Below are 57,671 nucleotides of genomic sequence, written 5' to 3'. Positions count from 1 at the left end.
AAGCAAAGAGTTAATAAAGTATTAGAATATGTTAAATATGTGGCTAATCAGCACTCTATGAGGATTTCTACAGGGGCTTTAAATGATCTTATAAGTGAAGCTGTTCTTCTTAATCAACCGCCATCTGATAAGGGAAAAAGGTTAAAAATCTATTATGGTACCCAGGTATCAGTTAAGCCCCCAAGGTTTGTATTGTTTGTTAATGATGTAGAATTAGCGCATTTTTCATATATTCGATATATTGAAAATCAGATTAGACAGAATTATAATTATGAGGGAACACCAATAATATTGGAAAGCAGGGAAAAAAAGAAAAAAAGAAGCTAGAAAGCAGGGTGTATTTATGAAAGAAAAAATAGCTATTTTAGGTGCAGGAAGTTGGGGAACTGCATTAGCAATTGTATTGGCTAACAAAGGACATTCAGTTAATCTATGGGCACGAAATAAGGAGCATATTGAAAATCTTAAATGCAATAGGGAAAATGCAAAATATTTACCGGATGCTAGACTTCCCCATAATATAATTATGCATACCGATATATATGACTGTATTAAGGAATGTTCTGTAATAGTTTTAGCTGTTTCGTCTCAGGGGATAAGAGAAACACTGGTGAGAATTAAAGGCAATGTAACTAAAGATCAGATATTTGTTAATGTTTCTAAAGGAATAGAGAATGATAGGTTGCTTAGGATTTCAGAAATAGTAAATGAATATTATCCTGATAGTAAATATGTTGCTTTGTCTGGTCCCTCCCATGCTGAAGAAGTGTGTAAAGGTATTCCAACAACAATTGTTTCAGCTTCTAAAAGTAAATATGCTGCTGAATTTATTCAAGATGTATTTATAACTCCTACCTTAAGGGTATATACAAATCCAGATATAGTAGGTGTGGAATTAGGAGGGGCTCTTAAGAATGTAATTGCTTTAGGAGCTGGTATAAGTGATGGTCTAGGTTATGGAGATAATGCAAAGGCTGCACTTATGACTAGAGGAATAAGAGAGATAGCTAGGCTGGGGGAAGCAATGGGAGCAAATATTGGTACATTTGCTGGGCTAACTGGAATTGGAGATTTGATAGTAACCTGTACAAGTATGCATAGCAGGAATAGAAGATGTGGTATAAAGCTGGGTGAAGGAATGTCTCTAGAGGATGCTATATCTTCTATAGGGATGGTAGTGGAAGGCGTTTATACAACTAAAGCAGCCTATGACTTATCAAAAAAATTTGATGTTGAAATGCCAATAACCAATGAGATATATAATATTCTATATAATAATTCTTCTGCTAAGGAAGCTGTTAGCAACTTAATGCTTAGAAGCAAAACCCATGAAATCGAGGAAGCTATGGAAGATTTTGCTAATGAATGGTAGAGTAAAAATACGTCTGATGACGTATTTTTAGTTTTAATTTCTAAGGAATTAAGTCACACTTTATAAAGATAAACAACTTTAAGGTTTTATAAATTTCAAATAAAAAATGTAGGACCATTTATTATGTTTTTGAAATTTATTTTAAATGATAATCTTGTTTATATATAGTTAAAATTAAAAACTGTGTTGTTTAGAAGATATCTATCATTTTTATAGATATCTTTTTTGATTTAAAAAATTTAAGTTATTAGAACTTACAACTACAAAGATTCTTTAGATGGATTTGTTTTTTTATGCTTTGGAAGTCATATTTTATAGGAAAAGACATATATTTATAATGTTACAAGCATATTTATATTAATAATAACGATCTATTAAAAGGAGGGAGAAAATGGAACGTTTCGATATATATAAGGATATATCAGAAAGAACCCAAGGGGATATATACATAGGAGTAGTAGGGCCTGTAAGAACTGGAAAATCCACTTTTATAAAGAGGTTTATGGATTTGCTTGTAATACCCAATATAGAAAATGTATATAGAAAAGAAAGAACTAAAGATGAATTACCTCAAAGTGGTGCTGGGAAAACAATAATGACAACTGAACCCAAATTTGTTCCTAATGAAGCAATAGAAATAGTATTAAAAGAAAATGCAAAATTTAAAGTAAGAATGATAGATTGTGTCGGATATTTAGTTAGAGGAGCAATTGGTCATGAAGAAGAAGGCATTCCTAGAATGGTTATGACTCCCTGGTTTGAAAATGAAATACCCTTTGAAGAAGCAGCGGAGATAGGAACGAAAAAGGTTATTACTGATCATTCAACTATTGGATTAATGGTAACAACTGACGGAAGTATAACTGATATCAATAGAGATGATTATGTTGAATCTGAAGAAAGAGTAGTTAGAGAATTGAAAGAACTAAAGAAACCATTTGTAATATTATTAAACTCTGTAAATCCAGACTCTGAAGAGGCAGTAAATCTTAGAGGACAATTAGAAGAAAAATATGATGTCCCTGTAATTCCGTTGAATTGTGCAAGAATGGAAGAAGAAGACATAAATACAGTATTGCAAAAAATTCTTTTTGAATTTCCTGTTAGAGAAATAAATATCAATTTACCAAAATGGATAGAAGGATTAGACCCAGATCATTGGCTAAAAAATCAAATATTATTTACAATTAAGTCGGCTATAAATGATACTGATAAAATTAAAGATATCGATAATTTGGCGTATAAATTTGAAAATGAAAATGTGGATGTTTTAGCAGGGGCAGAAATAAGTAATATAGACCTTGGAAAAGGAATTGCTAATGTTCAAATGGACACAAAGGAAGGATTGTTTTATGATATACTACAGGAATTAACGGGATATAAAATTGAAGGAGATCATCAATTATTAAGCTTAATGAAATCCTTCTCAAAGGCCAAAAAGGAATATGATAGAGTAGAGGAAGCACTCAATAGTGCAAAAAATCTTGGATATGGAGTTGTGCCACCAGCTTTGGAAGAGCTTGAACTTGATGAACCGGAAATATTTAAGCAGGGTGGTAGATTTGGAGTTAAATTAAAGGCAAATGCCCCATCCTTACATTTAATAAGAGCAGATATTACTACAGAAGTATCTCCCCTTGTAGGAACAGAAAAACAAAGTGAAGATTTATTAAGTTATATGATGAAGGAATTTGAGACTGATCCTGGGAAAATATGGGAAACAAACATGTTTGGAAAATCACTTCATGACTTAGTAAAGGAACAACTTCAGACTAAGTTATTCATGATGCCTGATGATGTTAGGTTTAAGCTTCAAAAAACATTACAAAAGATAATAGATGAGGGCAGTAAAAATCTTATTTGTATCATTATTTGAGGAAATTGCATAATCACTTTTTGTAAAAACTAACTATTAAATATTTATTCTATTATCTAATTGTTTTAAATTTCAAGTATTCAATTATTTCATTTATAAGGGTTAAAGGTTGTAGGTTAAAAGGTGATAGGGAAAATTTATAATATCATTGGCTAAATTTAAGTCTAATAACCTTCAACTTATAGCCTTTTATTTTTGATATTAATATCTATAATAAAACAAATTAATAGGTGAATTTATACATCAAAATAAATCTAAGAAGCATCGATATCTTTTATGATGAATAGATTAAACCTTGAAATTGTTTATCTTTCTTAAAAAATTATAATTCTATACTTGATAAATTTATAATTTTATGTATAATATAGATATGGATATTTACCTGGGTGTAGCGCAGCTTGGTAGCGCACCAGAATGGGGTTCTGGTGGTCGGAGGTTCAAATCCTCTCACCCAGACCAATACACTATGACCATTGTCATAGCTTTTTTCTTTTTTATATAAATCAAAAGAATTTAGAATTTACAATTCGAAGTGCGTCATTAGATGGCTTTGTAATAAAGGTGATAATATGATTAATATTGATTATTTACTGCATATTTTAATTGTTTTATTTATTGTAGCAATATTTGGGTATTTTATATCAATATTGAAGGAAAAATATGATTTGCTCAATAATAAAGTAACTTTAAAAAGTAAAAAAATAACTCAAAAGTTTTTAGATGAATTGGACTTGAAAATTTTTAAGCTAGGTAGACTTAATCTTTCTATAGGGGATCAAATCAAAATATATTTGAACAATAATAATTCTATTAAAGGAACTATATTAGGTGCTAAAAAAGATGATAATATTCTTTGCATTCTTACTATAGAAGATAAAATAGTTGAATTGAAAGTTAACAAGATAAAAAAATTGAGAATATTAAGCAAGTATGGAAGAATTTTTTAGACTACGTGCGGATAATCAAATCTAAAGCATTTGAATTTTAGATTTGATTGTTCCTTATTAAGTAGTCTTTGTATTTTTTTGACAAATTCCAGCATTTTGGGACTAAATTACTATAATTTTTTTTTTAGATATATAGAGGAAAAATACTATGTTTGAAGAATTAATTATTATAGCCGATTTGATACTTATTTTATTAAATTCTAATAGGTGATAGAATGAAAAGAAATTTTAAATTATATCGTATTATATTTTTTTCCATAATATTATTATATTTTATTTATAAGGCTATATTTGGTCTTTTTCTAAAGACACCGGATACAGAAATTGTTAAGTTTGGGGAGCTAAGTACTCAAAAAGAATATGAATGTTTAATTGTAAGAGATGAAGAAATTGTAAAATCTCCCGATGAAGGCGTTATTAAGTATTATGTTCAAGAAGGAGAGAAGGTTGAAAAAAATTACAAGATATGTGAAATATATACTTCAAGTGTAAATGATAAGGATAAGAAGAAGTTAAGCGATTTAAGCAGTCGAATCAATGACATAGATGCTAGTAAAGGTGATTTTTTTGAAACAGATATTGAAAAAATAGATAATGAAATAGACATAATTGTAGATGAAATTAGAATTGCCAGAGTAAAAGGTGATTTTTCCAGAATTAATGATCTTAAAAACAATTTAAACAACAAGGTTGAAAAGAAAAGAAGAATTAGCGGTGATAAAAGTTTTTCAGGGGCCAATTTAGAAAGGTTAGAAGGAGAACGAAAAGAGTTAGAGAGCAAGATTAAGAGTTCTATAATAGAAATGAAAAGTTCCCAGTCAGGTGTTGTTAGTTATTATATAGATGGATACGAAGAAATATTAACACCACATAATATTTTAAATATAAAGTATGAATATATAAAGAATATTGAGAATGCTTCAGACAAGTTAAAATATGATAAAGTTATTTATGATCAACCTGTTTTCAAATTAACAGACAATACTGCTTGGTATATTATGATTATGACAGACCCTAAAGACTCAGATAGCTTTAAATTAGGCAAAAATGTATCAATTGATATTTCTGATACAAGGATCAAAGGTGAAATCATTGACAAAGCTTATGATGAAGGAAAAAGTTTTATCATAATAAAAACAAATCAATATGCCAGTGATTTTAATAAAATTAGAAAAATCAATCTTAACATTATAAAAAATCAATATGAAGGATTGAAAATTCATAGGGATTCCATTATAGAAAAAGATGGTGAATTAGGAGTATATGTATTAGATATAAACAGAAAAGCATGTTTTAAAGCTATAAAAGTTTTAGGTTATAATGATGAATATGCAATAATTCAAAATAATGTATTTGATATAAAAGATGGGGATTCGGTAAAACGTGTATATACTGTGAAATTATATGATGAAATACTTAGATATGGAAAAAAATATAATGAGGGGGATATAATTTATTAATAAACCTAGATTTTAAGGAGGATAAAAATGGATATAATAGAAGAAAATATTAATAATGTTTTGGAAAACATAGAAAATGCCTGTGAAAAAATTAATAAAAACCCAGATGAAATAAATCTTGTGGCTGTAACAAAGACTATAGAACCAGAGAGAATAAATACAGCATTAAAAACAGGCATAAAGAATATAGGGGAAAATAAAGTTCAGGAAATAATGGAAAAATATGATAAAATTAATTATAATCCTCATTGGCATTTAATAGGTCATCTTCAAACTAATAAAGTGAAGTATATAATTGATAAAGTAGATTTAATACATTCTTTGGACAGTATACGATTGGCCGAGGAGATTAATAAAAGAGCAAAAAAAATTAACCGAATCATGAATGTTCTAATTCAAATAAATATTGCAGATGATGAAGCAAAATTTGGAATATCCCACAATGAGATAGATGGATTTATTAAAGAATTATCTAAATTTGAAAATATTAAGGTTGAGGGACTAATGACTATAGTACCATATATGGATAATAAAGAAAAGGTCAGGCCCTATTTTAGAAAAATGAAAGAAATATTTGAAGACTTAAAAAATTGTGACTATGAAAATATTAATATGAAATATCTATCTATGGGAATGACAAATGACTACATAGTGGCAATAGAAGAAGGTGCAAATATGATTAGAGTTGGGACAGCCATATTTGGTGAAAGAGATTACAGTAAGTAAAATTGTGGCCTATAGATAAAAAAACTCTTTTGAAGAGAATATAAGGAGGGACAATATGTCAGGGAAGTTTTTAGATAAGGTAAAATTTTTTATGGGTTTGGATGATTATGAAGAAGAAGAGGAAATAAATGAAGATATTGGTCAAGAGCAATTATATAATCCCGTAAGTCCAAGCCAATCTGTAAAACATAAGATAGTAAATATCCATACAAATCAACAAATGAATGTAGTAATTTATGAACCAATGGATTTTGAAGAAGCTCCCGATATTGTAGATAACTTAAAAAATAGAAAGCCAGTCATAATAAATTTAGAAAAACTAGATCAGGAATTGGCAAAAAAAATATTTGATTTTTTAAATGGTGCTATATATGCATTAGATGGACAAATTCAAAAAGTATCTAAGGGAATATTTATTTTGGCACCGAATAATATCGATATTTCAGGTAACTTTAAAGAGGAGTTAACTGATAAGGGAATTTTTCCATGGCAAAGATAAAGTAGGAAAGGAAATTTCATAATTAAAATTTTGCTATAGGAAATTTATAGATAAGATAATTGTGCAATTTCTTCCAATAAGAGGATTTGGATGGTGATAAAATGTGGAGACTTAGAGAAGCTATTATGACATTTATTCGAGTGATTAATTTTTTAATAATTGCCAGAGCATTATTTTCATGGTTCAGTCGTGATTATTCAAACTCCATATACAATTTTTTATATCAGATAACAGAACCAATTTTGGCACCTTTTAGACTGCTGCAAGAAAAGCTAGGTATTAGAGGTATGATAGATTTTTCACCTATATTGGCTATAATCTCCTTAGATATATTAGGAAGGCTGATTTTGAGTTTATTATGGTAAAAAGTGTTTTTATGTAGAAAGTGTGATGTTTTGTATAAGAAAGATTTAGCTAGGAGATATTCTTTAAATAATAAGTATGAAATAGAGCTATTTAAAGCTATGGATAAAATTGAAATAGGGGTTAAAAAAAATATATTTAAAAGCACAGATTTTTTAGATCCCTATTTGGCGTCTATTTGTAATGAAATTTTAAAAACTAGATTTAAATATGATAATTTTAAAATTACTGGTGGCTATGATGCAGCAGAAAGAAAAATAGTAGTTATATATCCTGATTATTTTTATGAGAAAGATATAGATATACCACTTAAGGTTATAAAAATTGACGATTTGCCAAAGGAAAAAGGTTTTCAACATAGGGAAATTTTAGGATCTGTTTTAGGGTTAGGATTAAAAAGAGAAAAAATAGGGGACATAATAATTAATAAAGAACATGTACAAATAATAGTATTAGGGGAAATTGCAAGCTATATTGAAATTAATTTGACTCAAATTGGTAAGTATAAAGTGCAGGCTCATATTGATGAGATAGAAAATATTATCCCAAAGGAAAATAAGTTTAAGCAAATAACAGATACAGTTAAGTCATTGAGACTAGATGCTATTTCCTCGTCGGGTTTTAACATGTCCAGAAGCAAAGCTGCCGATGATATTAAAAGAGAAAAATTGAAAGTGAATTTTGTGCCCATTAATACTCCTTCATTTAGTATTAAAGAGGGTGACTTAATATCATATAAAGGTAAAGGAAGAATGATTTTAGACAAGATTGCAGGTAAGACAAAAAAAGACAGATATAAAATAACAATAAAAAAATTCATATGATTGGGGGTATAAAATGATAACGCCATTAGATATACAAAACAAGGAATTTACAAAGGCGCTAAGAGGTTATAAGGAAGCTGAAGTTGATGAGTTCTTAGATCAAGTTATTGATAGCTATGAAAAAATTTATAATGAAAATGCTGAAATGAAGGAAAAAGTAAGACTCTTAGAAGAGCAGATAGAGAAATATAATAGTTTAGAAAGAACCCTCAAAGATACACTAATTGTTGCTCAAAGTACAGCTGAGGAAGTGGCAATGAATGCTAATAAAAAGGCAGAGCTAATTATTAAAGAAGCTGAGGATAAGGGTAAAAGAATTATTCAAAATGCAAATAATGAAATCGTAAATATTCAAAGAGAGTATGAAGAAGCGAAAAAAGAGTTTCAAATATTCAAGACTAGATTTAAAACTTTGCTTGAATCTCAATTGGATTTAGTAAATGATTCTTTTATGAATGATAAAATAAAATAAAGTGCTGTTTATCTATGCAAAGGAGGGCTTTTATGACTAAAATAGGTATAATAGGCGCAATGGATGAAGAAATAGAAATATTAAAGGATTTAATGGAGATAGAAAATAAAAATAATATAGCAGGTATGTCTTTTTTTTCTGGAAAGCTATTAAATAAAGATATTATACTTGTTCGATCAGGTATTGGAAAGGTTAATGCTGCAGTTTGTACACAGGTTTTAATAAGTAATTTCAATGTAAGTTATATTATAAATACAGGTGTCGGTGGAGCTATACATACGGATTTAAATGTTGGAGATATCGTAATATCTTCAGATGTTCTTCAGCATGATTTCGATGCAACGAGTTTTGGATATAAACTAGGAGAAATTCCTAGAATGGATACATATGTTTTTAAGGCAGATAAGAGACTTGTAGATATAGCCTTTGCGGCTAGCAGAAACGAAACTGTTAATCATCAGACCATGATTGGCAGGATCTTATCAGGAGATGTATTTGTGGCTTGTCCAGATAAGAAAGAATTTCTTTGGGACAATTTTAAGGGTTATTGCACAGAGATGGAAGGTGCTGCTATAGGACATACAAGTTTTTTGAACAATATTCCCTTTGTTATAATAAGATCCATATCCGACAAGGCCGATGGAACAGCCCATATTAATTTTAATGAATTTGTACTGAAGGCTGCAAAAAATTCTAGTAATATTGTAAAGAGTATCATAGAGCAAATTTAAAAAATCCGTCTTAAACGGATTTTTTTATAGTTTTGAAGGAAAAAAACGGGTCAATTTACTATTGATAAAAACAAAACCTTAATTGGTTTTGTTTTTATATTTTATCTAAAAAAGGGCAAAATAATATTATCAAGTTTAAAATAAAACTAAAAATATAGAATTTGCAACTAAAAAATTTCTGAGGAAATTTTGTTATTATGCTAGGATGTGTTACCAAGTGGATGATAAAAGGAAGAGTTCAATTGAAAGTAAAATAGAAAATCTTTCAATAGCCTTAGAAAAGACAAAAATTTCAGAATACACGGAAATAATAAACAATCCCAGAAGATTGCTATTAGTGAATTTTGTTGGGGGATTGGCACGTGGCTTAGGAATGGCTATAGGATTTACTTTACTTGCAGCTGTTTTGATTCATTTTATACGACAGATGGTAAATCTACCTCTTCTAGGCAAGTATATAGCTGAATTATTGAATATAATCGAAAATTATAGATAGGAGGATTCAATTTGGATAGAGATAAGCTCCAATATTTTAAAAAGAGACTTTTAAAAGATAAAAAACAAACTTTAAATACTATAGAAAATGAAGAGGATAACGGACTTCATAGTTCTTTACAAGGGTATTATAGTGAACTGTCGGTTTATGATAATCATCCCGCAGATATAGCCAGTGAAACCTTTGAAATGGAAATGAAATTCAACCTTGAAGAAAACGAGAAAAGACATTTGGAAGATATAAATAATGCTATAGAAAAAATTGAAGATGGCACATATGGAAGGTGTGAGACTTGTGGTAAATTAATAGATATAGAAAGACTGGAGATTATACCCTATACAGCAATATGTGCTAAATGTAGTGAGGAAAAGTCTACATTGCCTTTAGGTAAAAAAATCGATACAAGACCAGTAGAAGAAGAAAAACTCAATTATCCATTTGGTAGAACCTTTAAAGATGATTCGAGATTTAATGGCTTTGATGGAGAAGACACATGGCAAGAAGTGGCTAGATATAACAAGACAAATGAGAAAAAAAAGGCTTTGGATTGGTATGATAATAATATGTATGACGAAAATATATCGGGAAAGGTTGAGAATGTAGATGATATAAGTTCTGAATATTATAAAAAAACAATTAATCCGGATGAAAAATAGTAGAAAGAGAAGCAGACTTAGGGCCTTGCTTCTCTTTCTATTTTATAATACAATTAACTTTTAAGAATCAAAAACCTTAAAGATAACCAACTCTATAGATAACGGATATTAAAAATTTAATATAAATTTCAATATTGGTTATCTGTAATAAAAGGAGCAGATATGTTGAAGGAATTAAAACTGATAGTAGAGAATATTGAAGAATCCCTTCGTTTAGACTTATATATATCGAAGGAATTAAATGATATTTCAAGATCTTATGTCCAAAAACTGATTAAAAGTGGAAATGTAAGAGTAAACAATGAAATAATCTATTCGAAAAAATATAAAATAAGCGAAGAGGACGAAATTGATATAGAAATACCTGAGCCTGAAAAATTGAAACTAGAGCCAGAAAATATTCCTATTGAGATTATTTACGAGGATAAAGATTTACTAGTTGTGAATAAGCCTCAGGGGATGGTTGTTCATCCTGCTCCAGGACATTATTCTGGAACATTGGTTAATGCACTGCTATACCATTCCAAAAGTTTATCTTCAATCAATGGAATAATAAGACCGGGGATTGTACACAGAATTGATAAAGATACTTCAGGGTTATTAATGATAGCAAAAAACAACAAAGCCCACAATTCTCTTGCTGCTCAATTAAAGGAGCACAGTATAAATAGAGTTTATTACGCCCTAGTTAATGGGAATATAAAAGTGGGTAGTGGCACTATTGATGCACCTATAGGAAGACACCCTGTTAATAGGTTGAAAAGAGCTGTTGTTGAGAAGAATAGTAAAAAAGCTGTCACTCATTTTAAAGTAATTGAATCGTACTCAGGATACACCCTTGTTGAGTTAAAGTTAGAAACTGGACGTACTCATCAGATTAGAGTTCATATGTCATATTTAGGATATCCTTTAGTTGGAGATCCCCTTTACGGTATAAAAAAGAAAAAATTCAATTTGAAGGGTCAGATGCTCCATGCTAAAGTACTAGGTTTTATTCATCCTACCACATTAAAGTATATGGAGTTTAACAGCGAACTCCCTGAATACTTTAAAGCTTTATTAAAAAAAATGCAAAGGAGGAAATAAGATGAAGTTAAAGGCTAAAATAATGGATGCTAAAGCAATAAATAGATCAGTAACAAGATTATCCCATGAAATAATTGAAAAGAATAAAGGAGTATCAAATATTGTATTATTTGGAATACATACCAGAGGGATTCCATTAGCAAAGAGAATCGCTTCTAAAATAAAGGAAATTGAAGATGTAGATGTAATTGTAGATTCCTTAGATATTACATTATACAGAGATGATTTATCAAAAATTAATGACAATCCGATTATAAATAAAAGGGTAGCATCAATTAACATAAATGATAAGGATGTTGTACTGATTGATGATGTTATTTTTACTGGTAGAACTGTAAGGGCGGCTATGGACGCTTTAATTGATATGGGAAGGCCTAAAACTATTCAATTGGCTGTATTGGTCGATAGAGGCCACAGAGAGCTTCCTATTAGACCGGATTTTATTGGAAAAAATGTTCCTACTTCAAGAAAGGAGATCATAAGTGTAAAGTTTGATGAAACCGACAATGAAAATGAAGTAGTAATATACGAAAAATAAAACACAGAAGGGATTATTCCCTCTGTGCTTCCAGTTTTTGTACTTCTTCTTTAAATGGTGTTACATATATTGTTTTAAAATTTTCATATATAACCATTCCCGGTTTCGCTCCCGATGGTTTTTTTACATATTTTACATAGGTGTAGTCTATAGGAACCTTACTGGAATATCTACCTTTACTGTTATATGCAGCAATTAGAGCTGCTGCTTTTATGGTATCTTCTGATACTTCTTTACCTTCTGTTCTTATTATTACATGGGAACCAGGAATATCTTTAGTGTGGAGCCAGATGTCTTTTTTAGAAGCCACTTTTAGCGTTAGATAATCGTTTTGTTTATTGTTTTTCCCGGCAAGGACTGTAAATCCATCACTAGTAATATATTCTGAAGGTTTAGAAGCCAAAGATTTTTCTTTTTTCTTAACGATCTTTCTTTTTTTAATATAGTTTTGTTCAATTAATTCCTGCTTTATTTCATCAATATTGTTTATATCATCGGTATTTTCTATATTTGTCAATACGTTTTGTAAATATTGTATTTCTTCAGTAGTTTCTTTTATTTGCTTGTTAATTTTATTTATAGCAGATTTATATTTATTGTATTTTTTATAATATTTTTGACTGTTTTCTGAAGGTGACAGTTTAGGGTCAAGGGGCACAGCAATACTGGGCATATTGGTTTCATAATAGTTTTGGAGAGTCACTTCCTTCATACCCTTGGATATATTATGCATATTAGATAGTATTAATTCTCCATATAATTTATATTTATCAGCACCCTCGGCAGTTAACAGTTCTTCTTTTTGTTTTTGAAGCTTATTGTGCAATCTTTCAAGTCTGGTATTGACTATTTTAGTTATATCAGTAGACTTTTGCTTAATACGATTATATTTGTCCTTTTCAAAGTAATATTTGTTTATAGTATCGCTTATTGAATCAAAAAAGCTAAGTGAAAAATATTCATTTTCATAGATTTTTAGTACTATTGGAGAAAAATCAATTGTTTTGTTATCCTTTGCATCAAAGATTATATTTGGTGAGTATTCATTTTTATGGGTTTTCCCAAGAATACCAATAAAAACATTCCAAATGTCTGTAAAGTTTTTATCGGATAGCTCTGAAATTGGGATATCCATAGAGATAGAAGATCTATAGCATATTTCTTTAGCAATAATAGGGCTTATACCTTGAAAGGACTTATAGATCGCTTTGAATATTTGGGTATTTTTTGAATTATTATTTATTTTATTTTTAAAAGTAGTATAATCTGTAGTAAATATATTTATTTTGTTTTGAGAAGGTGGATATTCATATTTAAGTCCAGGTAATATTTGCCTTTTTCTGCTGATGCTTGATGGAATTCTTTTAATACTATCAATTATAGTATTATTATCCTGTGTTAGGATTATATTGCTGTGTTTACCCATTATTTCAACTATTAAATTTTTTATATTAATATTTCCTAATTCATCATGACTTTCAACAGATAGAACCAATATTCTTTCAAATTCCACCTGATAGCAATCCACAATTTTACCACCATGTAGATGCTTTCTTAAAAGCATACAAAACATAGGTGGAGTAGTTGGATTAACTTTTTGCATACTGGTTAAACAAAGATGAGGGAAGCTGCTGTTTACTGATATTAATAATTTATTATTAATATCAGTGTTTCTAAATTTAATTAATATTTCATCATCTTCAGGCTGATATATTTTTTCAATTTTTTTATTTAATAATACTTGTTTTAATTCTTTTTTTAATGAATTTATTACTAAACCATCGAATGGCATATTTATTCCTCCATTTCACAAAAGTTGATTATGTGATTTCCTAAATACTTTGTAAAGTATAACATTAAATAATAAAATTTTAAAGGTAAATAATTATATTAGCATATATAATATAATATATGAGGAAATTGCATAATTCTAACTAGGCAGAATTGCATAATATATATGGTATGTCTTTGGAGATTTTTAAACTATATGTATAGTAGATAGTTTTTACAGAAGGTAATTATGCAATTTGCTCATATAACTATATTCGTTAAAAATAAGGAGGTAGAAATGATAAATTTTAGTAAAATGCATGGAGCAGGTAATGATTTTATTGTTGTTAGAGCTGAAGATATTAACGGGATAGACTACTGTGTACTGGCAAAAAAAGTTTGTGATAGACATTTTGGCATTGGTGCAGATGGACTGATGGTTGTAGAAGAATCGGAAAAATATGATATAAAAATGAGTTATTATAATTCCGATGGTTCAGTAGGGGAAATGTGTGGAAATGGAATTAGATGTTTTTCAAAATTTGTATATGAAAAAAACATTGTTAAAAAAGAGAACATTCTAGTGGATACTTTAGCAGGTGTAAAGAAAATAGAATTGACAATAGATGGTAATGGAAAGGTAGAAAAGATTTTAGTTGATATGGGTAAACCAGAGATTAAGGCAAAGGCTGTACCTGTTATTACAGATAAAGAAACTTTTATAAATGAAGTCATAAAGATAGAAGATTTAAGTGTAAAGGTTTCAAGTATACTTATGGGAGTTCCTCATACTGTTATTTTTGTTGACGAAATAAAGGAAAAAGAAGTTTATGAGATTGGAGCCAAGATTGAAAAGCATAATATTTATCCCCAAAATACAAATGTTAACTTTGTTGAGATAGTTAATAGAGGGTTTATTAAGGTAGATACATGGGAAAGGGGAGCAGGCAAAACATTGGCATGTGGCACTGGAGTATGCTCATCTGTATATATTGCTTATCTTTTAAATCATGTAGATAAAAGGGTGAATGTAAATGTACCTGGTGGAAAGATGACAATTTATATAAATAATGATGACGAGGTTTTCATGGAAGGGACTGCAAATTTTATTTGCGATGGGAAATTTTTTTGTAAAGAAAATTATTAAATAATTCCTTAAAATGTTAGTATTTTAGTGATATAATATGAAATTGGTAGACCTTTATTAAGGAAGGATTGATTTTATGATAAGCAGTATGACAGGCTATGGAAGAGGGGAATTCATAGGTGAAACTAGAAGCTTTTTAGTGGAAATAAAATCGGTAAATCATAGATACAATGATATTATTATAAGAATGCCTAAAAAATTATCTGCCTTTGAAGAAAGAATAAAAAAATTAATTAAAAGTTCAGTAAAAAGGGGTAGAATAGAAGTATATATTACATTAGAAGAATATAAGGATGATGATCTAATAATAAAACCAAATCTGAATATTATTGAGCAATATCACGATTCTTTGTTACAGATAAAGGATAAGCTCAATTTAAAGGATGATATAAATTTATCAACTTTGACTAGATTTCCAGATATCTTTACAATCGAAAATCGTGAGGAAGAAGAAGAGGTTATATGGGAAGCTTTAAAAACATCTGTGAATCAAGCTGTTTTAGGTTTGATAAACATGAGGAAAGTAGAAGGGGTGAAGTTAGCTGAGGATATAAAAATCAGGAGCGAAAAAATATATAATATAGTTGAAGATATTAATTTGCGTTCACCAATAATAATAAAAGAATACAGGGACAAATTATTGGAAAGAATTAGAGAACTTACTGAAGATAATATTAATATTGATGAGGATAGGATTGCATTAGAGGTTTCTGTATATGCGGATAAAAGTAATATAACAGAAGAAATAGTTAGATTATTTAGCCATATTGAGCAGCTTAAATTAATCACCAATGAATCAGGAGCTGTTGGTAGAAAACTAGATTTTTTAATTCAGGAAATGAATAGGGAAATCAATACAATAGGGTCTAAATCATCTGATATTGAAATATCAAAAATGGTAATAGAAGTAAAAAGTGAATTGGAAAAAATCAGAGAACAGATTCAAAATATTGAGTAGCAGGAGGATAATCATGGATTTGAGGTTAGTTAATATTGGCTTTGGAAATGTTATTTCAGCTAATAGAATAGTGGCTATAGTGAAACCGGAATCAGCGCCTATAAAGAGAATTATTAATGAAGCTAGAGATCATGATAAGCTTGTTGACGCTACATATGGTAGAAGAACAAGGGCGGTAATTATATGTGACAGCGATCATATAATTTTGTCAGCTGTTCAGCCGGAAACAATGGCAAATAGGTTCCAAACAAAGGGAACAAATGACAAAAAAGGAGAATCTATATGAAGAAAAAAGGATCATTGTTTGTAGTATGTGGGCCGTCTGGAGTGGGAAAAGGAACAGTTTGTAAAGAATTATTAAGAGTTAGACCTGAAATTAAATTATCTATTTCCGCAACAACAAGGGAGAGAAGAAAAGGTGAGATAGACGGTGTTAATTATTATTTTTTAAAGAGAAATAAGTTTGAACAAATGATAGAGAATGATGAATTTTTAGAATATGCCAAGGTTTATGATAATTTATATGGAACTCCTAAAAAATATGTTTTAGAAGAGCTTAATAAGGGCAATGATATTATACTAGAAATTGATCCCCAGGGAGCAATGCAGATAAAGGAAAAATTCAGCGATGGGATTTTTGTATTTCTATTACCTCCAAGTATGGAAGTTTTGAGAAATAGAATTATTGAAAGAGGAAGGGATTCAAAGGAGAATATTAAAAAAAGATTAAAATGTGCTTATGAAGAGTTTGACTTTATTAGAGAGTATGACTATTATATAATAAATGATGATTTATCAGGTGCTGTAAATAGTCTTATTGCAATTATTGAAGCAGAAGGATGCCGCGTTAAAGGCGATGTATTAGAAATAATAAGGAAATATAAGGAGGAAATATAATGTTAAAACCACCAATTAATGAATTATTAAAAAAAGTTGATAGTAGATATACATTAGTTATTGTAGCTTCTAAAAGAGCTAGAGAAATAATAGATGGAAGTGAAAAGCGTACGGACATACAGTCAAATAAACCTGTTACAATAGCGGTAAATGAACTTTTAGAAGATAAAATATCCTTTAAAAGGATAGAATCTGATAATTAGTAGGGGTGTAGTATGTTAACTAATAAGAATATAGTTATTGGCGTTAGTGGAGGTATTGCAGTTTACAAAGTATTAGATGTAGTAAGTAGATTAAAGAAATTAAATGCAAATATAAATGTTATAATGACTAAGGCTGCTTTGGAGTTTGTTAAGCCATTGAGTTTCCAGTCGTTATCACAAAATTATGTTGTAACTGATATGTTTTCTGAACCTAAAACCTGGGATGTTGAGCATATATCCATAGCACAAAAAGCGGACCTGTTTTTAATTGCCCCTGCCACTGCAAATATAATTGGTAAAATAGCAAATGGAATAGCGGATGATATGTTATCAACTACTGTTATGGCAACTAGAGCACCAGTGCTCATAGCCCCAGCTATGAATACAAATATGTATAATAATCCTATTGTACAGAGGAATATAGCAAATCTTAGAGAATTAGGCTATAAATTTATTGATCCAGCTTCCGGCAGACTAGCCTGTGGGGATTATGGATTAGGGAAATTGGCTTCTCCAGAGGATATTGTAGAGAATATAATTGGTGTATTTGATAACAGATTAAAAAAATCATTAGGAGGAAAAAAAATATTAGTAACGGCAGGGCCTACTCAAGAGCCTATCGATCCTGTAAGATATATAACTAATCATTCCTCAGGAAAAATGGGATATGCTATTGCCAGAGCAGCAAGGGATAGAGGGGCAGAAGTTACATTGGTTTCAGGAGTTACAAACTTAAAAAAGCCTATTGGTGTTAAAGTTGTTGATATAGTAACTACTGAAGACATGTATGCAGAAGTGTTTAATTACTTTGATGAAGCTGACATTATAATCAAGGCTGCAGCTGTTGCAGATTATAAACCAAAGGATGTTGCAGAGAATAAAATCAAAAAAAGTGATTCGAATTTTTCTATAGAACTTTCAAGAAATCCTGATATACTATTGGAGCTTGGAAAGGTTAAAGGGGACAAAATTTTAATAGGCTTTGCAGCAGAGACAAATGATTTACTTAAAAATGCTAAAATCAAGATAAATAAAAAAAATTTAGACTTTATAGTGGCCAATAATATAAGTGAAAAAGGTGCGGGGTTTAAAGGAGATACCAATATAATAAGTATAATTGACAGCTTGGGAAGTATCAAAAAATATGATAAAATGAAAAAAGAAGAAATAGCAGAAATTATTCTAGACAAGGTATATGATTTGATTAAGCTTAAGGAGTAGGGCTACCTACTCTTTTGTATTTCAATTCTTGGAGGCAATTATAATGGGAGTTATTGAATATTGTAATGTAGTTGTTAATACAGGAACTAGAGCGACAGATAGATTATATACATATAAAGTTCCGGATATCTTTATTGGAAAAATAAAGATTGGGTCTAAGGTAATTATCCCCTTTGGAAAAGGAAATAAATTATTGGAAGGATTCGTATTTGAACTTAAATCAGATAGGGAAATAAAGAATATAAAGGGCTTAAAATACATTAAAGATGTGCTTAACGATGATATAAAATTGTCTAGAGCGCAAATAAAATTATGCAATTGGATGAGAGATACTTATTTGTGTTCTTTTTATGACGCCATTCAATGCTTAATACCAAGGGGAACAACTTTAAAAAAGAAAAAAGTGTACAGAATAAATCCTAATATTATAGGGTCATTAATATCTAGTGATGAAGGCTTTGATAATGAAAATAAGATAATTCAAATGTTAATGGAAAATAAAATGATTAGTCATAATGAATTAATTAAAGGTATAGGTTATAATTGTAATAAGTATATATCAAGACTTTTAAATAAAAAAATTATCATGGTAGAAGAAAAATTTTATAGTGATATAAAATCCAAATACAAAAAAGTAGTTGAGGTTAATTTTGACCCTAAGAAAATTGATAAAGTATTATCTAATATGAGTAATAGGGCTTATAAGCAAATTGAAATTTTAAAATATATTGCAAGGGTTAAAAGAGTTGAGCTGAAGGATGTTATTGAGAAAACTAATACTTCAAGGGCAGTTTTAAATGCTCTAGAAAAGAAGAATTTAATAAAAGTTGTTGACGAAAAGGAATATAGAACACCGGTAGATATTGATCAAATAGAAAGAGATAAGGTAAATAAGCTTAATTGGGAACAGGAAATAGCCTATGCTAATATAATGAAAACCATAAGGAATCATAGGTTTGAAAAATATCTTTTACACGGAGTTACAGGCAGTGGTAAAACAGAAGTATATATGCAGCTTGTAAATAATGTTATTAAAAATAATCAGCAGGCAATAATTTTAGTTCCTGAGATTTCCCTGACTCCCCAAATAGTAGAAAAGTTTTTAAAGAGATTTGGTGAAAATGTGGCTGTACTTCACAGTAAATTATCCTTGGGAGAGCGATATGACCAGTGGAAAAAAATTAAAAATAATGAAATATCAATAGTTATTGGGGCCAGATCTGCTGTATTTGCTCCATGTGATAATTTAGGACTCATTATTATAGATGAAGAGCACGAATCCTCCTACAAATCTGAAATGAATCCAAAATACCATACCATAGATGTTGCGGAGCACCTGTGTAGAGAAAATAATGCTGTTTTAGTTTTAGGATCAGCCACTCCTTCAATAGAAAGCTATTACAAGGCACAAAAAGGTGAATATAAGCTCCTAGAGCTTAAGAACAGATTTAATAAAAACCCTTTACCTAGGGTGGAAATTGTAGATATGAGGGTGGAGCTTGAAGAGGGAAATAAAGCTATATTTAGTCGTAAATTATATGATTCTATGAAAAACGAATTGTTAAGCAATAAGCAGGTTATTTTATTTTTAAATCGCAGGGGATATTCTACTTTTGTTTCCTGTAGAAGCTGTGGCTATGTTTTGAAGTGTTTAAACTGCGATATATCACTAACCTATCATCATAGAAAAAATGTAGCAAAATGCCACTACTGTGGATATCAAAGAGAAGTTCCCAGGATTTGTCCTGAATGCAAAAGTAAATATATAAAATTTTTTGGTTCAGGAACAGAAAAAGTTGAAGCATATGTGAATAAGCTTTTTCCTTCCTATAGGACTAAGAGGCTCGATATTGATACAACTTCAAAAAAGGGAAGTTTAGAAAAAATTATAGAATCCTTTGGTAAAAGAGAAATAGATATTCTTATAGGTACGCAAATGGTAACAAAGGGATTGGATTTTCCCTATGTTACCCTTGTAGGAGTTTTATCTGCTGATATAACACTGAATCTTCCAGACTATAGGGCAAATGAAAGAACTTTTCAATTATTGACACAGGTTGCCGGCAGAGCTGGTAGACATGATTTTGAAGGTAATGTGATTATCCAGACATATAGTCCAAATAACTATGCTGTTATTTCATCAAAAAATCATGACTATAAAGATTTTTTTAATAAGGAAATAAGGATTAGGAAGGAATTTTGCTATCCTCCATTTTATAATATTGTAAATATAATAGTTTTAGGGAAAAATGAAAGGAATGTAATAAAATCAGCCAATAGGCTTTTTCAAAAAATAGAATCAGAGACTGGAAAAAGTAAAGGATTAAATAATATACAACTCCTTGGGCCTAATCCAGCAATATTGGGGAGAATCAAGGATAACTATAGATGGCAAATACTATTAAAATATCAAAGTGTTGACCATGAGACTATAAAGGGTATAATTAATTATATATGTAATAAAAATAAGAACAAATATATAGAAAGTAATGTTGGATTGATATTTGATATGAAACCCTATAATATATTTTAAGGAGGAAAGATAGTGGCTATAAGAAATATTAGAACCGACGAAGATCCTATATTAAGGAAAAAATCAAGACCTATAGAAAAAATTGATGATAGAATAACTCAGCTCATTGATGATATGATAGATACAATGTATGGAGCAAACGGTGTTGGGTTAGCTGCACCTCAAGTAGGGGTATTAAAAAGAATTATCGTTATAGATGTTGGGGATGGTATAATAGAACTAATTAATCCTGAGATTATTGAGACAAGTGGTTCTCAGATTGACGATGAAGGTTGTTTAAGTGTACCTAATACAACAGGCAATGTGGAAAGGCCAAATTATGTAAAGGTCAGGGGATTAAATAGAGAAGGTAAAGAAATATATCTAGAAGGAGAAGAGCTATTGGCAAGGGCTTTTTGCCATGAAATAGATCATTTAAATGGAATACTATTTATAGATAAAATTATTGAAGAGTAGGTGTAAAGCATATGAAGATTCTATTTATGGGAACTCCGGATTTTGCTGTTCCATGTTTAGAAGCATTGATTAAAAATAATTATGATGTTGTGTCGGTTGTTACTCAGCCTGATAGACCAAAGGGGAGGGGTAAAAAAGTTTTACCTTCCTCTGTAAAGGCTAAGGCCATTGAGCATGGCATAAATGTCTTTCAGCCTAAGAAAATCAAGGAAAAAGAAAATATTGATATTATAAGTAATATGGATTTTGATTGTATTGTCGTAGTTGCCTATGGTCAAATACTACCAAAAGAAATACTTGAAATGCCAGATAAAGGATGTATCAATGTCCATGCTTCTCTTTTACCAAAGTATAGAGGTGCAGCTCCAATAAACTGGGCAATAGTCAATGGTGAAAAGAAAACAGGAATAACTACAATGTATATGGACGAAGGTCTTGATACAGGGGATATGATTTTAAAAGAAGAGGTAAATCTTAATGAGAATATGACTGCAGGTCAGCTTCACGATATCCTTTGTCAGGTAGGTGCTGATCTATTGATTGAGACCTTAAAGCTTATTGAGATAAATAAGGCCCCAAGAATTCCCCAGAATGATTATGAAAGCAGCTATGCCAGTATGTTAGATAAAAAGACTGGATTGATTAATTGGGAAAATAGTGGAAAATCCATATGTGATTTAGTCAGAGGTTTAAATCCATGGCCTGTGGCTTATACTATCTACAAGAATGAAAAAATGAAAATTTGGAAATGCAGCTTTTTGAAAGAAAAGGAAGTTGATGATACTTATGGTAAAATTATCAAAGTTGATAGAGAAGGCATTTTTATTGCTGCAGGTGATGGAATAGTTATTATTGAAGAAATTCAGCTTCCCAACAGTAGAAAGATGACAGTTGATGAATATATTAGGGGAAATAATATTGAAACAGGAATTCTACTAGGAGAATAAAATAGTATGAAAAATGAAATTAATAAAGATAAAAGTACTTTCCTCAATATATTAATTTTCATTATTTTCTTTATTATATCCTTATCAATTGGATTATTTTTCTTAATTCAAAACAGTGGATTAAATATATATCTTGCCGTTTCAAAAATTATAGTGTTGTTTTTAATTGTATTTACCATATATTTATTATGTCTACTGTTATTAATAATTAGAATAGAAAAAAATAATACTATACCTAAATTTCTAATACCTATATTTGAAAAATCAATAAGAATTATTTATCCGCTAATGATTATTTTTACCAATATATTTAAAATTGAAAAGGATTCCATAAGAAGGTTTTTTTCGGAAATTAATAATAAGATAGTACTTTCTAAAAGTAAAAAATTAAATCCGAAAGATATTTTGATTGTTGCTCCCCATTGTCTTCAAAAGTCAAGTTGCAAGTACAAGATCACAGGAGATGTTAACAATTGTAAAAAATGCGGTGGATGTGATATCAATGGTCTTCTTGATTTATGTACAAGCTATAATGTTAAATTGTATATAGTTACTGGGGGAACCTTGGCAAGAAAGGTTATAAAAGACCACAGACCTAAAGGTATAATAGCGGTGGCCTGTGAAAGGGATTTATCCCATGGTATATTAGATGTAAAAAATATACCGGTAATAGGTGTAAAAAATGAAAGACCTAATGGTCCATGCTATAATACAAAAGTAGATATTAATAAGGTTGAAAAAGCTATAAAACATTTTCTAAGGAGGGAATAAAATGTATTATATGCCATATTTTTTTGATTTTAGTATGATACTTCTGATACCAGCAATATTATTTGCAGTTTTTGCTCAGAGCAAAGTAAAGGGAACCTTCAACAAATATTTGCAAATCAGAAATAGAAGAGGCTATACTGGTGCCCAGGTGGCAAGAATGATATTAGACAGAAATGGACTTAGGGATGTAAATATTGAACATATAAGAGGCCAGCTTACTGATCACTATGACCCTAGAAAAAGAGTTGTAAGGCTTTCAAGCAGCGTTTATAATAGCACTTCAATAGCTTCAATCAGTGTAGCAGCCCATGAGGTTGGCCATGCTCTGCAGCATGCAAAGGGCTATGCCCCTTTAACTATAAGAAGTCAAATTGCTCCTGTGGCATCTTTTGCCTCTAGTTTTGCAATTCCATTGGCTTTTTTGGGCTTTTTTTTAAGAACCTATTCATTAATGACATTAGGAATATATATTTATTTAGCTGCGATTTTATTTCATGTAGTAACTTTACCTGTTGAATATAATGCAAGCTCAAGGGCTATCCATCAGCTTACAGCAAATGGTTTAATATATAATGAAGAAGTGAAATCTTCAAAATCTGTTTTAAATGCTGCGGCATTAACTTATGTTGCTGCTGCTGCTGTTTCAATTGCTCAATTATTAAGATTACTTGTGCTGAGGGATAGTAGAGATTAAGATATGTATTAAAATATAAAGCATGGTCTAGGCTGAAGTTAAGGTTGAGAGTTAGGGTCATTTTTCCAGAAGGATGATCAGAATACTTAACTTCAGCCTTAACCTTGACCATACAGAATGATCCTATAGACATAACCTACAGGAGGAACATTATGAACAATGAAAATCCTAGAAGAATTGCTTTAAATATTTTAATTGACATAGAAGAAAATAAGGCGTTTTCTAATATTACAATAAATAAATACTTAAGAAAAAGTAATGTTACAGCTTTAGATAGACGTTTTATTAGTCAATTGGTTTATGGTGTATTGGAAAACAAAATATACCTAGATTATATAATAAAGAATCTTTCAAAAACTAAGATGAAAAAAATTAGAATTGAAATATTAAATATTTTAAGATTAGGACTCTATCAAATAATTTTTTTGCAAAAAGTTCCAGATTCAGCAGCTGTAAATGAATCTGTAAAGCTTGCAAAAAAAGTGAATTTTCGATTATCAGGTTTTGTAAATGGCATATTAAGGAGTTATTTAAGAGTTAAGGATAGAATATCTTTCCCTAATTATGACGAAAATCCTATATCATTTCTATCGGTAAAATATTCTCATCCAGAATGGCTGGTAAAGAAATGGTTAAATGATTATGGCCTAGAATTTACCGAAAAACTATTGGAGGCAAATAATAAATCGCCTAATTTAACAGTTAGAGCTAATACATTAAAAATAAGCAGAGAGGCTTTAATAAAAAAACTAAATGAAGAAGGCATTTCATGCAGAAAAGGTAATTTGGCAAGGGAAGCATTAATTGTTGAGTCAATGAATAATAGTTTAGATAAATTAGACTCCTTTAATAAAGGGCTTTTTCAGGTTCAAGATGAAAGTTCTATGCTGGTTAGCCATATATTAGACCCGTTAGAAGGAGAATTCATAATCGATGTATGCAGCGCTCCAGGTGGGAAATCAACTCATATAGCTCAATTAATGAATAATAAGGGAAGGATATTATCCAGGGATATTCATAGACACAAGCTGGATTTAGTTAAAGCTAATTCAAGGAGATTAGGTATAACTATTATTGAATCAGAGCAGTATAATGCTTTAAAATTAGATGATAATCTTATAGGTTTAGCTGATAAAGTTCTGGTAGATGCACCATGCTCTGGATTTGGCATAATAAGACGCAAGCCAGAAATAAAGTATTTGAAAGAACCAAAGGATATAATAGAGCTTTCAAAATTGCAAATAGAAATACTTAAGGTAAGTTCTAAATATGTAAAAAATGGTGGAATTCTTATTTATAGTACTTGCACTATACAAGATGAAGAAAACGAAAAAATTATTAGAAAGTTTTTAGAAGAAAATGGTGAATTCACTTTAATAGATATTAAGGATGATTTACCTCATAATATAAGACCAGAAGAAAAATATTTGCAGCTATACCCCCATATTTCAAATACCGATGGATTCTTTATCTGTAAGATGAAAAAAGTAGAATAATTTGTAGTTTTAAATTTTATAATTTTATGATAAACTTATTTATTGAGGAAATTGCATAACTCTAACTGGACTTTATAATACATATTATATAGTTTTAGAGAATTTTAAGCTATATGTAGTAGATGATTTTTAAAAAAGGCAATTATGCAATTTGCTTTATTAAGTATATTGTAAAGTATATGGATATTGCTTTATAATAGAAATTTTGTAATTAACCTTTTTCTTAGTGGTTAATCAAAGTGTTGAGGTGATCTAATGGAGTGGGCAGCAAAAACTCATATAGGAAAAATAAGAGATAAAAATGAAGATTCCTATTATGTAGAGGAAAAAAATAACCATATCTTCATTGTTGCTGATGGTATGGGGGGCCATAATGCAGGAGAAATTGCCAGTGAAATGGCGATCCAAAAAGTTAGTAAATTTATAGATAATAAGCTCCACGGTATATCTTTGATTAATGATGAAGATATTAGTAATCTAATAAGAAAAGCAATAGATAAAGGAAATAGTGAAATATATAGACAGGCATTGTCCTTTGAAAATTGGGATGGTATGGGGACAACAATTACAATGGCGTTATTCTTAAATGACAGAGTTTATCTAGGACATGTTGGAGACAGTAGAGCTTATTTATTAAGGAATGGTGAGCTCACCCAGCTTACAGAGGATCATACTTTGGTAGGTGAACTTGTGAAAAATGGTAGTATTACTGAAGTTGAAGCTAAAAACCATCCGAAAAGAAATGTAATAACTAAGGCCCTTGGAACACAAATAAGTCCTTTGCCCGATATAATTAGTTATGATCTTTATGATGGCGATATAATTATTCTTTGTACAGATGGCCTTACGAATGCTGTAGATAATCATTTAATTAAAAAAAGCTTTCTTAACAGCTTGAACCTTCAAGTAGCTTGTGATAATTTGGTTGATCAAGCTAATAAAAAGGGAGGGTTCGATAATATCACATTAATTGCTATCAGATATAGGCGTAGTTAATGAGGGAGTGATACTATGATTGGTAAATTACTTGGTAATAGATATGAAATACTTGAAAAGATTGGTGGCGGCGGTATGGCTTTAGTATATAAAGCTAAATGCCATCTTTTAAATAGATTTGTTGCAGTTAAAATACTTAGGCCGGAATTTATAAGTGATGAAGATTTTTTAAATAAATTTGAGAAGGAATCTCAGGCTGCTGCCAGTCTTTCTCATCCCAATATTGTAAACATATACGATGTAGGAACCGATAATGATACCCATTATATAGTTATGGAATATGTAAAGGGTAAAACATTAAAGAAACATATTAAAGAAAAGGGTTCCTTGACAAATGAGGAAGTTATTAATATATCTAAACAAATAGCTTTAGCACTACAACATGCCCATAATAATCATATTGTTCATAGAGATATTAAACCCCATAATATTCTTATTACAGATGACGGAAGAATAAAAGTCACAGATTTTGGGATAGCAAGAGCAATAACATCCTCAACAATAACTAATACTGGAAATGTTATTGGATCAGTACATTATTTTTCCCCTGAACAGGCAAGGGGAGGATTTGTTGATGAAAAGTCTGATATATACTCCCTTGGAATTACTATGTATGAAATGAAAACAGGAAGAGTTCCTTATTCTGGAAACACTCCTATAACTGTGGCTTTAAAGCATCTAAAAGAGGAAATAGTACCTCCATCAATGATTAGTGATGATATTAGTAAAGGCTTGGAGAATATTATTTTAAAAGCCACGCAAAAAGATAAAAATAAAAGATATGATAATGCTGTTGAATTATATGATGATTTGGAAAAAGCAAAAAAGAATCCTGAGCATAATATCGATTTTATTGATGATGATGAATCTCCTACTAGAGTAATTCCCTCAATAGGTGATTTGGATGATATTGATGATATGGACGATAATTCTAATGATGGAAAGAGAATTAATAAATTAACTTTAATAATTGGAGTGGTATCGGCACTTCTTATTTCTGTTGTATTTGTTTTTTCAATTTTCTATAGTGATATTATCGAAAGATTTGTTGTAAAGGAAGTTCAAATTCCCAATATTGAAAATGAATCCAAACAGATTGCTGAAGAAAGCCTGAGTAATTTAGGACTAGGTGTTATGGTTGAAAGTCAAGTTTTTAATAATGGTGTGCCAGAAGGTCATGTAATTAGTCAAACCCCTTCAGCAGGAGAAATTGTAAAGGAAGGACATACCGTTAGCTTGATCTTGAGTAAAGGTCCAAAGAAAGTTGCCATTCCTAAAATAGTCCATAAGGAAATAGATGAAGCGAGGGTTGAATTGGACAATGAAAACCTTGAGCTAAGGAATATAGATCGTGAGTATAGTGATTTACCAATAGGCGTTATTATAAAACAGTTTCCTGAAGCAGGTGAAATGGTTGATGAAGGAAGTGCTGTTGATATCTTAGTTAGTCAGGGCAGAGAAATTCAAACATTAATTATGCCAAATTTACAAAATAAAAATATAAAGGATGCTAAGGAAACAGCTGAAAAACTTGGATTTATAATACAAAAAGTTGATTATGAATTTAATGATGAAGTTGAAAAGGATTTCGTAATAAGTCAGACTATATCGCCGGGATCAGAAGTTAAAGAAAACTCTGTTTTTAGTTTGATTGTAAGTAAAGGACCTGAAAAAATAGAGCAGCCTCCTGAAGAAGAAGAATTACCTCTGTTAAAGAGGAACTGTAGAATACCTCTAAATCTTGAAGCGCAGCAGGAAGTAGTTAAGGTTGTTAAAACGATGAATGGTGTTTCTACTACTGTTCATGAAGGTATTCACAATAAAGATGAAGAGGAACTTAGACTGATAATATCTGGTAGAGGTATAGTTAAGCTAGATGTATACTATGGAGAAACTTTGAAACATTCACAGGATATTCTATTTGAATAAGGAGGAGTTGAATGGAAAAAGGTATTATTGTTAAGGGGATAGGGGGCTTTTACTATATTAAGCGAGGTCAAAATATTTATGAATGTAAGGCACGGGGAAAATTTAGAAATAAAAAAATAACTCCCTTGGTAGGTGATTATGTATTTTTTACATTTAATAATATTACAAATCAAGGGGTTATTGAGGACATTATTGATAGAAATGTAGAACTTATAAGGCCTCCAGTTGCAAATGTAGACCAAGCCATTATAGTTTTTGCATTAAAAAATCCTAGCCCTAATTTAAGACTTTTAGACAAGATATTAATTATGTCAGAATATAAGAATTTATCTCTTAAAATATGTATAAATAAAATTGACTTAGCTAAGGATGAAAGTCTAAATGAAATAATAGAAATTTATAGAAAAACTGGATATGAAATAATACCCTGCAGCACTAAAAAAGATATTGGAATTGATAGAATAAAGGAGATATTGAAAAATAAGATATCTGTTTTTGCAGGTCCATCGGGTGTGGGCAAATCAAGTATATTAAATAAAGTACAATCGGGACTTAAGCTTAAAACTGGAGAAATAAGCAGTAAGATTAAAAGGGGTAAGCATACAACAAGACATTGTGAATTAATGGAGCTTGATTTTGGAGGATGGGTAGTAGATTCTCCTGGATTCACCTCACTAAATATTGATTATATAGATTCTGAGGAGCTTTGCAATTTATTCCCAGAATTTAGACAGTACGTTGAAGAATGCAAATTTAACAATTGCCTTCATACAAATGAACCAATTTGTGGTGTGAAAGATGCTTTGGGAAAAGGATATATTAGTAAAGACCGTTACAATAACTATATAGAAATTTTAACTCAAATACAAAAAAAGAAAAATAGGAGGTATTAATAATGATAAAACTTTCTCCATCAATATTATCAGCAGATTTTTCTAATTTGTCAAAGGATATTAAAGCAGTAGAAAATGTTGGGGTTGAGCTTTTACATATAGATGTAATGGATGGACATTTTGTTCCTAATATAACTATAGGACCATTGGTTTTAGATAGTATAAAGGATAAAACCTCACTGCCATTAGACGTTCATCTTATGATAGAAAAGCCTGATAATTATATTTCAAAATTTGCTGAGGCTGGTGCGGACCTTTTGACGGTTCATGTTGAAGCGTGTACACATCTTCACAGAACAATACAAAATATCAAATCCCACGGTGTAAAAGTAGGAGTATCTCTTAACCCAGCCACTCCTTTAAATACAATTGAAGAAGTTCTACATGAACTGGATATGGTATTAATTATGTCTGTTAATCCAGGCTTTGGAGGTCAAAAATTTATTGAAAGCTCTCTAAAAAAAATTAGCAAACTAAAAAGAATGATAGATGAAAGTGGGAAAAATATTGATATAGAAGTTGATGGCGGAGTTAAAGTAGATAATGTGAGTAAAATTATTAAAGCTGGTGCAAATGTAATTGTAGCCGGTTCTGCTGTTTTTGGTGGCAATAGTATTAAAGACAATGTTTTAGCTTTTAAAGAAAAATTTAAAGAAATTTAGGAGAAAAAATATGAAATGCATTATAGTTTCTAATGGAGATATTTATGATTACAGTTTTTATAAAGATATACTAGATGACTCGGATTATATTATTTGTGCCGATGGGGGTGCAAAGCATTTAATAAAAATGGATATAGCACCAAATATAATTATAGGTGATTTTGATTCTATTACTCCTGAAGATAAAGCTTTATTCATGGAAAAGAATATTGAGTTTTATAAATTTCCAAGGAACAAGGATGCAACTGACACTGAATTAGCCCTTGATTTAGCAATTTCAAAAAAACCTTCAGAAATAATATTTATAGGTACAATTGGTAGTAGAATGGATCATACTATAGCTAATGTTACATTATTAAAAAAAGTTTTAGATAATGGTATAAAGGGCAGAATTATAAATGAGAATAATGAAATTTGTCTTTTAAATAATAAAAATAGTAAAATGATACTATCTGATGCAAAAGGATATTATATTTCTATAATACCTTTATCAGTAAAGGTTAAAGGGGTAACATTAAAGGGCCTTAAATATCCCTTAAAAGATGTAGAAATCCCTCTAGGCTCTACTTTAGGCATAAGTAATGAAATTGATAAGGACTTAGCAAGCATAGAATTTAAAGAAGGTTTGCTTTTAATTATAAAGGCAAAGGATTGATGAAGGCTAAAGCATCTCAAGATATTTTTGTAGCTTTAGCTGTAAATTTAAAGCTTTAATATTATTTTTTATCTAAAAAATAGGTGGTATTTTAAAACGCTTACAAATGTAGGTGTTTTTTTGTGTCATAAAAGAGTTAAGTAGAATAATATATTATTAATAAGCATGAGGAGTGATTTTTATGCTGCGAAAAAAGCTATTGATGCGAAAAATTCTTGGCGTAATCTTAGGATTAACAGGAGCAATAATAGTAATAGAGTTTGTCCCTTTAAAATTTTGGTATACAGTATTAGTTGGGTTAATAATTTCCTTTTTTATTATTCTTTTCTTATATCTACAATGAATATGAGGTGTTCTAATGGGTAAGTGCAGAAAGAGAATTTTTAAAATAAAATTAAAAAATGATAAGATATTAGGATTAATATTAGTAGCTATAGGTATTACTATTGTGGCTGTTATGGTTTTGCCCTATAGTGTTTGGATCGTTTTTTTTGGAATTGCACTTATTATAGCAGGGTATAAGCTGTTTTTATGTAGATAAAAAAGCCTACATTTCCAGTAGGCCTTAATAAGTAAGATTAACTATATAGCTCTTTCAACTTTGCCAGAGCGTAGACATCTAGTACATACAGTTATTCTTTTAGGTGAACCATCAACTAAAGCTCTTACTTTTTTAACATTAGGGGACCAAGTTCTTCTTGTACGACGGATTGAGTGACTAACCTTATTTCCTGAAATTTTACCTTTTCCACAAATTTCACAATGTTTTGCCATATATAACACCTCCTCGAGTGGTTAATTTTCCTAATAAAACAATATTTATTGTATCATATAACAATCTGTTAGGTCAATACTTTTTGCCTTAGTTAGGTTCTTTCAATATATAATTATAACAATATATAATTACATAAGTAAAGGCTTTAATATATATACATCAAATTATATGGATCAAAAACTTCAAAAATTTGATATTTGATATGGTGAAATTGCATATATATAAATTATTCCAAGCAATATTGTTTTCAAAATAGTTATATTTGTATATAATATCTATATGCAATGATTTTGCCAATGAAATTTCAAGTTTTTTTAACTTGCAATTGAATATGAAGGATGATTACTATAAAATAATATGTAGAGATTTAAGTAAAAGCTTTGATGTTGCTTATTTTACACATCCTCAAAAACTAAAGGAGGTCAATTATATGTCAGCAAAATTTGAAAATGAAATAGGTACAATTAATATAAATACCGAAGTTATTTCAACAATTGCAGGAGTGTCTGCAATGGAATGCTATGGACTTGTTGGTATGGCGTCAAAATCTGCTGCTGATGGTTTGGTAAAATTACTTAAAAAGGATAATATGCATAGGGGAGTAAAGGTTAAAGTAGATGAAAATTCAATAGTTATTGATTTATATGTTATAATTCAGTTTGGAACGAAAATTTCTGCCGTTGCTGATAATATAATAGATAAAGTAAAATATAATGTTGAGAATCAGACTGGAATGAATGTAAAAAAGGTAAACATAAATGTCGAGGGAATAAGAGTTCAAGAAGTATAAGGGAGGGGTCATCTTGAAGACAAAACATATAAATGGTGAAATGCTCAAGAAAATGTTTATACAAGGTAATTATTTACTGTACAATAATCGTGATGTGGTGGACTCACTTAACGTTTTCCCTGTTCCCGATGGTGATACAGGTACTAATATGGCTTTAACATTTGATTCTGCAATAAGCCAAATTTCTAATCTTGAAAATCCTTCTGCCTGTGAAGTTGCAAAATCTGCTGCAAAAGGATCCCTTATGGGTGCTAGAGGTAATTCAGGAGTTATTCTTTCACAAATTCTTAGAGGTTTTGAGAAGGGGTGTAAAAATAAAGAAATTCTTACCTCTGTTGACTTTGCAAATGCCCTTAAAGAAGCTTCTGATACTGCATATAAAGCTGTAATGAAACCAATTGAAGGAACAATACTTACAATAATCAGAGAAGCGAGTAAGAGGGCTTTAGAATTATCAAATGAGAATATTGAACTTGATAATTTTTTTTCAGCTATCATATCCCATTCAAATTCAGCACTTGAAAAAACACCACAGATGCTGGAGGCTTTGAGAGAGGCAGGAGTAGTAGATGCAGGAGGAAAGGGTTTAATATATATTTTCAGAGGTTTTTTCGAAGCTCTTACTGGAAAAGAAGTTTTGACACCTGAGGTTAAAGAAGTGCAGCATAGTCATAAAAAGGAGCTTAGTGATAGGGAGATTGAATTTGGATATTGTACTGAATTTATAATACAAGGTAATGGATTAAATGGAGAAAAATTTAAAAATAAGATTAAAGATTTTGGAGATAGCCTATTAGTTGTATCCGATGATGATTTAATAAAAGTTCATATACATACTAATAATCCTGGTAAAATAATAGAATATGGACTTAATATTGGGCAATTAATAGATATAAAAATTGATAATATGAGATATCAACATAAGAATAGGCATATTTTAGAAGAGGATATTGAAAAAGAAACTAAAGAATACGGGTTCATTACTGTTGTAATGGGGGAAGGTTTAAACAACATATTTAAGGATTTAAATATTGATAAAGTTATTCAGGGTGGTCAAACTATGAACCCAAGTACAGAGGATATTTTAAAGGCTATTGACGGTATTAATGCTAAGAATATATTCATATTACCAAATAATAAAAATATAATTTTAGCAGCTAATCAAGCAAAGGAACTCAGTGAAAAGAATGTAATTGTTATTCCTTCTAAAACTATTCCCCAGGGAATTACATCAATGCTGGAGTTTGATCCTACATTTACTCCCGAGGAAAATGAAAAGCGTATGACTGAAGGAATTGAAGATGTTAGAACCGTTCAAATCACCTACTCAATAAGGGACTCTAAGTTTAAAGATTTGAATATTAAGAAGGATGATATTTTAGGAATTTATGATGGTGAAATTGATACTGTTGGAAATGATGTTAAAGATGTGGCTATATCTGTATTAAGCAAAGTAATTGGTGATGAAGATGAAATACTTACTATATATTATGGAGAAGAAGTAAATGAAGAGCAGGCCAATGAAATTTCTTTATTGGTCCAAGAGAAATATCCAGATTTAGATGTAGAAGTATACTATGGGGGACAGCCTCTTTATTATTACATATTTTCAATTGAATAAGAGGTTTATTTGTAATGCAATAACAAATACTGTTTCAATCCAATATTCGAAATACAATCATAGAAATTTATTTTGGTTTTTCTCAAAATCTTATTTATTATCCATAGATAACCAACATTAGAATTTATTTTACTATATATAAAGCAAGGATAAAACAGGCTAAATCTTTGGTTAGAATGTATATGATAATCATTGATTAGCCTTTAAATTTTCAAAAAAGTTTTTGAAAAATGGTACAGGTTTTAGAGCTTACTACTTAGAACTTAGAATATAAATGCGTCATAGAACGCATTTATTCATACGGGGTGGTAATATGCTGATTTTGAATGATTCTATTTCAAAGATTAAGGGCATAGGTCCTAAAAAGCTTGCCTTATTATCCAAATTAAATATTTTTTCTATTAAGGATTTATTATTTTATTATCCAAATACATATCAAAATAGAAGGAATATGCAAAAATTAGATCAGGTAAAGCATATGGAAAAAGCAACAATAATTGCTAGGGTTTGTGGTAAACCAAAAATAATAAGAACCAGAAAGAGAATGAAAATATTAAAAATACCTATTGAGGATGGAACTAAAAGAGGATATGTAACATTTTTTAATTCAGTATTTTTAAAAAATGTTTTTAGAGAAAATGAAAGCTATTATTTTTATGGAAATGTAAATAATATTGGTGGATATATAGAAATAACTCATCCGGAATACTGCAGTGTTAAATCAGACAGCCTGGAAAACTTCTGTCGAATACAACCCATATATGGATTAACAAAGGGATTAACTCAAAAAGAAATGAGCAATTATATTGACTATATATTGTTCAAAAGCCCTGTGAAAACATATGAATATTTACCATCTAAGGTAATAAATAATAACAAAATGTGTGATATTGAATATGCAATAAAGAATATACACTTTCCATCATCTCCAAGGGCACTTAAAGTGGCAAAATATAGATTAGTATTTGAGGAACTTTTTTTTCTACAAATAGGATTAATTATGATAAAGAAAAAGTATTTTAATAGTAATAATGGTATAAAGTTCAAGGTTACATCGAAATTTGAGAACCTAGTTGAAAGCTTACCATTTGATCTGACAAAGGCTCAACGAGGTACCCTCAATGATATTATAGAGGATATGACAACGGCTAAGGAAATGAATAGGTTAATACAGGGAGATGTTGGTTCAGGTAAGACAATTATTGCTCTTTTAGCAATGTATTTGGCATATTTAAACGGTTATCAGAGTACATTAATGGCTCCGACGGAAATATTGGCTGAACAACATTTTAAGAGCTTTGAAAAATTACTCGGGCCCCTTGGAGTTAGAATTGGTGTACTATCTAGAAGTGTTAAGAATAAAGAGGATATTATAAGCAATATAAAGGATGGGAAAATAGATATGATTATTGGTACCCATGCTTTAATACAGGATAAAATAGAGTTTAAAAATTTGGGTTTAGTTGTTACAGATGAGCAGCATAGGTTTGGGGTAAGACAAAGAAGCTTTCTTAAGAAAAAAGGTTTAACAACAGATGTTTTAGTTATGTCGGCCACTCCAATTCCAAGGACACTTTCATTAATATTGTATGGAGATCTTGACATATCTATTATAGATGAGCTTCCACCTGGAAGAAAGCATATAAAAACTTATCATGTAACAAAAGATAAAACTACAAAGCTTTATGAATTTATAAAAGGAGAATTTAGAAAAGGCAGACAAGGTTATATTGTTTGTCCATTAGTTGAGGAATCAGAAAAAATAGATGCAAAGTCTGCTGTAGAGCTTTATGATGAGCTTAAAAATACTGTGTTTAAGTCATGGAATCTGGAACTAATTCATGGAAAAATGAAAGCCGACGAAAAAGAAACTATAATGAAAAGATTTCAGGCGGGTGAAATTGATTTATTAATCTCTACTTCAGTAATAGAAGTTGGCATAAATGTTCCCAATTCAACAATAATGGTAATAATGAATGCAGAAAGGTTTGGATTAGCCCAGCTCCATCAGCTTAGAGGTAGAGTAGGCAGAGGAGAATTTCAATCCTATTGTTTTCTTATTAGTGAAGCTAAGAACAAAGTTGCCTTAGAAAGAATGAAAACAATGGAAAGCACGAATAATGGATTTATAATTGCTGAAAAAGATTTGGAATTAAGGGGACCAGGTGATTTTTTTGGAACTAAGCAACACGGATTACCTGAACTTAAAATTGCAGATTTATTTAAGCATAGAGATATACTTAAAAAAGCCCAAAAAGATGCCTTTGACATCTTAAAAAACTATAAAATTTTAAGTGACGAAGAAAAAAAATTATTAAAAAATAAAGTGGGCCAATTATTTGGAGATTTGTTTAGAGAATTTTCAATATAAAGCCCACATATAATGCCTTCTGTAGATTAGTCGATGTTTACATTTCATGAAAAAATTACTAGCATATACTTTTGAATTAATGGAGAAATTAATATTACAGGAGGTGATATTATGGCTAACACAAATAAGAAAGTTGTTCCAGAAGCTAAACAAGCTCTTAATCAAATGAAATATGAAATTGCTAGTGAACTTGGATTATCTAACTACCAAACAACTGACAAAGGAAATTTAACAGCTAGACAAAATGGTTATGTTGGTGGATATATGACTAAGAGACTAGTAGAAATGGCTGAAAGACAAATGTCAGGTAAATAAATAATAAAAATAAAAAGAAGAGATGGTAGTTTTTTTACCATCTCTTCTTTTTATTTTTATAAGCCTTTTTTCTATTCAAAGATATGTAAGAAAAACAAATTTATTACATGAAGAAAAAGGGAATATAAAAACTTCCTATATAGGAGCTAGCGCGACGAGTTAAATTGGAATATAGGACTTTAAACTCATAGGGGAAAGGGAAGAAAAGATTGTTCATATTTTGCATTTGTGCTAAAATATAATCTTGAAAGGAGCGTATAAATTGAGGATAATAAGCGGGGAGGCAAAAGGTGTAAAACTAAAGGCTCCAAAGGGTATAAAGACGAGACCCACTAGTGATAAGGTAAAGGAATCAGTTTTTAATATAATAGCACCCTATGTAGAAAATTCAAATATCTTGGATTTGTTTTCTGGCACCGGTAATTTAGGAATAGAAGCTGTAAGTCGAGGTGCAGCGCATGCATACTTAGTTGAAAAAAATAGAAAACAATATAATATTATTAAAGAAAATATTTTAAAAACAAAATTAAATGATAAAATAGAAGTGATAATAGAAGATGTATATATTGCTTTAGAGAAATTTGGTAAATCGAACCATAAATTTGATATAATTTTTATGGATCCACCATATTTAAAAAATTATATTATTCCTTGTTTAGGAAAAATAGCAGAGATAAATTTACTAGATGCAGATGGAATAATAATTGTAGAGCATGATATAAAGGATATAATTCCTGAAGTAATAAATAATTTAGTGAGATTTAAAGAAAAAAAATATGGCAGTACCATGATCTCTTTTTATCGCAAGGAGGAATAAAATGAGAAATGTAATTTATCCAGGAAGCTTTGATCCTATAACCAATGGTCATTTAGATATTATAAAAAGAACAGCAAAAATATTTGACAAAGTAATTGTTGCAGTTGTAGATAACCCCAGTAAAAATCCTATGTTTACCCTTAAGGAAAGGGTTGAGCTAATTAAAGGTGCCACTAAGGATATTAAGAATATTGAAATAGATTGTTTTTCAGGATTACTAATAGATTATGTAAAAGGGAAAAATATAAGTGTAATGGTAAAGGGATTAAGGGCTGTTTCAGATTTTGAGTATGAGTTTCAGATGGCATTAATGAATAAAAAGCTTGATGAAAATATTGAGACACTGTTTATGACAACTAACAGCAAATATTCTTATTTAAGCTCTAGCTTAGTTAAAGAGGTATTTAGACTTGGAGGTTGTGTTAATGAGCTTGTACCTGATATTGTAATAGAAGAAATGAAGAAAAAAATATAAAAGGGGGATTTGTCGTGAATGTGTTAGGTCTTATTGATACACTTGAAGATTTGATTGAAAGCGGTTCATCCATACCATTTTCTGGTAAAGTTCTGTTGGATAAGGATGAAATTACCGAATTAATAAAAGAAATACGTATTCAGCTTCCCGATGAAGTTAAACAAGCCCAGTGGATTAAAGAAGAGAGAAATAAAATATTAGTTGAAGCCCAAAAAGAAGCAGACCGAATAGTGCAAAATGCTAAAGATAGAGTAGAGGAGCTAGCAGAAAAAGATCAAATAGTAAAACTGGCACAAGCAAAAGCAGAAAAGATTATCATAGCATCTCAGGAAAAGGCAAATGAAATCAAATATGGGTCAATTCAATATGCAGATGAAATTTTAGAAAAATTAGAAAAAAATGCATCAGAGATAATTGGAACAATAAAAGGAAATAGGGAAGAATTAAAAAATATGAATATTTAGCTTTGAAAATTATTTTCTCTTTGATAAACCTAATAAAATACTAATTATAAGTAAGACAATAAAAATTACTATAAACATAGAGCTTGCAAAAATTAAATTATCTGCCCATGTATATTTAACGGATCTGTTTATTATGTGAAAAAAAGCTTCTTTGTCAAGGGGAGTATAATTGAAGTTAGTTAGTTTTAAGATAAATAGTACATATATACCAGAAATAATAGAATGCAATAATTTAGATATCATATATGAATTCATGTTTATATCTGTTCCATTAAGCAAACTGGCTGATTGAGCGTGAATAGATAATCCGCTCCAAGAGATTATCATTGTAGCTAAGGTGATTTGTGTAGTTGGTTGTATTAATAAGGCTTCTGAAGCTATCTTACAGCCCATTGTAATTTCAATGATTCCAGTAAGCATAGCTTCTATTATGCCCTTTGGGATACTAATAGTATTATATGTAACAAATTTAATGGCTGACATTATATAATTGAAAAAACCAATTAAATATAATTCTTCTGTTATAACTGAAAATGTGACAATCATGCCGCCAACTAAGACCAGTGTTGATATAGCTTCTTTAACAGAATCACCAAGTAGTTTTCCAATTGTTCTTCCGTCATTTTGTTTTTCTTTTAACATTTCCTCTATTGCTTTTTTAAAAATATTTTTCCCATCGCATTTGTTGAAATTTTTAGGTGTAGAATCAATATAAATAAATTTAAATATAATACCAACGGTTATAGCACTTAAATAGTGAGCTAATATAATGTAGGGTCCAATACTTGCATTATTGAACATTCCAATAGCAACAGAGCCTATCATAAATAATGGACCGGATGTACTGCAAAATGATATAATTCTTTGGGCTTCAGATTTACTTATGGTTTTATTTTTTCTCAAATTTGCAGTTAATTTTACTCCCATTGGATATCCCGATGTTATACTCATGGCAAATACAAAGGAAGCTTCTCCAGGAACATTAAATATAGGTCTAATTAAAGGCTCTATGAGTACTCCTATAAATTTAACAACTCCTAGTCCAACTAAAACTTCTGCTCCAATAAAAAAAGGTAGTAAAGAAGGCAATACTACGTTAGCCCATAGAATAATGCCATTATGTGCAGCATCTATTATTTCCTTGGGATATAGAACTATAAAAAAAACCATAAAAACAACAATTATAATAAAAACAATAGACTTAAGTTTATTAAAAATGTCTTTATGTTTAAACCTCAAAAGAACAAGAGATAGAATTATTAATAGTATTACAATGAAGTTAGTCAACTTTGCTGCCTCCCTAAATCATATATACTTGAGAAACTTGCATAATTAACATTATTAATTTTAAAATACAATATGAAGATAACTCACCTGACTTTCTCTATTACATTTTGTATTTTTAATTTTTCACATGTATTATGCAATTTCCTCACTTCTATATATATTTAGAGAGGCATTATTTTATTACTTTAAAAGGGCTTTATCTTTTTTACTAAGGTCCTTTTAGCAATATTCAAAATTTTGAACTTAGAACTGCAAAAGCCTTATCTATATACTTTTGTCTATATAAGGTTTTTTTATATAATCATAGCCACCTTTAGATAGTTTCTTTTCTTTATATAGAAGAGAATAAATGTCCGTTGCAATTAGGTCTATTTCCATCATCCTTTTAGAATGTTCATTTGGAGGATTATATCTTTTTAGATTAGTTATAATTGGTAGGGAGCTTGATTCCTTTATCGATTTTAACAACTGAGCTCCTTTGCTATTAAATCCAAGCACCCTAATATATTGAGGATTTAGATCTTTTGCCAATGTATTTACATCTTCCTTAGATATACCTAATATTGCTTTAATAAGGATTCTTTTAAGTCTTGTCATGGTATATCTTTTTGTTTTCAAATATTGTAATAAATCATCATAGCTTGTACAGATCATAGATGCTTTTTTCAATCTGTTTTCCAACCCTTCAACAACATCATGAATAGTTTTTAAGTCTTTTGTAGAAGAAAAGCGAAGCTTATACAGAAATATTTTCTCTAAATCTTTAACAAAAATAGGTCCTTTGCCTTCTTGGATGGAAGTACTAATAAATTCATAACTGCTCCTTGGGACAAGATTTTTTAATTTTTCAATATCTTTATAGTTTTCCTCTAATAATTTTCTAATTGCAGTTGCACTACAAATATCATATTTGATTTCGGTAGAATTATAATCAGCCTTTATTCTTTTTAATGTAAAGGGTTTGATTTTGCTTTTAATGATTTTTAAAGCTTTTAAATATTCTATCCCTAAGATAAAATTCGGTGAGTTTAATGAGTTTATGTCTTTTAAGGTATTGCCTAAATACTCTTTTATTGCATTTTCCCTTGCAACTGGAAAGGGATGTCCTATATTTAGCTGATTTTTTAAAATGACTTTGAACTTAGTGGGTTCCTTAACTAATAAATTAGATATTAAGTCAATATTTTTTAAATTATCATTTTCGCTGCCGAAACAAATATAATCAACAATATTTAATGAGTCTAGGAGATTAATACTGCCTGAAGCAAAAAATTCAGCACTATTGCAGGAAAATATCGTTGGTAGCTCTATAACTAGGTCAACTCCTTCCTTGATTGCAATACTACTGCGATCCCATTTATCGAATAGTGCTGGTTCCCCCCGTTGAACAAAATTTCCGCTCATAACAGCTATTGTATGACTTGCCTTTGTAATTTCCTTTGATTTTTCAAGATGGTATTTGTGGCCATTATGAAATGGGTTATATTCCGTAATCAATCCTAGAACCTTCATATTTCCTCCTTGTTTAGCAAAATAATGTCAATCTTTATTTATATATTTTAAAAAAGTTAAAGCTTTTATAAGGTAGATTTTTTTGAAACACATGACGGAAATTATATTCATTTATAATTTATTAAGATTATAATTTCCTATGTGTTATAAAAATCACTCAAATGAAATATTAAAACTCCATAAGTTATATTTAAAAGCAAAAAAATTCATTTACTAGCACAACAGGTTAAATTAACTGTTTTTATGGAATACCTATAAAAATAATTTTGTAGATATGAACTAAATAAATCAATAATAATATTATATCATTTAAAATAATATTATTTATTTTTTATTATAGTAATAAAAAATAAACAATTTTTCTATATACTATAGATAACCAACTCTAAAGTATTATAAATTCTAATGTTGGTTATCCGTATATAGAGATTCCAGTGAAAACTTTAGAAACGAGACTAGCCGCAATGGTTTTATTCCCTGGAGTTTTTTGAGATTTACAAATCAATATTTTAATTTCTTTCACTATATTATTTTTAAAAATCACATTATTTATTATTAAAAAAGCTATAAAAACCAAAAAAATAACAATTTAAGCTTGAAAAATTTTATGATTATTTTATAATTATTATGATGTGGAATTTTTATAATTAACTTTAGAAAGAATATATAGAGAGAATTTACATAGAAAACTTAATGGAATCTATATACTTAATATTTGTAACAAATTAATTATGAAAACACATTGATGTTTAAAAGGTGTATTTAAATGCATATTTATTTACCAATTTATACAAATATTTTATATTTTTGAATATGAGGAGGAATATTATGAAAGTATTAGTTATCAATTGTGGTAGTTCATCATTAAAGTACCAGCTGATTGATATGGAAAATGAAAATGTTTTAGCAATTGGTTTAGCAGAGAGAATAGGAATTGAGGGAGCTAGAGTAAAGCATGAGGTTCCAAATATGGACAAGGTTGTTATTGAAAAGCCAATGGAAGACCATAAAGATGCTCTTAAAATTGTATTGGATGCCCTTGTTGATGAAAAACACGGAGCCATTAAAGATTTAAAGGAAATAAATGCCGTAGGTCATAGAGTAGTACATGCAGGAGAAAAATATAGTGAATCTGTAGTTATCAATGATGATGTAATAAAAGCTCTTGAAGAATGTATCGAATTGGCACCACTTCATAACCCACCAAATTTAATAGGTATTAAAGCTTGTCAGGAATTAATGCCAGGAGTGCAAATGGTTGCTGTTTTTGATACAGCATTCCATCAGACTATGCCTAGCTCATCATATATCTATCCATTGCCTTATGAACTATATGAAAAATATGGTATAAGAAAATATGGATTCCATGGTACTAGTCATAGATATGTTTCAGCTAGAGCTGCAGAGTTTCTTGGTAAAGATATAAATGAAATGAAAATAGTTACTTGTCACTTAGGAAATGGTGCTAGTTTAGCTGCAGTGAAAAATGGAAAATGTATTGATACAAGCATGGGCTTTACACCACTTGAAGGTTTGGCTATGGGTACGAGATGTGGAGATATAGACCCAGCTATAGTAACATTTATTATGGAAAAAGAAAATTTGGATATTAATGGAATTAATAATATCATGAATAAAAAATCAGGTGTTCTTGGGATTTCAGGTGTTAGCAGTGACTTTAGAGATATAGAAGAAGCTGCAGAAAAGGGAAATGAAAGAGCTAAACTTGCTTTAGATAAATTCAATATGAGAGTTAAAAAATATATAGCTGCTTATGCAGCAGTTATGGGAGGCGTAGATACGGTAGTATTTACTGCTGGACTTGGTGAAAATTCATCTTCAAATAGAAAAGAGATTTGCTCTGGCTTAGAATTTATGGGCATAAAAATTGATGATGAAAAGAATAATGTAAGGGGAAAAGATGCAGTAGTAAGTACAGATGATTCAAAGGTAAAAGTTTTAGTAGTTCCTACAAACGAAGAATTAATGATTGCTAAGGATACAGTGGAACTTTTAAAATAATTTGTTTTTATCAAGTACTTTTACTTGACAAATATTCGATAGGTTTGTATAATAAATCTGTCTGTGCTATGGGGTGTTCCTATGAATATCAATATTTCTAAACTTATTACTGAAAAAATTGAATATGTTGATATAAATTTTGATTTCATTTTAGATGATTCAGAATTTCTTAAGGACTATAATATAGTCAAATCAAGCCCTATCAGAGTTTTAGGAAAAATATATAAAGAAAGTGATAGTATATTTATAGATGCTAGTTTTTCTGGAAAAGCTGTGTTTCAGTGCAGTAGATGTCTCAAGGAATTTAAATCTAATATTTCTGATAATATTGAATTTTATATTCCAATATCTGAAAATAAAGTTGAAGACGATTCCTATATTAATGGACATCTTCTAAATCTAAAAATGGTTATTGAAGAAGCTTTGGCTTTTTCTTTGCCCATGAAGGTTCTTTGTAGTGAAGAGTGTAAAGGTTTATGTCCAAACTGTGGACAGAATCTTAACATAGATGAATGTAACTGCGATATAGATGATATTGACCCTAGACTGGAAAAACTAAAGCATTTTTTCAATGAAGACGAGGAGGTGTAGTTATGGCAGTACCAAAGCGAAAAACGTCTAAAGCAAGAAGAGATAAGAGAAGAGCTTCTAATATAAAAATGACAGCTCCTAACCTTGTTGAGTGCCCTCAATGTCATGAATCAAAAATGCCCCATAGAGTATGTGATTCATGCGGTTATTATGGAGACAAAGAAGTAATTAAAGTTGACTAATATGGAGATTTAAGTAAAACTATTAATTTGTACATATCAAAAGCTTTTAGAAGTATTGGCTATTTTGATATGTATAAATTAAGTTTTGCTATATAAACTCTACAGCAAAAAATAATAAGTATTTAAATTTTAGATGAAAATAGTAATGGTATATTATACCATTACTATTTTTTGTTAAAAAAAACTTGCATCAGAGGAAAAAATCATTTATACTAATTATTAGCATCAGGTACTAAGACTTGTTAAAAATAGATTAATTAATATTAATAAAGAGGTGGGATTTGTGTCTTCAAAAAAGCTTAAAAGAAAAGATAGGCTGGAGAGATTGAAAAAAGAGATCCAGGAAAATCCCTTTATTACAGATGAAGAGTTGAGCGAGCTCTTTAATGTTAGTATTCAAACTATAAGATTAGATAGATTGTATCTTAATATTCCAGAGTTAAGGGAAAGAATTAGAAATGTTGCTAAAATTAATTACAAGAAAGTTAGAACTATAGGTGAAGCAGAGATAATAGGAGAACTTATTGATATTGAATTAAATAAAAAAGGGATTTCTATTTTGGAAACTGATTCCAGTATGGTTTTCAAAAAAACCAAAATTGTTAGAGGTCACTACATATTTGCTATGGCTGAATCTTTGGCAATGGCAGTTATAGATGCTGATGTGGCATTGACAGGTGTTGCCAATATAAAATATAGAGTTCCAGTTTTATCGGGACAAAAGCTTATAGCTAAAGCGGAAGTCACAAGAGTTAGAGGAAATAACTATTTTGTTCATGTGAAGATAACGGTTAAGGATGAGCAAGTCTTTAGAGGAAAATTTATTTTAGTGTCTATATAGACATTTTTAGGGGGAGAATAAAATGAAGATTGCAATAGATGCAATGGGTGGAGATAAAGCCCCAGGAGCTATAGTTGAAGGATGTATAAGCTCTTTAAAAGAAATAGATTCAAATATTGTTTTGGTAGGAAAGGAACAAATAATAAAGAGTGAATTGGAGAAAAGGACAAAGGATTATAGAAGAATAGATATTGTAAATGCCGACGAGATAATCAGTAACGAAGACAAACCAGTTCAAGCTATTCGGCGAAAAAGAAACTCCTCTATGGCAGTAGGCTTTAAATTACTTAAAAAAAATGAAGCAGAAGTATTTGTATCAGCAGGGAATACAGGCGCCTTGCTGGCAGGTGCTTCATTGAGACTCGGAAGAATAAAGGGAATAGATAGACCAGCAATTGCTTCAATTTATCCTACCAAAAAAGGTTCTTCAATTTTAATCGATGCAGGGGCAAATGCTGAATGTAAACCAAGAAATCTTTATGAATTTGGTGTTATGGGATCAGCCTATTTGGAAAATGTATTAAATATAAGAAATCCAAAGGTTGGAATAGTTAATATTGGAACAGAAGAGGGTAAAGGTAATAAGCTGATAAATAAATCCTATGATATTATGAAAAGCTCAAATCTTAATTTTTATGGCAATGTTGAAGCTAGAGATATACCCTATGGTATTGTAGATGTGATAGTATGTGATGGATTTGTTGGAAATGTAATACTCAAGCTTACAGAGGGTGTTGCCATGAGTCTAATGTCTATGCTTAAGGAGGTTTTAACAAAGGATATTTTTAGTAAACTTAGTGCAATAGCATTAAAGGGTGGACTAAAGGATTTTAAATCAAGGCTTGACTATACAGAATATGGTGGAGCGCCGCTTTTGGGAGTTAAAAAACCGGTAATCAAAGCCCATGGAAGTTCAAATGGCAAAGCAATAAAGAATGCAATTAAATATGGAGAGCTTTTCAGCCAAAGAGGTGTAATTGAAAGGATAGAAGAAGAAATTAATCGTATGGGAGCTGATGAATTTGAATAAAACCTTAAGAAGTGTTGGTATATTAGGCACTGGAAGTAGTTTGCCAGAAAAAATTATTACCAATTATGACTTAGAAAAGATAGTTGATACATCACATGAATGGATTGTAACAAGAACAGGGATACACAGTAGGCGAATAGCCGATGATAATACTGCAACTTCGGATTTAGCAACTGAGGCAGCATTGAAAGCTTTGAAGGCTGCAAATGTGAAAGCTCAGGAAATTGATTTAATTATTGTTGCAACTGTTACAGAGGATATGGCTTTTCCTGCAACTGCTTGCATTGTTCAAGATAATATTGGAGCAGTAGGTGCTGCAGCCTTTGACCTCAGTGCTGGCTGTTCAGGATTCCTATATGAATTAGCTGTTGCTAAACAGTTTATAGCCGCAGGGGTATATAATAAAGTTCTTATTATTGGAGCAGAAACCCTTTCAAAAGTCATGAATTGGAATGATAGAAACACCTGTGTTTTATTTGGAGATGGAGCAGGTGCTGCAGTATTAGGTCCTACAGAAGAAGGCAGTGGAATTTTATCTACCCATTTAGGAGCTAATGGAGAAGGGGGCAAATTTTTAACACTTCCAGCAGGTGGTTCAAGAATGCCTGCTTCAGTAGAAACAGTTGAGCAAAATCTTCACTATATAAAAATGGATGGAAGTGAGGTTTTCAAATTTGCAGTTAGAGCAATGGGAAATGCAGCTAAAAAGGCTTTAGAGCTGTGTGATTTAGGCGTTGAGGATATTGACTATTTAGTACCCCATCAAGCAAATACCAGGATTATAGCTGCAGCTGCAAAGCGTTTAAAGCTGCCAATCGAAAAAGTTTATGTTAATCTTGATAAGTATGGAAACATGTCAGCAGCTTCTATACCAGTGGCATTAGATGAAGCTGTAAGAAATGGAAAAATAAAAAAAGGTGATAATCTTGTTTTAGTTGGATTTGGAGCAGGCCTTACCTGGGGTTCTTGTGTAATCAAATGGTAATTTAGGAGGAAATGAAATGAAAAATATAGCTTTTGTTTTTCCAGGACAAGGAGCACAGTATGTTGGAATGGGAAAAGAGTTTGTAGAAAATTTTAATATAGCAAATGATATTTTTGAAAGGGCTTCTGATTCTCTAGGATACGATATGAAAGAACTTTGCTTTGAAGGACCAGAAGATGAGCTTAAGAAAACTGAAAATACCCAGCCTGCAATTTTGACTGTAAGTATAGCGGCATATGAAGTGTTAATAAAACATGGATATAAACCAAAGGCATTAGCAGGCTTAAGTTTGGGTGAATTTTCAGCTCTTGTGGCATCAAATGTAATGTCCTTTGAAGAAGCAGTGAAGGTTGTAAGAAAAAGAGGCAGATACATGCAGCAGGAGGTTCCCCTTGGTGTAGGGACAATGGCGGCATTTATTGGACTTGATAGAGAAAAGGTTATAGAGGCCTGCAATAAAGCCTCACAGTTTGGTGTTGTGGAGCCAGCTAATTTCAATTCTCCAATTCAAACAGTAATTTCAGGAGAAATAAAGGCTGTAGAAAAAGCTGTTCAGATAGGAAAAGAACTTGGGGCAAAAAAAGCTAAAGTGTTAAATGTTTCAGCCCCCTTTCATTCAAGTATGCTAAAGGGTGCTGGAGAAAAGCTATCAAAAGAGCTGGATAAAATAGAGTTTAAAGAATTCACATATCCGATAGTTGCCAACGTTACAGCAGAGTATTACAATTCTGTTTCACAGGTAAGTAAGCTTTTGGTCAAGCAAGTGAGTAATTCTGTTCTATGGGAAGATTCTGTAAAGAGAATGATAAAAGATGGAATAGATACTTTTGTAGAAGTGGGTCCAGGAAAAGCATTATCCGGTTTCATTAAAAGGATTTCACGTAATGTGCAAATATTGAATGTTGAAGATATGGAATCCCTTGAAAAAACTTTAAAGGCTCTAGAATAAAGAAAATCAAATAAAAACTACATATGGAGGTAGTGTTATGTGTTTGTCAGGTAAAACAGCAATAGTAACTGGTGGCTCAAGGGGCATTGGCAAGGCTGTGGCATTAAAATTAGCAGAAAAAGGTGCCAATATAGTAGTTAATTATACTAGCAATTCAACTAAGGCAGAGGAAGTAGTAAATGAGATTAAGAAAATGGGAAGAGAGGCTTTGGCTATTAAAGCAGATGTTTCAAATTCCGATGATGTGAAGAATTTAATAAAAGAAACGGAAAAACAATTCTCAAATATAGATATACTAATAAATAATGCAGGAATTACAAAAGATACTTTACTCATAAGAATGAAAGAAGACGATTGGGATAAGGTAATGAGTGTCAATTTAAAGGGAACCTTTTTATGTACAAAATTGGTTGGTAAAAAAATGATGAAGCAAAGAAGAGGAAAAATAGTTAATATAGCATCTATTGTAGGAATTATTGGAAATGCTGGCCAAGCTAATTATTCTGCCTCAAAGGCTGGGATTATAGGATTTACAAAATCCACTGCTAAAGAATTAGCATCTAGAGGCATTAATGTTAATGCCGTTGCCCCAGGATTCATTGAAACAGAAATGACTAAAAAACTTTCAGAAGAAGTAGTAGAAAATTATGCCAAAAATATACCCTTAGGCAAAATGGGTACACCAGAGGATGTGGCAAATGTAGTATTTTTCTTATGCTCTCAGGAAGCTAGTTATGTAACTGGGCAGGTTATAAATATAGATGGTGGTATGGTTATGTAATAAACTATAACTCATAAGTTATCAACTATCAACTCAATAGACTAGTCTAAAAAGCAGTCTATATATTCTAAATTTATAATTTAGGAAATTGCATAATTAGAATAATATACAGATATACAATTGTCTCAAATTGAAATTATGCAATTATCTCAAGTTTCATTTTATATAAAAAAATTACTGAGAAAGGTTAGGTGTTTAATATGGTATTTGATAAAGTGGTAGAAATTATTGTTGAGCAATTAGATATAGATAATGTAGAGGAGATTACTCCTAAAACTTCTTTAATGGGAGACTTAGAAGCTGATTCTCTTGATGCTGTAGAAGTAATCATGGCCCTTGAGGATGAATTTGAGATTGAAATCCCTGATGAAGATGCTGAAAATTTTAAAAACATAGGTGATATAGCAAAATACATTGAAGAAAAATCAAAATAGTAGATAGGTATAGGAGGAATTTAATTGAGTAAAAGAAGAGTAGTCATAACAGGAATAGGTGTAATTTCTCCAATTGGTATTGGCAAAGAAAACTATTGGAATGCATTAAAAAAAGGTGTTAGTGGTGTAGATAAGATTACAAAGTTTGATGTATCGGACTATACTACTCAAATTGCTGGTGAGGTTAAAGATTTTGATCCCCATGATTATTTTGAGAAGAAAGAAGCCAGGAGAATGGATAGATTCACTCAATTTGCAGTGGCGGCTTCTAAAATGGCTTTAGAAGATTCAAAATTAAATTTAGATAAAGTTAATAGAGAAAGAGTTGGAGTATCATTAGGTTCTGGTGTTGGTGGCATTGAGACTTTAGAAAAGGAATATGATAAGCTAAACAAAAAAGGTCCCAAAAGGGTTAGTCCATTTTTTATACCAATGATGATTTCCAACATTGGTGCAGGTCATATTTCTATGGCCTTAGGGGCTAAGGGACCAAGTATCACTTCAGTATCTGCCTGTGCCTCATCTAATAATGCTATTGGAGAAGCCTTTAAAATCATTGAAAGAGGCGACGCTGATATGATGTTTTCAGGTGGAGCTGAAGCATCTATAACTCCTTTGTCAGTAGCTGGTTTTTGTACGATGAAGGCTATGTCCACAAGAAATGATGATCCTAAAACTGCATCTCGCCCCTTTGACAAAGACAGAGATGGGTTTGTAATGGGGGAAGGCTCAGGAATAATTATTTTAGAAGAACTAGAACATGCTAAAAAAAGAGGTGCAACAATATATGGGGAAATAGTAGGCTATGGTATGTCATCTGATGCTTATCATATAACAGCACCAGCTCCTGAAGGAGAAGGTGCCGCTAGGGCAATGAAGAATGCTATTGATGATGCTGGAATAAAGCCTGAGGATGTAAATTATATAAATGCCCATGGTACTTCAACTCCCTACAATGATAAATTTGAATCCATGGCGATAAAAACTGTATTTGGTCAGCACGCATATAATCTATCAATTAATTCTACAAAATCAATGACAGGACATCTTCTTGGTGCAGCTAGTTCAATAGAAGCAATAGCATCTCTATTGGCTGTAAAGGAAGACTATATTCATCCTACAATAAATATACTGAATCCCGATCCCGAACTTGATTTGGATTATGTGCCCAATGAAGGAAAGAAAAGAGAAGTTAATTATGCCCTTTCCAATTCATTGGGTTTTGGAGGACATAATGTTGCAATAGTTTTAAAGAAATATAAAGAATAGAATTAATGAATTGAGCAAATTGCATAATTGCCTTCTCAAAAAACTAACTACCACATATTGTTTTAAAATCTTCGAAGCTATACCATCAAAATATATTTTATTGTAAATAATTAAATTAGGGATAATATTCGCATATGCAATTTTGCCAAATTAGAGTTATGCAATTTCTTTAATTAATAAAGCGTCTAATGATATGATACTTCATAACGACGCTTTATTAATTTTATATTCTAAATTTAACGTTGTAAGTTGCATTTTTATGCTATTTCCTTAGTCGTTTTCTTTTCTTTTTATTATTTTCTCATCTTACTATCTATATGGATAAAGAAAATTGATTGATAGTAGTCTATATAGGATCTCATTATTAAATAATACTTTTAATTTGTACTAAATAAGTATAAAATAGTAATGTGGAATTTCAAAATATTATACTGGAGAAGGTTTTTCGAATATTTTTTATTAAAGAATTAAACTTAAAGGATTGAAGAAACTTTTCTGCTCTTTTATAAAATGCATTCGAAATATCTTCTTAATTTGGAGGAAAAGAAGATGCATAGAGGTAATTTAAAAGAATTTGAAGACTTAATTCACTATGAATTTAGGAATAAGGAATTATTAGTTGAAGCGTTAACCCATAGTTCCTATGCAAATGAAAGGAAGAACAGAAAATGCAAATATAATGAAAGGTTGGAGTTTTTAGGAGACTCTGTACTGGGACTTGTAATCAGTGACTACCTTTTTATTAATTATCCTGATTTGCCAGAAGGAGAGCTTACTAAAACCAGAGCTAAAATTGTCTGTGAGACAACCCTATCTTTTTGTGCTAAAACGATTAATTTAGGATATTATTTAATGCTGGGCAAGGGTGAAGAAGCAACTGGTGGCAGGGAAAGACAGTCATTATTAGCCGATGCATTTGAATCTATTATTGGAGCTATTTATTTAGATGGAGGAATAGATAGTGCAACAATGTTTATCCTCAGTACAATGAGGGAAGTTATAAATGATGCTCTTTGTGGAAAAATCTTTATAGATTATAAAACACGTTTACAGGAAGTAATACAAAATGATTCTAATGTAAAAATAACATATGAAATTATAAATGAGAAAGGCCCAGACCATAATAAGACATTTTATACCCAGGTTAAAAGAAATGCTCGTGTTTTAGGTCATGGAAAAGGGAAGAGTAAGAAGGAATCTGAACAAAATGCTGCCAGAATGGCATTAGACGTTATGAAAGGAAGCTGTAATATTGAGTAAAAAAAATTATATTATACCTATTTTTGTTCCCCATCATGGTTGTCCATTTGATTGCGTGTTTTGCAATCAAAAAAAAATAACTGGTATTGATACTCCTTTAACTGGTGCTCAAATTCAGAAACAAATTGAAGATTATGTAGAGTCAATTGGAGAAAAAAAGGACAAGCATATTGAAATTGCCTTTTTTGGAGGCAGTTTTACCGGCATAAATATAAATAAGCAAAGAGAGTTTTTACAGATAGCAAGTAAATGGCGTAGGACTGGATATGTAGATGATATAAGACTTTCAACAAGGCCAGACTATATTAATAAGGAAATACTCTTAAATTTAAAAGAAAATGATGTCTCAATAATAGAGCTTGGAGTTCAATCCTTGAAGGATGAGGTTCTTAGAAAAAGCTCAAGGGGCCACTCGGCCCGGGATGTGTTAATTGCCTCCAAGCTAATTAGAAAAATGGGATTTAAATTGGGTCTGCAAATGATGATAGGATTACCCGGTGATAGTTTTGAAAAGTCATTATATACAGCAGAAAAAATAATTTCTTATTGTCCTGATTTTGTAAGAATTTATCCAACCCTTGTTGTACGAGGAACTGAGCTTGAAAAACTATTTTTGCAGGGGCATTATATACCTTTAGATATTGATGAAGCCGTTTTAATTTGTAAAGAAATATATAAGCTCTTTTATAAAAATAATATTCCTATTATACGTATAGGACTTCAACCAACTGATAATATAATGGAAGGTAAAGATGTAATAGCTGGTCCTTTCCATCCAGCGTTTCGTCAGTTAGTAGAAGCAGAAGTTTTTAAAGAAGCTATTGTTAATTCAATAGATTTACACAAAAATAAAATAAATAAGCTGGAATTCATGTTAAATCCAAAGGCAATATCAAATTTAGTAGGCATAAAAAAAGAAAATCTAATTTATTTTAAATCTAGATATAATGTTGATAGTATTAAAATAACTAAGGATTCAGGGATATTAAAAAATAAAGTAAGAATCAATATAAATGATGAAGAAATTATTAATTGTGATATATATTAGATAGATGAGGAAAAAGAGGTGTTTGCTTTGTACCTTAAAAAACTTGAAGTCTATGGATTTAAATCCTTTGCAGATAAAATATCTATTGATTTTAGAAATGGAATTACAGGTATTGTTGGACCAAACGGCAGTGGGAAAAGCAATGTTATCGATGCTGTAAGATGGGTTCTTGGTGAACAAAGTCCTAAAACCTTAAGGGGGAGCAAGATGGAGGATATTATATTCAATGGAACCTCCCATAGAAAACCCTTGGGTATGGCAGAGGTATCACTGACCTTTAATAATAGCGAGAAGTTACTTCCTATAGATTACAGCGAGGTTACCATAACCAGAAGATTATATCGATCAGGTGAAAGTGAATATCTTATAAATAAAATTCCATGCAGACTTAAGGATATTAGAGAATTGTTAATGGATACAGGTATTGGAATTGATGGATATTCACTTATAGGGCAAGGTCAGATTGACGGTATTTTAAGTAATAAGCCTGAAGAAAGAAGGCAGATTTTTGAAGAAGCTGCTGGTATAGTTAAGTTTAAGTCCAGGAAGCTTGAAGCTGAAAAAAAACTTGACAATACTAATCAAAATCTTATAAGAATAGAAGATATTTTGGCGGAGCTTGAAGCAAGAATAGAGCCTTTAAAAAAGCAAAGTGAAAAAGCTTCAAAGTATTTGGAGTTATCCAAAGAGTTAAAGGAATTGGAACTGAATTTGTTTTTAAAGGAAATAGATGATGTAAAGCTTAAGCTTAAGGCAGAAGAAGAACAATTAAATATTGTAAAGACACAGCATTTGGATTACTTGAAGAAGAAAGAAAATAAATCTGAAGAACAATGTAAATGTCAAAAGCAAATTGAGGAATTACAAGATAATATTCAGGATATGAAGGAAAATTATTTTGAAATAACTAATTTGATAAAGAAATTAGAAGGAGAGAAAATACTTTATCAAGAAAAAATTCAAAACATAGGTAATAATGTATCCAGAATAAAAACAGAAATAGAAAACATATCAGATCAAGATAAAGACATAAATCTGAAGCTAACTTCACTTTTAGCCGAAGGGGAAAATCTAAACATTTGCATATCCAGGAATGAGGAACTCATTATTAACGAGAATAAAAGATACAATGAAACCTTAGAAACCATAAGAGAAAATCAAGATAAATCAGAGGATTTTAAAGGAAGAGTTATAGAAGTTTTAAATTCTATATCCTCTGCTAAAAGTGAGATAAATAGCGTAAACACAATGAAGGAAAATATTGTAAACAGAATAGAGAAAATTCAAAATGAAAAGCAGAATCTAAGTAATGATGAAAAAGAAAATTTTAAGAACCTAAATAATATAAAAAATGATATAGGTAAAATAAAGGATTTATTAAATGAGAAAACACTATATAAAGAAAAACTAATCAATAAAGATAGAGAATATAGAAAAAATTATCAGGATTTATTAAATTTATATGAAAAAGAAAAAAATAATTTGAGAGATATAGAGTCCCAAAGGAAATTGCTCGATGCTATGGAAAAGTCCTATGAGGGTTTTAGCACAAGTGTTAGAAAAACTCTAAAATTATGTAAGAATAATGATACCTTTGGTAAAGGTGTCCATGGGGTTGTTGCCCAGCTTATGAGCATACCTAAGGAATATGAAATTGCTATGGAAGTGGCTCTGGGTTATTCAATGCAAAATATTGTTTGCAATAACGAAGATGATGCCAAAAGGATAATTAAGCATCTTAAACAAAATAACCTTGGAAGAGTTACTTTTCTTCCTTTATCTAATGTATATTCAGGACAAAGACACGAAAATTTTGGGACTAAACTGGAAAGTATAAAGGGGTTTATTGGGGTAGCTAGTAATCTTATTTCAACATCCAATGAATATGATGATCTATTTAATTATTTACTTGGCAGAATCATAATAGTAGATAATATAGATTCAGCTGTCAGGATATCAAAAATGGCAAGAAAATTTAAAATAGTAACCCTTGATGGAGATATTATAAATCCTGGTGGAACAATAACAGGAGGTAGCTATAAGTCTAAGATTGCAAATGTATTTAGTAGGAAAAGAAAATTGAAGGAACTCAAAGTAGAGATTTCTAATCTTACTAAATCAACAGAAAAGTATGAAAAAGATTTACAAGAGCTTAAGAATAATATTGAAGATATAAATAAAGAGCTCCAGGAGAATTCTACTTGTATTGAAAATATCAAGCTTGAGCTTTTAAAAAAGGAAAATATATTATCGAATATTAAGAATCAAGGTCAATCCCTTAATTTGTCAATGGGAAGCTTAGATAAAGAAATTCAAGAATTAGAAAGTGAATTAAGTGATATGGACGATTCAATAGCAAAAAAACATAAAAATATAGTATCTCTTCAAGCGGAAAATAAGGAGCTTGAAGATAATATTAAAGCTATAACTAAAGTTATTAGTGAAAAGCAAAATGATATGAATTTTCTGAAGGAAAGAATAACGTCAATAAAGGTTAAATTGGCCTCACTAAATGAGAAAAATGAAAATAATAAAAGTGAAATAGCTAGAATAGAAAATACAATTGAAGCTTGGAAAAGCAATAGGTTAAATAAGGAAACGGAATTATGCAAACTTCAAAAAGAAAAAGAAGAGCTTATGGGAAAATTAGATAATATAATGGTTTCTATCAATGATAATAATGTTTTATGTAAACAAATAGATTATAATATTAAGAAATTTACAGAAGAAAAAAATATTTGGAATGAGAGAAATGAAAAATTAATTGAAACCATAAAGAATATTGACGACAATTTAAATGATCTAAAAGAAAGTCTTCATAAAATCGAAGTTAAAAAAGCAAGATTAGAGCTTCAACATGATAATTTTATTAAAAAGATTTGGGAAAAGTATGAACTAAGCTATATTGACGCCCTTAATCATAAGAGTGATATAGGTGATTTTAATGTAGCATCAAGAAGAATCAACTCACTTAATAAAGAAATGAAAGGTTTAGGAGAAGTAAATTTGAGCTCTATTAAAGAATATCAGGAAGTTAACGGTAGATATACTTTCTTGAATTCTCAAAAAGAAGATTTAATTAAAGCTCAAAAATCTCTTAAGCAAGTGATTCTTGAATTGGAAAATACAATGAAACAACAATTTATTGAAAGCTTTAAAGAAATAAATGGAAATTTCAATATAATATTTAATGAGCTTTTTAATGGTGGCAAGGCTAAACTTATATTAGATGAAAGTGATGATGTGCTGGAGGGAAATATAGATATTATTGCTCAACCACCAGGAAAAAAACTACAAAATCTTAGTTTGCTATCCGGTGGAGAAAGGGCTTTAACTGCAATAGCACTTTTATTTTCTATACTAAGAACTAAACCAACACCATTTTGCATACTGGATGAAATTGAAGCGGCTTTAGATGATGTTAATATTTTTAGATTTGCTGATTTTTTAAAGGAGTTTACAAAGAACTCTCAGTTTATTATAATTACCCATAGGAAGGGAACTATGGAGATAATCGATTATTTATATGGTATTACAATGCAGGAATATGGTGTTTCAAAGGTTGTTTCTGTAAAATTAAGTGAAGTTGCCAGTTAGGAAAAGCTGTTTTAGTACTTTTATAGCTTTAAATATTAATTTTTAAGTTTAGGGTCATTTTTATTGGCCCTTAAAATAAAGTTTTAAATTACAGATACTATTGAATAGGTTATATAGGAGGTAAGCAAATGCTAAAGAAATTATTTAAGAAGATAAAAAAAGATAATGGAGAAGTAAATATTGAAGAGGATGTAATAAAAGAAGAAGAAACTCAAAAAGATGTATCCCCTGATGATGCAATAGAGGATGATATTATCGAAAAACCTTTAGCGGAAGTTGATAATGGGGATAAGAATCAATCTAGTGAAGAAGAGGATTCTCAGGAGAATTTATCTGAAACTTCAGGAGATGGAGAAAATATTGACTTAGATAATAATAAAGAATCTACCAATTTCTTTTCTAAATTAAAATTGGGACTTACCAAAACTAGAAAAGGTATAACGGAAAAAATTGATTCTTTAATGAAGTCCTATGTTAAGGTAGATGAAGAATTTCTTGAAGAGCTGGAAGAAATACTTATTGTGTCTGATGTAGGAATGAATACCACCATGAAAATAATTGAAAGATTAAGAGAAGAAATCAAGACAAATAAAATATCTGATATTGAAGAAGTAAAATCGGTTTTAAAAAGAATATTAGAGGATTTACTAACTACTACAAAGGAAAATACTTTAGATATTTCTCCTTCTCCTGCTATTATTGTTGTTATAGGAGTTAATGGAGTAGGCAAAACTACGTCCATTGGTAAACTTGCCTATAATTTGAAAAGAAGTGGTAAGAAGGTAATGATGGTGGCAGGAGATACCTTTAGGGCAGCAGCTATTGACCAATTGAAAGTATGGGGTGAAAGAACAGGTGTAAATGTAATTCATCAACAGGAAGGATCAGATCCAGCAGCTATAATATATGATGCCATTCAATCTGCTAAAGCTAAAAAAACTGATGTGTTGATATGCGATACAGCCGGAAGACTTCATAATAAAAAGAATTTAATGAATGAGCTGGGTAAAGTATTCAAAATTATAGAAAGAGAGTATCCTGAAGCAAGAAAGGAAATTCTTTTAGTTTTAGATGCAACCACAGGACAAAATGCTATTCAACAGGCTAAAACTTTTAAGGAAGTTGCTGATATAACTGGAATAACCTTGACTAAATTAGATGGTACAGCCAAGGGAGGAGTAGTTCTTGGAATAACCTCTGAATTAGATATTCCTGTGAAATTTATTGGAGTTGGAGAGGGAGTAGGTGATCTTCAGCCCTTTAATCCAAAGGATTTTGTCGAGGCTTTGTTAAGTGAGAATTAAATTATTTATTTAATATTTTCTATTGACAATGGAATAATAGTATTATAAAATACATCTGTAAAGCATAAAGCCTTTACACTTATATTTTAGGAAGTGTTATTGATGATAGAAAAAAAGATAAGACTGGGTAATTTGTATGCTTTTTATGGTAAATTACTTACAGAAAAGCAGCAGGATATTTTAAACCTGTATTGCATACATGACTTTTCTTTGGGAGAAATATCCGAAAACCTAGGTATAAGTAGACAAGCAGTTTACGATGCAATAAAACGATCCTGGAAAATTTTACAGGATTATGAAGATAAACTTGGATTATTAAACAAATTTTTAAAGACAAGGGGAAAGGTAAATAAGTTATTAAAATCTATTGACGAATTTAGCCTAGACTTAAGTAGTGATTGTGATAAAAAGTATATATTAAATAGAATAGATGTATTTAAAAGATTACTTCTTGAAATTCTTGATGAGGGGTTGTAAAAACTCTAAGGAGGTAAAAAATGATTTTCGAAGGTCTTTCCGAAAAGCTTCAAAACACCTTTAAAAAGCTTAAAGGTAAGGGCAAGCTGTCAGAAAAAGATGTTAAAAGTGCAATGCGTGAGGTAAAGCTTGCATTACTTGAAGCCGACGTCAACTATAAAGTAGTTAAGGATTTTACCAAAAAAGTTACAGAGAGAACA

Annotated in this window: 60 protein-coding genes and 1 tRNA gene (2 of these 61 cut by a window edge); 57 read left to right on the top strand and 4 right to left on the bottom strand. The window is 30.3% G+C overall.

From position 1 onward, the window contains the following. The 16 genes from der to pyrR form a co-directional block, all read left to right on the top strand. A protein-coding gene (der, locus tag B5X81_RS22675) for a ribosome biogenesis GTPase Der (protein ID WP_079495187.1) crosses the window boundary here: on the top strand, positions 1 to 327 show its end. Its footprint begins 999 nt before the window's first position; 327 of the gene's 1,326 nt are visible here — the last part of the coding sequence; the start codon falls outside the window, past its left edge; the stop codon is at positions 325 to 327. Positions 328 to 343: 16 nt separating this feature from the next. Then, the gene (locus B5X81_RS22670) at positions 344 to 1,372 is read left to right on the top strand and encodes an NAD(P)H-dependent glycerol-3-phosphate dehydrogenase (protein WP_079495186.1); all 1,029 of its coding nucleotides are present in this window, start codon (positions 344 to 346) and stop codon (positions 1,370 to 1,372) included. Positions 1,373 to 1,763: 391 nt separating this feature from the next. After that, entirely contained in the window at positions 1,764 to 3,248 is a 1,485-nt protein-coding gene (spoIVA, locus tag B5X81_RS22665) for a stage IV sporulation protein A (RefSeq protein ID WP_079495184.1), read from the top strand. A 382-nt stretch (positions 3,249 to 3,630) separates the two neighbouring features. Continuing rightward, positions 3,631 to 3,707, top strand: a tRNA-Pro gene (locus B5X81_RS22660). Positions 3,708 to 3,817: 110 nt separating this feature from the next. After that, a complete protein-coding gene (locus tag B5X81_RS22655) occupies positions 3,818 to 4,195 on the top strand; it encodes an LSm family protein (protein ID WP_079495183.1) in 378 nt (125 codons plus the stop codon). 215 nt (positions 4,196 to 4,410) lie between these two features. Further along, the gene (locus B5X81_RS22650) at positions 4,411 to 5,655 is read left to right on the top strand and encodes an HlyD family efflux transporter periplasmic adaptor subunit (RefSeq protein WP_079495181.1); all 1,245 of its coding nucleotides are present in this window, start codon (positions 4,411 to 4,413) and stop codon (positions 5,653 to 5,655) included. A 27-nt stretch (positions 5,656 to 5,682) separates the two neighbouring features. Further along, positions 5,683 to 6,381: a YggS family pyridoxal phosphate-dependent enzyme gene (locus B5X81_RS22645; RefSeq protein WP_079495180.1), complete on the top strand. Its 699-nt coding sequence runs from the start codon at positions 5,683 to 5,685 to the stop codon at positions 6,379 to 6,381. Positions 6,382 to 6,436: 55 nt separating this feature from the next. Beyond that, positions 6,437 to 6,880: a cell division protein SepF gene (locus B5X81_RS22640; protein WP_079495178.1), complete on the top strand. Its 444-nt coding sequence runs from the start codon at positions 6,437 to 6,439 to the stop codon at positions 6,878 to 6,880. A 101-nt stretch (positions 6,881 to 6,981) separates the two neighbouring features. Continuing rightward, positions 6,982 to 7,245, top strand: a complete 264-nt coding sequence (locus tag B5X81_RS22635; RefSeq protein ID WP_079495177.1) for a YggT family protein — start codon at positions 6,982 to 6,984, stop codon at positions 7,243 to 7,245. 3 nt (positions 7,246 to 7,248) lie between these two features. After that, entirely contained in the window at positions 7,249 to 8,067 is an 819-nt protein-coding gene (locus tag B5X81_RS22630; protein WP_079495175.1) for a YlmH family RNA-binding protein, read from the top strand. A 13-nt stretch (positions 8,068 to 8,080) separates the two neighbouring features. Then, positions 8,081 to 8,539 (top strand): DivIVA domain-containing protein, encoded by a 459-nt coding sequence (locus B5X81_RS22625; protein ID WP_079495174.1) that lies wholly within the window; start codon positions 8,081 to 8,083, stop codon positions 8,537 to 8,539. 32 nt (positions 8,540 to 8,571) lie between these two features. Next, positions 8,572 to 9,270, top strand: coding sequence for a 5'-methylthioadenosine/adenosylhomocysteine nucleosidase (locus B5X81_RS22620; RefSeq protein ID WP_079495172.1), 699 nt, complete (start codon positions 8,572 to 8,574; stop codon positions 9,268 to 9,270). A gap of 217 nt (positions 9,271 to 9,487) precedes the next feature. Further along, a complete protein-coding gene (locus B5X81_RS22615; RefSeq protein ID WP_244282217.1) occupies positions 9,488 to 9,766 on the top strand; it encodes a DUF5665 domain-containing protein in 279 nt (92 codons plus the stop codon). Positions 9,767 to 9,777: 11 nt separating this feature from the next. After that, positions 9,778 to 10,422, top strand: a complete 645-nt coding sequence (locus B5X81_RS22610; protein WP_170917562.1) for a TraR/DksA C4-type zinc finger protein — start codon at positions 9,778 to 9,780, stop codon at positions 10,420 to 10,422. A gap of 162 nt (positions 10,423 to 10,584) precedes the next feature. Then, positions 10,585 to 11,508 carry an RluA family pseudouridine synthase gene (locus B5X81_RS22605; RefSeq protein ID WP_334293321.1) on the top strand — a complete coding sequence of 308 codons (924 nt, stop codon included), beginning with the start codon at positions 10,585 to 10,587 and terminating at the stop codon, positions 11,506 to 11,508. A gap of 1 nt (position 11,509) precedes the next feature. Beyond that, positions 11,510 to 12,046 (top strand): bifunctional pyr operon transcriptional regulator/uracil phosphoribosyltransferase PyrR, encoded by a 537-nt coding sequence (gene pyrR, locus B5X81_RS22600; protein ID WP_079495166.1) that lies wholly within the window; start codon positions 11,510 to 11,512, stop codon positions 12,044 to 12,046. A gap of 13 nt (positions 12,047 to 12,059) precedes the next feature. Here the strand turns inward: pyrR and B5X81_RS22595 are convergent, their stop codons facing one another. Then, entirely contained in the window at positions 12,060 to 13,838 is a 1,779-nt protein-coding gene (locus B5X81_RS22595) for an Rqc2 family fibronectin-binding protein (protein ID WP_079495165.1), read from the bottom strand. Between the two features lie 276 nt (positions 13,839 to 14,114). Between B5X81_RS22595 and dapF the strand changes: the two genes are divergently transcribed. From dapF to B5X81_RS22505, 18 genes are all read left to right on the top strand, one after another. Beyond that, positions 14,115 to 14,963: a diaminopimelate epimerase gene (dapF, locus tag B5X81_RS22590; RefSeq protein ID WP_330397440.1), complete on the top strand. Its 849-nt coding sequence runs from the start codon at positions 14,115 to 14,117 to the stop codon at positions 14,961 to 14,963. Positions 14,964 to 15,039: 76 nt separating this feature from the next. Continuing rightward, entirely contained in the window at positions 15,040 to 15,921 is an 882-nt protein-coding gene (locus tag B5X81_RS22585; RefSeq protein WP_079495163.1) for a YicC/YloC family endoribonuclease, read from the top strand. Between the two features lie 13 nt (positions 15,922 to 15,934). Next, on the top strand, positions 15,935 to 16,207 hold the full coding sequence (gene remA / locus B5X81_RS22580; protein WP_079495161.1) for an extracellular matrix/biofilm regulator RemA: 273 nt from the start codon (positions 15,935 to 15,937) through the stop codon (positions 16,205 to 16,207). Further along, positions 16,204 to 16,818, top strand: a complete 615-nt coding sequence (gmk, locus tag B5X81_RS22575; protein WP_079495127.1) for a guanylate kinase — start codon at positions 16,204 to 16,206, stop codon at positions 16,816 to 16,818. The genes remA and gmk overlap by 4 nt, the downstream gene beginning before the upstream one ends. Then, a complete protein-coding gene (gene rpoZ, locus B5X81_RS22570) occupies positions 16,818 to 17,021 on the top strand; it encodes a DNA-directed RNA polymerase subunit omega (RefSeq protein ID WP_079495125.1) in 204 nt (67 codons plus the stop codon). The genes gmk and rpoZ overlap by 1 nt, the downstream gene beginning before the upstream one ends. Before the next feature lie 12 nt (positions 17,022 to 17,033). Continuing rightward, positions 17,034 to 18,242 (top strand): bifunctional phosphopantothenoylcysteine decarboxylase/phosphopantothenate--cysteine ligase CoaBC, encoded by a 1,209-nt coding sequence (gene coaBC / locus B5X81_RS22565; protein WP_079495124.1) that lies wholly within the window; start codon positions 17,034 to 17,036, stop codon positions 18,240 to 18,242. A gap of 43 nt (positions 18,243 to 18,285) precedes the next feature. Beyond that, the gene (gene priA / locus B5X81_RS22560) at positions 18,286 to 20,775 is read left to right on the top strand and encodes a primosomal protein N' (RefSeq protein ID WP_079495122.1); all 2,490 of its coding nucleotides are present in this window, start codon (positions 18,286 to 18,288) and stop codon (positions 20,773 to 20,775) included. 12 nt (positions 20,776 to 20,787) lie between these two features. Next, positions 20,788 to 21,231, top strand: coding sequence for a peptide deformylase (def, locus tag B5X81_RS22555; protein WP_079495121.1), 444 nt, complete (start codon positions 20,788 to 20,790; stop codon positions 21,229 to 21,231). Between the two features lie 11 nt (positions 21,232 to 21,242). Next, positions 21,243 to 22,178 carry a methionyl-tRNA formyltransferase gene (gene fmt, locus B5X81_RS22550; RefSeq protein ID WP_079495119.1) on the top strand — a complete coding sequence of 312 codons (936 nt, stop codon included), beginning with the start codon at positions 21,243 to 21,245 and terminating at the stop codon, positions 22,176 to 22,178. Positions 22,179 to 22,184: 6 nt separating this feature from the next. Further along, positions 22,185 to 22,949: a DUF116 domain-containing protein gene (locus B5X81_RS22545; RefSeq protein WP_079495118.1), complete on the top strand. Its 765-nt coding sequence runs from the start codon at positions 22,185 to 22,187 to the stop codon at positions 22,947 to 22,949. 1 nt (position 22,950) lies between these two features. Then, complete coding sequence (locus B5X81_RS22540) at positions 22,951 to 23,643, top strand: zinc metallopeptidase (RefSeq protein WP_079495116.1); 693 nt, start codon at positions 22,951 to 22,953, stop codon at positions 23,641 to 23,643. Positions 23,644 to 23,795: 152 nt separating this feature from the next. Beyond that, positions 23,796 to 25,139: a 16S rRNA (cytosine(967)-C(5))-methyltransferase RsmB gene (gene rsmB, locus B5X81_RS22535; RefSeq protein WP_079495114.1), complete on the top strand. Its 1,344-nt coding sequence runs from the start codon at positions 23,796 to 23,798 to the stop codon at positions 25,137 to 25,139. Positions 25,140 to 25,394: 255 nt separating this feature from the next. Further along, on the top strand, positions 25,395 to 26,135 hold the full coding sequence (locus B5X81_RS22530; protein WP_079495112.1) for a Stp1/IreP family PP2C-type Ser/Thr phosphatase: 741 nt from the start codon (positions 25,395 to 25,397) through the stop codon (positions 26,133 to 26,135). A gap of 15 nt (positions 26,136 to 26,150) precedes the next feature. After that, positions 26,151 to 28,064 (top strand): Stk1 family PASTA domain-containing Ser/Thr kinase, encoded by a 1,914-nt coding sequence (gene pknB, locus B5X81_RS22525; RefSeq protein ID WP_079495110.1) that lies wholly within the window; start codon positions 26,151 to 26,153, stop codon positions 28,062 to 28,064. A gap of 11 nt (positions 28,065 to 28,075) precedes the next feature. Then, positions 28,076 to 28,957 carry a ribosome small subunit-dependent GTPase A gene (gene rsgA, locus B5X81_RS22520; protein ID WP_079495109.1) on the top strand — a complete coding sequence of 294 codons (882 nt, stop codon included), beginning with the start codon at positions 28,076 to 28,078 and terminating at the stop codon, positions 28,955 to 28,957. A gap of 2 nt (positions 28,958 to 28,959) precedes the next feature. Further along, positions 28,960 to 29,619: a ribulose-phosphate 3-epimerase gene (rpe, locus tag B5X81_RS22515; RefSeq protein WP_079495107.1), complete on the top strand. Its 660-nt coding sequence runs from the start codon at positions 28,960 to 28,962 to the stop codon at positions 29,617 to 29,619. A 10-nt stretch (positions 29,620 to 29,629) separates the two neighbouring features. After that, positions 29,630 to 30,274 carry a thiamine diphosphokinase gene (locus B5X81_RS22510; RefSeq protein WP_079495105.1) on the top strand — a complete coding sequence of 215 codons (645 nt, stop codon included), beginning with the start codon at positions 29,630 to 29,632 and terminating at the stop codon, positions 30,272 to 30,274. 358 nt (positions 30,275 to 30,632) lie between these two features. Continuing rightward, a complete protein-coding gene (locus tag B5X81_RS22505) occupies positions 30,633 to 30,815 on the top strand; it encodes a hypothetical protein (RefSeq protein ID WP_079495103.1) in 183 nt (60 codons plus the stop codon). A gap of 41 nt (positions 30,816 to 30,856) precedes the next feature. On the opposite strand, the gene rpmB is transcribed toward B5X81_RS22505, so the two are convergent. Next, positions 30,857 to 31,048, bottom strand: coding sequence for a 50S ribosomal protein L28 (gene rpmB / locus B5X81_RS22500; RefSeq protein WP_079495101.1), 192 nt, complete (start codon positions 31,046 to 31,048; stop codon positions 30,857 to 30,859). Between the two features lie 431 nt (positions 31,049 to 31,479). Here rpmB and B5X81_RS22495 point away from each other — a divergent pair, with 431 nt between their 5' ends. The 7 genes from B5X81_RS22495 to B5X81_RS22465 all read left to right on the top strand — a co-directional run bounded on the left by B5X81_RS22495 (position 31,480) and on the right by B5X81_RS22465 (position 37,902). Further along, positions 31,480 to 31,839 (top strand): Asp23/Gls24 family envelope stress response protein, encoded by a 360-nt coding sequence (locus tag B5X81_RS22495; RefSeq protein WP_079495099.1) that lies wholly within the window; start codon positions 31,480 to 31,482, stop codon positions 31,837 to 31,839. A gap of 13 nt (positions 31,840 to 31,852) precedes the next feature. Further along, positions 31,853 to 33,460, top strand: a complete 1,608-nt coding sequence (locus B5X81_RS22490; protein ID WP_079495097.1) for a DAK2 domain-containing protein — start codon at positions 31,853 to 31,855, stop codon at positions 33,458 to 33,460. 313 nt (positions 33,461 to 33,773) lie between these two features. After that, positions 33,774 to 35,831 carry an ATP-dependent DNA helicase RecG gene (gene recG, locus B5X81_RS22485; protein WP_079495095.1) on the top strand — a complete coding sequence of 686 codons (2,058 nt, stop codon included), beginning with the start codon at positions 33,774 to 33,776 and terminating at the stop codon, positions 35,829 to 35,831. Between the two features lie 111 nt (positions 35,832 to 35,942). After that, entirely contained in the window at positions 35,943 to 36,146 is a 204-nt protein-coding gene (locus B5X81_RS22480; protein WP_079495093.1) for an alpha/beta-type small acid-soluble spore protein, read from the top strand. 244 nt (positions 36,147 to 36,390) lie between these two features. After that, the gene (gene rsmD / locus B5X81_RS22475) at positions 36,391 to 36,963 is read left to right on the top strand and encodes a 16S rRNA (guanine(966)-N(2))-methyltransferase RsmD (RefSeq protein ID WP_079495091.1); all 573 of its coding nucleotides are present in this window, start codon (positions 36,391 to 36,393) and stop codon (positions 36,961 to 36,963) included. Between the two features lies 1 nt (position 36,964). Further along, the gene (gene coaD / locus B5X81_RS22470; RefSeq protein ID WP_079495089.1) at positions 36,965 to 37,438 is read left to right on the top strand and encodes a pantetheine-phosphate adenylyltransferase; all 474 of its coding nucleotides are present in this window, start codon (positions 36,965 to 36,967) and stop codon (positions 37,436 to 37,438) included. Between the two features lie 14 nt (positions 37,439 to 37,452). Then, positions 37,453 to 37,902 (top strand): cytochrome P450, encoded by a 450-nt coding sequence (locus B5X81_RS22465; RefSeq protein ID WP_170917561.1) that lies wholly within the window; start codon positions 37,453 to 37,455, stop codon positions 37,900 to 37,902. Positions 37,903 to 37,911: 9 nt separating this feature from the next. Here B5X81_RS22465 and B5X81_RS22460 read toward each other — a convergent pair whose 3' ends face one another. Both B5X81_RS22460 and B5X81_RS22455 read right to left on the bottom strand, forming a co-directional pair. Further along, positions 37,912 to 39,189, bottom strand: coding sequence for a nucleoside recognition domain-containing protein (locus B5X81_RS22460; protein WP_079495086.1), 1,278 nt, complete (start codon positions 39,187 to 39,189; stop codon positions 37,912 to 37,914). Positions 39,190 to 39,453: 264 nt separating this feature from the next. After that, positions 39,454 to 40,701, bottom strand: a complete 1,248-nt coding sequence (locus tag B5X81_RS22455) for a nucleotidyltransferase (protein WP_079495084.1) — start codon at positions 40,699 to 40,701, stop codon at positions 39,454 to 39,456. 828 nt (positions 40,702 to 41,529) lie between these two features. On the opposite strand from B5X81_RS22455, the gene B5X81_RS22450 reads away from it, so the two are divergent. From B5X81_RS22450 to ffh, 16 genes are all read left to right on the top strand, one after another. Beyond that, positions 41,530 to 42,723, top strand: coding sequence for an acetate kinase (locus B5X81_RS22450; RefSeq protein WP_079495083.1), 1,194 nt, complete (start codon positions 41,530 to 41,532; stop codon positions 42,721 to 42,723). A gap of 81 nt (positions 42,724 to 42,804) precedes the next feature. After that, entirely contained in the window at positions 42,805 to 43,314 is a 510-nt protein-coding gene (locus B5X81_RS22445; protein ID WP_079495081.1) for a YceD family protein, read from the top strand. Between the two features lie 2 nt (positions 43,315 to 43,316). Continuing rightward, entirely contained in the window at positions 43,317 to 43,496 is a 180-nt protein-coding gene (rpmF, locus tag B5X81_RS22440) for a 50S ribosomal protein L32 (RefSeq protein ID WP_079495080.1), read from the top strand. A gap of 283 nt (positions 43,497 to 43,779) precedes the next feature. After that, positions 43,780 to 44,337 (top strand): transcription factor FapR, encoded by a 558-nt coding sequence (gene fapR / locus B5X81_RS22435; protein ID WP_079495078.1) that lies wholly within the window; start codon positions 43,780 to 43,782, stop codon positions 44,335 to 44,337. Positions 44,338 to 44,359: 22 nt separating this feature from the next. Beyond that, positions 44,360 to 45,367: a phosphate acyltransferase PlsX gene (gene plsX, locus B5X81_RS22430; protein WP_079495077.1), complete on the top strand. Its 1,008-nt coding sequence runs from the start codon at positions 44,360 to 44,362 to the stop codon at positions 45,365 to 45,367. Further along, positions 45,354 to 46,352: a beta-ketoacyl-ACP synthase III gene (locus tag B5X81_RS22425; RefSeq protein WP_079495075.1), complete on the top strand. Its 999-nt coding sequence runs from the start codon at positions 45,354 to 45,356 to the stop codon at positions 46,350 to 46,352. Before plsX ends, B5X81_RS22425 begins: the two co-directional genes overlap by 14 nt. Positions 46,353 to 46,368: 16 nt before the next feature. Further along, positions 46,369 to 47,301, top strand: coding sequence for an ACP S-malonyltransferase (gene fabD / locus B5X81_RS22420; RefSeq protein ID WP_079495074.1), 933 nt, complete (start codon positions 46,369 to 46,371; stop codon positions 47,299 to 47,301). Positions 47,302 to 47,338: 37 nt separating this feature from the next. Beyond that, positions 47,339 to 48,082 (top strand): 3-oxoacyl-[acyl-carrier-protein] reductase, encoded by a 744-nt coding sequence (fabG, locus tag B5X81_RS22415; RefSeq protein WP_079495072.1) that lies wholly within the window; start codon positions 47,339 to 47,341, stop codon positions 48,080 to 48,082. A 200-nt stretch (positions 48,083 to 48,282) separates the two neighbouring features. Beyond that, the gene (gene acpP / locus B5X81_RS22410) at positions 48,283 to 48,516 is read left to right on the top strand and encodes an acyl carrier protein (RefSeq protein ID WP_079495071.1); all 234 of its coding nucleotides are present in this window, start codon (positions 48,283 to 48,285) and stop codon (positions 48,514 to 48,516) included. Between the two features lie 24 nt (positions 48,517 to 48,540). After that, complete coding sequence (gene fabF / locus B5X81_RS22405; protein ID WP_079495069.1) at positions 48,541 to 49,785, top strand: beta-ketoacyl-ACP synthase II; 1,245 nt, start codon at positions 48,541 to 48,543, stop codon at positions 49,783 to 49,785. 549 nt (positions 49,786 to 50,334) lie between these two features. After that, entirely contained in the window at positions 50,335 to 51,045 is a 711-nt protein-coding gene (gene rnc, locus B5X81_RS22400) for a ribonuclease III (protein WP_079495068.1), read from the top strand. Beyond that, on the top strand, positions 51,038 to 52,093 hold the full coding sequence (locus tag B5X81_RS22395) for an elongator complex protein 3 (protein ID WP_079495066.1): 1,056 nt from the start codon (positions 51,038 to 51,040) through the stop codon (positions 52,091 to 52,093). Before rnc ends, B5X81_RS22395 begins: the two co-directional genes overlap by 8 nt. A gap of 27 nt (positions 52,094 to 52,120) precedes the next feature. Then, the gene (smc, locus tag B5X81_RS22390) at positions 52,121 to 55,690 is read left to right on the top strand and encodes a chromosome segregation protein SMC (protein ID WP_170917560.1); all 3,570 of its coding nucleotides are present in this window, start codon (positions 52,121 to 52,123) and stop codon (positions 55,688 to 55,690) included. Between the two features lie 128 nt (positions 55,691 to 55,818). Continuing rightward, a complete protein-coding gene (gene ftsY, locus B5X81_RS22385) occupies positions 55,819 to 56,994 on the top strand; it encodes a signal recognition particle-docking protein FtsY (RefSeq protein ID WP_079495063.1) in 1,176 nt (391 codons plus the stop codon). A gap of 102 nt (positions 56,995 to 57,096) precedes the next feature. Further along, on the top strand, positions 57,097 to 57,471 hold the full coding sequence (gene ylxM, locus B5X81_RS22380) for a YlxM family DNA-binding protein (protein ID WP_079495062.1): 375 nt from the start codon (positions 57,097 to 57,099) through the stop codon (positions 57,469 to 57,471). A 20-nt stretch (positions 57,472 to 57,491) separates the two neighbouring features. Further along, positions 57,492 to 57,671 carry the start of a signal recognition particle protein gene (gene ffh / locus B5X81_RS22375; protein WP_079495060.1) on the top strand. Its footprint extends 1,161 nt past the window's final position, so 180 of the gene's 1,341 nt are visible here — the first part of the coding sequence; it begins with the start codon at positions 57,492 to 57,494; its stop codon lies beyond the right edge, outside the window.

It is taken from the genome of Maledivibacter halophilus (assembly GCF_900167445.1).
Classification (GTDB): Bacteria; Bacillota; Clostridia; order Peptostreptococcales; family Caminicellaceae; genus Maledivibacter; species Maledivibacter halophilus.
Note: the sequence above shows the minus strand (reverse complement) of the source record. Positions and strands in the feature narration are given on the sequence as shown.

Bases quoted from the DNA above. Each gene is read 5' to 3' on its own strand.
- B5X81_RS22480 (WP_079495093.1), top strand. From the start codon at position 35,943: ATGGCTAACACAAATAAGAAAGTTGTTCCAGAAGCTAAACAAGCTCTT.
- rsmB (WP_079495114.1), top strand. From the start codon at position 23,796: ATGAACAATGAAAATCCTAGAAGAATTGCTTTAAATATTTTAATTGAC.
- gmk (WP_079495127.1), top strand. From the start codon at position 16,204: ATGAAGAAAAAAGGATCATTGTTTGTAGTATGTGGGCCGTCTGGAGTG.
- pyrR (WP_079495166.1), top strand. From the start codon at position 11,510: ATGAAGTTAAAGGCTAAAATAATGGATGCTAAAGCAATAAATAGATCA.
- B5X81_RS22650 (WP_079495181.1), top strand. From the start codon at position 4,411: ATGAAAAGAAATTTTAAATTATATCGTATTATATTTTTTTCCATAATA.
- fabG (WP_079495072.1), top strand. From the start codon at position 47,339: ATGTGTTTGTCAGGTAAAACAGCAATAGTAACTGGTGGCTCAAGGGGC.
- B5X81_RS22545 (WP_079495118.1), top strand. From the start codon at position 22,185: ATGAAAAATGAAATTAATAAAGATAAAAGTACTTTCCTCAATATATTA.
- B5X81_RS22670 (WP_079495186.1), top strand. From the start codon at position 344: ATGAAAGAAAAAATAGCTATTTTAGGTGCAGGAAGTTGGGGAACTGCA.
- rsgA (WP_079495109.1), top strand. From the start codon at position 28,076: ATGGAAAAAGGTATTATTGTTAAGGGGATAGGGGGCTTTTACTATATT.
- plsX (WP_079495077.1), top strand. From the start codon at position 44,360: ATGAAGATTGCAATAGATGCAATGGGTGGAGATAAAGCCCCAGGAGCT.
- B5X81_RS22450 (WP_079495083.1), top strand. From the start codon at position 41,530: ATGAAAGTATTAGTTATCAATTGTGGTAGTTCATCATTAAAGTACCAG.
- B5X81_RS22620 (WP_079495172.1), top strand. From the start codon at position 8,572: ATGACTAAAATAGGTATAATAGGCGCAATGGATGAAGAAATAGAAATA.
- B5X81_RS22640 (WP_079495178.1), top strand. From the start codon at position 6,437: ATGTCAGGGAAGTTTTTAGATAAGGTAAAATTTTTTATGGGTTTGGAT.
- B5X81_RS22495 (WP_079495099.1), top strand. From the start codon at position 31,480: ATGTCAGCAAAATTTGAAAATGAAATAGGTACAATTAATATAAATACC.
- rpe (WP_079495107.1), top strand. From the start codon at position 28,960: ATGATAAAACTTTCTCCATCAATATTATCAGCAGATTTTTCTAATTTG.
- pknB (WP_079495110.1), top strand. From the start codon at position 26,151: ATGATTGGTAAATTACTTGGTAATAGATATGAAATACTTGAAAAGATT.
- rpoZ (WP_079495125.1), top strand. From the start codon at position 16,818: ATGTTAAAACCACCAATTAATGAATTATTAAAAAAAGTTGATAGTAGA.
- coaD (WP_079495089.1), top strand. From the start codon at position 36,965: ATGAGAAATGTAATTTATCCAGGAAGCTTTGATCCTATAACCAATGGT.
- rnc (WP_079495068.1), top strand. From the start codon at position 50,335: ATGCATAGAGGTAATTTAAAAGAATTTGAAGACTTAATTCACTATGAA.
- B5X81_RS22595 (WP_079495165.1), bottom strand. From the start codon at position 13,838: ATGCCATTCGATGGTTTAGTAATAAATTCATTAAAAAAAGAATTAAAA.
- B5X81_RS22635 (WP_079495177.1), top strand. From the start codon at position 6,982: ATGTGGAGACTTAGAGAAGCTATTATGACATTTATTCGAGTGATTAAT.
- remA (WP_079495161.1), top strand. From the start codon at position 15,935: ATGGATTTGAGGTTAGTTAATATTGGCTTTGGAAATGTTATTTCAGCT.
- B5X81_RS22505 (WP_079495103.1), top strand. From the start codon at position 30,633: ATGGGTAAGTGCAGAAAGAGAATTTTTAAAATAAAATTAAAAAATGAT.
- recG (WP_079495095.1), top strand. From the start codon at position 33,774: ATGCTGATTTTGAATGATTCTATTTCAAAGATTAAGGGCATAGGTCCT.
- B5X81_RS22510 (WP_079495105.1), top strand. From the start codon at position 29,630: ATGAAATGCATTATAGTTTCTAATGGAGATATTTATGATTACAGTTTT.
- B5X81_RS22645 (WP_079495180.1), top strand. From the start codon at position 5,683: ATGGATATAATAGAAGAAAATATTAATAATGTTTTGGAAAACATAGAA.
- priA (WP_079495122.1), top strand. From the start codon at position 18,286: ATGGGAGTTATTGAATATTGTAATGTAGTTGTTAATACAGGAACTAGA.
- B5X81_RS22540 (WP_079495116.1), top strand. From the start codon at position 22,951: ATGTATTATATGCCATATTTTTTTGATTTTAGTATGATACTTCTGATA.
- B5X81_RS22445 (WP_079495081.1), top strand. From the start codon at position 42,805: ATGAATATCAATATTTCTAAACTTATTACTGAAAAAATTGAATATGTT.
- rpmF (WP_079495080.1), top strand. From the start codon at position 43,317: ATGGCAGTACCAAAGCGAAAAACGTCTAAAGCAAGAAGAGATAAGAGA.
- B5X81_RS22605 (WP_334293321.1), top strand. From the start codon at position 10,585: ATGTTGAAGGAATTAAAACTGATAGTAGAGAATATTGAAGAATCCCTT.
- B5X81_RS22585 (WP_079495163.1), top strand. From the start codon at position 15,040: ATGATAAGCAGTATGACAGGCTATGGAAGAGGGGAATTCATAGGTGAA.
- fabD (WP_079495074.1), top strand. From the start codon at position 46,369: ATGAAAAATATAGCTTTTGTTTTTCCAGGACAAGGAGCACAGTATGTT.
- dapF (WP_330397440.1), top strand. From the start codon at position 14,115: ATGATAAATTTTAGTAAAATGCATGGAGCAGGTAATGATTTTATTGTT.
- coaBC (WP_079495124.1), top strand. From the start codon at position 17,034: ATGTTAACTAATAAGAATATAGTTATTGGCGTTAGTGGAGGTATTGCA.
- acpP (WP_079495071.1), top strand. From the start codon at position 48,283: ATGGTATTTGATAAAGTGGTAGAAATTATTGTTGAGCAATTAGATATA.
- B5X81_RS22530 (WP_079495112.1), top strand. From the start codon at position 25,395: ATGGAGTGGGCAGCAAAAACTCATATAGGAAAAATAAGAGATAAAAAT.
- ftsY (WP_079495063.1), top strand. From the start codon at position 55,819: ATGCTAAAGAAATTATTTAAGAAGATAAAAAAAGATAATGGAGAAGTA.
- B5X81_RS22425 (WP_079495075.1), top strand. From the start codon at position 45,354: ATGAATTTGAATAAAACCTTAAGAAGTGTTGGTATATTAGGCACTGGA.
- ylxM (WP_079495062.1), top strand. From the start codon at position 57,097: ATGATAGAAAAAAAGATAAGACTGGGTAATTTGTATGCTTTTTATGGT.
- B5X81_RS22655 (WP_079495183.1), top strand. From the start codon at position 3,818: ATGATTAATATTGATTATTTACTGCATATTTTAATTGTTTTATTTATT.
- rpmB (WP_079495101.1), bottom strand. From the start codon at position 31,048: ATGGCAAAACATTGTGAAATTTGTGGAAAAGGTAAAATTTCAGGAAAT.
- spoIVA (WP_079495184.1), top strand. From the start codon at position 1,764: ATGGAACGTTTCGATATATATAAGGATATATCAGAAAGAACCCAAGGG.
- fmt (WP_079495119.1), top strand. From the start codon at position 21,243: ATGAAGATTCTATTTATGGGAACTCCGGATTTTGCTGTTCCATGTTTA.
- B5X81_RS22455 (WP_079495084.1), bottom strand. From the start codon at position 40,701: ATGAAGGTTCTAGGATTGATTACGGAATATAACCCATTTCATAATGGC.
- B5X81_RS22625 (WP_079495174.1), top strand. From the start codon at position 8,081: ATGATAACGCCATTAGATATACAAAACAAGGAATTTACAAAGGCGCTA.